Source organism: Piscibacillus sp. B03, assembly GCF_052246295.1.
Lineage (GTDB): Bacteria > Bacillota > Bacilli > Bacillales > Alkalibacillaceae > Piscibacillus.
Genome location: NZ_JBQQCO010000007.1, coordinates 57,672 through 115,342 on the forward strand (window position 1 = coordinate 57,672; position 57,671 = coordinate 115,342).

Below are 57,671 nucleotides of genomic sequence, written 5' to 3' on the forward strand. Positions count from 1 at the left end.
CCTTTACAACAAGATCTTGAATATCTAGTACAAGATCTTTAGGGTTTGCTTTTATTTTTTCTGTCTTGAAACTAACGTCTCTACCGACCATCATAGACGCTAATTGATCAGTCGTCGTTTCATTTATATCTACTGTACCAATTCCTTTTCCTCGTCTAATAACCGTACATCGGTCTGCAACCTGCATAATCTCATTTAACTTATGAGTTATTAAAATGATTGACTTACCCTCGTTTACTAACGATTTCATAATTTCCATTAGTTCTTCAATCTCTTGAGGAGTCAAAACGGCTGTAGGCTCATCTAAAATCAAAATTTCTGCTTGCCTATATAACATTTTTAATATTTCAACACGTTGTTGCATACCAACTGAAATATCACGAACAAGCGCCTTAGGATCAACTCTTAACCCATATTGATCTGATATAGCTTGTACTTCTTTCTCAGCATCTTGAATATTAACTTTTAGCCCTTTTTTAGGCTCAGATCCCAAGACGATATTTTCAGTTACTGTGAACGTGTCAACCAACATAAAGTGTTGGTGAACCATCCCAATCCCTAACTCATTGGCAATGTTGGGACTTGTAATATTAACATCTTGATTATTAACTCTTATTTTGCCTTTTTCAGGTTGGTAAATTCCAAAAAGGACATTCATTAATGTTGACTTTCCAGCACCATTTTCCCCGAGCAAAGCATGTATTTCGCCTTTTTTTACTTGTAAATTTATGTTGTCATTCGCTACGATACCAGGAAACTCTTTTCTAATATCTAGCATCTCTATAACATAATCCATCTCTTCACCCCTCGATCAATATGCATTATTGCAAGTAGATTATGTATAAAACGGAAAAGGCTAACCGCCTTTTCCGTTATTTATGATTTACAGATTATTTAAGTAATCTTCTAATTCATTATGATCAGATGGAACTGATACTTCATCGTTCTGGATTTTTTCTTTCCAATCCTCAACAGCAGAAGCAATATCATCTGTGAAAGCTTCTTCGTTTGTATCAGCTACGGCAATACCATCATCTGATAGACCGTACTCAATCACTTCTCCACCAGGGAATTCTCCATTCTTAGTACGTTCAATAACGTCTTGAACAGCAACATCTACACGTTTAACCATTGACGTTAACGTTACATTATAATCGTCAACTTGACCTTCTTCATACTGGTCACGGTCAACTCCAATTACCCAAACGTCTTCATCAGGGTTATTGCTTTTAATGTCTTTGGCTTCATTGAACACACCGTTACCTGCACCACCAGCTGCATGATAAATAACATCAGCACCGCTATTGTACATACTGTTAGCAATTTGACGTCCCTTACCAGCATCTGAGAATGATTCAGCATAACGTACATCTACTTCAATATCAGGGTCTACTGATTTAACACCAGCGACAAACCCAACTTCGAATTTGTTAATAAGTGGGCTATCCATTCCACCAACAAAGCCAACTTTACCTGTTTCAGATTTCATTGCTGCAGCAACACCGACTAGGAATGATCCTTGATGTTCCTTGAATGTAACACTTGCAACATTGTCACCTTCAGCTACATCATCAACTAATGCATATTGAGAATCCGGGTTCTGAGCAGCAACAGTTTCAATCGCATCAAGAAGCTTATAACCGATACCAAAAATCAGCTCATATTCCTGTTGTGTTAGACGTGTAATATTTGATTCGTATTCAGAGTCTTGATTCGACTGTGCGTAATCAAAATGTTCGCCTTTTTCTAGACAATACTCATCACCATAAGCTTGTAAACCTTCCCAAGCTGATTGGTTAAATGACTTATCATCTACTCCACCTTCATCTGTAACGATTCCAGCTTTGATTGCATCCTCATCAGGTTCGCAATCTTTTTGAGTTTCACCTTCACCATTTCCGCTACCACAAGCAGCTAAAATTAGTGAAAGCGATAACAAAATAACTAAAAATAAATTCCACTTTTTCATAAAGTTCCCCCCTGAAAATTAAAAATGAGAAAGAAACAAAATTGCAAAAATCGTCACAATTTTGAAACCTTCTCAATAACTATACCACGAAAGACCTATGAAATTAAATAGAAAGTAAATTTTTAATATTATGAATTAGATGTTTGTTGCTGCTCTTCTTCTTGATATTGACTAACTAATACCTTTCTAGGTTTACTACCTTCATATGGGCCAACAATTCCTCGTTCTTCCATAGCATCAATTAATCGTGCGGCTCTAGTGTAACCAACTCTAAATTTCCTTTGAAGCATTGAAACACTCGCGCTCTGCATGCTAACAACTAATTGAACCGCATCCTCGTACAATTCATCATCTACATCATTTGTCACTTCACTTACTTCATCAGGAATCATCTCTTCTTGGTACTGTGCTTTTTGTTGTTCGACACAATACTCAACAATTCGTTCCACTTCCTCATCAGACAAGAAAGCACCTTGGACACGAGTAGGTTTAGAAGCACCAACTGGGAAGAACAACATGTCCCCTTTACCGAGTAACTTTTCTGCTCCCCCACCATCAAGAATTGTACGTGAGTCAGTTTGTGATGATACACTAAAAGCTATTCTTGATGGGATATTGGCCTTGATTACACCTGTAATGACATCAACTGATGGTCTTTGTGTTGCAATAATTAAATGTATACCAGCAGCACGAGCCATTTGAGCTAATCTAGTGATTGAATCTTCTACCTCATTTGACGCAACCATCATAAGGTCTGCTAATTCATCAATTAAAACAACGACATAAGGTAGATGAGGGTGATTCTCTTCCTCTTTTTCATTAATTTTATTAATGTACTCATTATAACCTTCAATATTACGTGTACCCGTATCAGAAAATAAATCATAACGTCTTTCCATTTCCGATACGATTTTCTTTAATGCTTGTGAAGCTTTCTTCGGATCTGTAACAACGGGTGCTAATAAGTGTGGAATACCATTGTACACATTTAGCTCTACTTTTTTAGGGTCAATCATCATCATCTTTACTTCATGAGGTTTAGCTCTTAATAGAATACTAGTAATAATTCCATTTACACACACACTTTTACCACTACCTGTTGCACCAGCAATTAGAAGGTGTGGCATTTTGTTAAGTTCCGCCGTAATAGCTTCCCCAGCAATGTCCCTTCCAAGTCCAAACAAAAGTTTTGATGGATTCGTTTGAGCATATTGCACAACTTCTCTTAACGATACTTGTGCAACTTCTGTGTTCGGCACCTCAATCCCAATAGCAGATTTTCCTGGGATTGGTGCTTCTATACGAATATCTTTTGCGGCAAGTGCTAAGGCTAGATCATCATGTAAGTTAACTATTTTACTTACTTTAACCCCCACATCAGGATAAACCTCGTATTTTGTTACAGCTGGCCCAACGTGAACTTTTGTTACTTTAGCTTTCACTCCGAAACTATGAAACGTTTTTTCTAGTTTTTGCACGGTTGATTGAATTTGAGATTTTTCATGTTGCTGTGAGTGAGCTACTGGACTCTTTAACAGTTGTAAAGATGGTAGTTTATAAGATTCATTCTCAACCTCTGCCATAGGTAAGGTTTGAATTTCATCAGTTTTTGTATCAGCGTCATCTTCTTGCTTAACCGTCTCTGTCCACTGCTTTGTCTCAAGTTGATCTGACGATTCATCTACATACTCTTGAAAATCTTCAATAACAGGTTCAGATTCAGACTGTTTAATCTCATTTTGTTCAATATTATAAGTTGTTTCAGTTACAGGTTCATCAGCTTCCGCTTCTTTTTCCTCAAGTCGTTTAGCTTTTCGTTCCTTCCTTTTTTCCTTGAACGATTGAACAATTGTTAAGAAGTGATCAATAATCTTTCTAAGTACGTCAGATATTGATTTCTCACTCAGTAACATAAACCCAATTAGAACACCAAAAACAGCTAATACTTTGGCACCCGCCGCAGATAGAAGATAATAGCTAAGTGCAAATAAAGATGCACCAATCATACCCGCACCAATATATTGGTAGCCTACTTCTCCTGTCTGATAACTTTCATAATAATCCCAAGTGATACCAAAAATATTTTGTTCTTGATATTGAGCTACAATTAAATCAAATGTTTGTACATGAGTGAATAATAGAACAGAAGCAAATAAAATATAAAACCCAATCCATTTAGAAGCTTTAAAATCGGGCCATTTTCTTTTCAGCATTAAATAAATTCCAATCACAAATAACGCTAAACTTACAACTATGTACCAAAATCCAAATAACCATTGAAATAGGGTTACAAACACATGAGGAATAAACCCTTCTCCAATAGAACTAATTCCACTAGAAAAGATGGCACTTAATATTAATAGTAAACCAACTAGTTCAAACTGTAATACGTGACGTTTTTTTCGTCTTGTTTGTTTTTTCTTCTTTTTACGTTTAGCCATCGTATCCCCCCAAAAATAAGGAAGCAGCCGTGTGTAGGCTGCTTTGCTGTGATTATTATTATACCATAGTTATCCATTGATTTGGATAAGTCTTTATAAGTAATATGTTGTTCCTGGCTGCAATTCTTTGTTCAAATAATCAGCAGGGTCAGTTGATGTCATGTGTACAATTTGATAACCATTTAAACCAGGATCACGACGCAACTTGACTGTAGCATGGTTAACCGTTACAAATTGATAGACACTATTATCTTCGTCTTCGAAGATTTCTTGTTCGTTTAAAGGCGTATATAGTATCATTGTACCACCTGCTCTCCTTTATTAGCATCAATTAATTCATTTAACTTAACTATTGCCTCTTTAACACCACCGACATCATCAATTAACCCACAATCAACCGCATCTTTTCCCACTACATTTGTACCGATATCTCTTGTTAAGTTACCTTTAGCAAACATTAATTCCTTGAAATCTTCTTCAGTAATATTTGAATGTTTAACAACAAAGTTTATGACGCGATCTTGCATTTTATCTAAGTATTCAAACGTCTGTGGTACACCAATAACTAGGCCAGTTAACCTAATTGGATGGATTGTCATCGTGGCTGTCTCAGTAATAAAGGAATAGTTAGCAGAAACAGCAATTGGTACACCAATTGAATGACCACCACCTAAAACAATTGAAACAGTAGGCTTAGATATCGTTGAAATCATTTCTGAGATAGCTAAACCTGCCTCAACATCTCCACCGACTGTATTAAGTAACAAAATCACACCTTCAATTTTAGGGTTTTGCTCAATTGCGACAATTTGAGGAATTAAATGTTCATATTTTGTTGTCTTATTCTTTTGTGGCAATTGTAAATGTCCTTCAATTTGTCCAATTATAGGTAGCACATGGATATTTGACTCAGGTGCTTGTGGTACATTCGTTTGTCCTAGTTGCTTAATTTTATCCATTAGTGAACCTTGCGCATCATCTTTGTTGTTCTCATCATTTTGTTGATCGTTTTGTTGTTCTTTTTTCTTTTCATCTGACATTGTAAACACCTACCTTTCCCATATAGTGTTTACAAATGGTAACTCTTCATACAAAAAGACTCCATTCAATTTGAACAGAGTCTTTAACAACTTATTTATTCACTCAAGCTAAATCGCTTCTTAATTGTTGTTCTTCTTCTTTAGTTAATGGCACTAACGGCAATCTTACAGAACCAACAGATATGCCTGAATGGTTCAATGCTGTTTTTACAGGTACTGGTGACGGTGCCTTAAAGAATGCTTTCATCTTAGGTAGTAATTGTTGGTGAAGTTCTGCGGCTTTCGCCACGTTACCTTCAAAGTAGGATTTCACCATATCTTGCATTTCATTTCCATATAAATGAGATGAAACAGATACAATTCCATCCCCACCGACAGATATAATTGGAAGTGTGAAACCATCGTCCCCACTATATAATTTAAAATCATCATCTGTTTGATCAATAATTTCGGTTATAGCTAATAAATCTTGGCTTGATTCCTTAACCGCTACAATGTTTGGTATTTTAGATAGTCTTACTATTGTTTCAACAGACATATTAACTGATGTTCTTCCTGGGATGTTATACAACATTGCTGGTAAATTTGTCGATTCAGCAATAGCTTTAAAGTGTTGATATAAACCTTCTTGATTTGGTTTATTGTAATATGGTGAAACCAATAACACTGCATCTACACCTGTAGCTTCAACTTTTTGAGTAAACTCAATCGTTTCTTTTGTATTGTTACTGCCCGTTCCCGCAATTACAGGAATACGTCCATTAACAATCCCAGCTACATGTTTGTATAAAGTTAATTTCTCATCTTTTGTTAATGTAGGTGACTCACCTGTTGTTCCACCAACTACTAATGCATCGGTTCCGTTATTGATAAGATGTTCAACTAATTCTTCAGTTCGTTTTAAATCTAATTCATTTTGATCATCAAAGGGTGTGACCATTGCCGTTAAAATGTTACCAAAATTCATGATTAATCTCCTTTCTTACCTAAAAAACTATCATGAAGAGCATTGACTGCCACTTCTAAGTCCTTCTCTTTAATTAATACCCAAATAGTCGTATGACTATCAGCAGATTGTAAAATTTGAATATTTTTTGTTGCCAATGCTGTTACGATTTTAGAGGCCACCCCTGGCACACCTTGAATTCCAGCACCTACTGTTGCAATTTTTGCACAGTCTTCTTCAATATTGTACTTTAAATCTAATGATTCAATAATCGATTTAGTCAAGCGCCATTTTTCTTTAGGAACTGTAAATGTAATACCTTTTGTTGAAATGTTAAAAAAGTCAACAGAAATACTAGCTTCTGCTAGTTTTGAAAACACTAATTCATGTAATTGAATTAATTTTTCTTGCGCTTCAATATTTATTTGATACAACCCAGAAACTTGAGCAATTCCAGTTACTAATGTATCTGTTATGGAACGATCTATTGAACTATTTACTTTAGATGTAACTAAAGTGCCTTCATCATTCGAATAAGTTGAACGAACCCTTAAAGGAATCTTCTCTTGCATTGCAATTTCAACTGCTCTTGGATGAATCACTTTAGAACCCTCATAAGCTAGGTGTACAATCTCGCTGTAAGTCATCGCTTTTAGAGTTTCGGCATGCTTAACAAGTCTTGGGTCTGCTGTTTTAATCCCGTCTACATCCGTAAATATATCAACGAATTCAGCATTTAATGCTGCACCTAATGCAACAGCCGACGTATCTGAACCACCTCGACCTAAAGTTGTCATATAGCCAAAACTATCTTGACCTTGGAAACCTGCGACAACTATTACCTGATTAGTGTTAAATAATGTGTTAATTAATTCGGGATTAACCTTTTCAATTCGTGCGTTAGTAAAATCACTTGTAGTCATAATCCCTGCTTGAGCACCAGATATCGAGGTTGCAGATAATCCTTGGTTTCTTAATTCATTAGCAAACACAACCGAAGATATTACTTCTCCACAAGACATTAATTGATCAAGTTCCCTTTGAGAAACTTGATGGTCAGGAAATTGTATTAAATCCAGTAACGTATCAGTGGCGTAAGGTTCTCCCTTACGCCCCATAGCTGATACAACTACTACGACTTGATGTCCTTGATCAACAGCACTTTTAACATGCTGAATAGCTAGGGATCTCACATCTTGATCTCTAACCGATGTCCCCCCGAACTTTTGAACTATGACAGTCATTTTAGCCCTCCAGGTTGTTGAATCAGTTTTTGTGCAATTTGAACTGAATTCCAAGCCGCACCTTTAAGTAAGTTATCGGATACAACCCAAAAATGGAACCCGTTGTCTACATCAAGATCTTTACGCACACGCCCTACAAATACATCTGTTTTACCTTCAGATAAAAGTGGTGTAGGGTAAACTTGATTATTAATGTCATCTTCAAGGACTAATCCTTCTTTATCACTTAAAGCACTTTGTAAGTCTTCAACGCTTAGATTGCTGTCGTTTACTTCAATATACACACTCTCAGCATGTGAATAGAAGAATGGAAGTCTTACGCAAGTTGCTGCAACTTTTAATTCATCATTATGCATAATTTTTTTCGTTTCATTAATCATTTTCATTTCTTCGAATGTATAATGATTATCCTCAAACACATCAATTTGAGGTAAAGCATTAAACGCGATTGGATAATGCTTTGGTTCAGACTTAACTGGTAAAATATTAGCCTCAGCCTCTTCCCCATTAAGCATCGCTTGAGATTGTGATTTTAATTCTTCAATCGCATCATTACCTGACCCTGATACTGATTGGTAAGTTGAAACAATAACACGACTTAAACCAAATTTTTGTTTGATTGGTTCAAGTGCAACAACCATTTGAATCGTTGAACAGTTTGGATTCGCGATGATTCCTTTGTGTTTTTGGATATCTTCAGGATTTACCTCTGGTACCACTAAAGGTACATTAGGATCCATTCTAAATGCACTTGTATTATCAATTACAACTGCCCCACGTTCAACTGCTTCGTGAGCTAATTTTTTTGAAACTGAACCGCCTGCTGAAAATAAGGCGATATCAACACCTTCAAATGCTTCAGGTGTTGCTTCGATAATTTCAACAGAATCCCCTTTAAATGTTACTGTTTTTCCTGCGGAGCGCGCAGAAGCTAACGGATATAGTTTTTCAACTGGAAAATCAATTTGTTCCAGCATTTCTAACATTTTCTGACCTACAGCTCCTGTTACTCCAACTACTGCTACATGATATTGTTTGTTTTCTGCCATGTTGATTCCCTCCTCGAAACACTTTAAGGACATTTTAACACAATTAAAAATTTCTTAAAGTGGTATATCTAGTATTGTCTTAATAATGGTTGTAATTGTTGCCCTTCTATAGCGCTTTTAATAGTCTCAGGTAATAGATTCATATGTGCCACGAGTGATGTTGGTTTTTTAACTGGATCATCCTGCCCAAACGGAACAAAATAAACATTTTTAGCAGCTAACAATTTAGCTAAATTAGTACCATTTAAACCTAATGCATCATTCGTTGAAATGGCCAAGACCACTGGTTTACGATTACGTAATGTTGCTTTTGCTGCCATTAAAACGGGAGAGTCAGTTAATGCATTAGCAAATTTACTTATAGAATTACCTGTCATCGGAGCAATAACCATACAGTCTAAAGGCTCCTTAGGTCCTAGTGGTTCGGCTTCAGGAATGCTTGATATTAAAGATTTTTGTGTGATTTCTCTTATTTTGTTTAAATGGTCTGCTGCATCACCAAATTTTGTATCAGTTGATTGAACGGTATAAGATACAATTGGTACGACCTCTGCCCCTAAATCCATTAACGTTTGAAGTTGCGGAAACGTCTCATCGTACGTACAATGTGAACCTGTTAATCCAAAACCAATTCTTTTTCCTTTTAAATCCAATGAGAACAAGCTCCTTTCTAGGCTTTCTCTAACATGATGTTATGAATGACGCGAGCTAGAATCATACCAGCTGTTTTAGGCGCCACCAATCCGGGTAATCCAGGTGCTAACATCGCTTTGATTCCTCTTTTCTTGGCAAATCGGAAATCAACGCCCCCTGGTTTTGAAGCTAAATCAAAAATCAAACTATCTTTAGGAAGAGCACTAATTAGTGATGGGGTAACAATCAATGATGGGATCGTATTAATTAAAATGTTGCAATCATTTAATGACTCTTCTAACTCTTCATACTTAAGAGGGGTAGCTTGATATTCAAAAATGCGAGCCAACTCATCTTCATGCCTTGAGTAAACCGATACATGCGCGCCTAAGCCTTTAAAAGTATGAATTAAGGTCTTTCCAACACGACCTAAGCCCAGTATTGTTACATTTGAGTTATGGATTGTAAAGTCAGTTTGTTGGATTGCGAACATGACTGTACCTTCTGCTGTGGGTATTGAATTATATATTGCGACATCGTCACGGTCAAAAAGTTTAATAATCCTACTTTGAAAGTTAGTTAATTCACTTAAATAAGGTGTCATAATTCCCGTGAACAACAAACATTGGTCAGAAAATCCCTCCAACCATTCTTCCGTAATTTGTGGAGACGATTCAGCGTAATGGCCTTCAGCATAGCCTTTTTGATCCAAACCAGTTACGGGTAAAATGATTGCATCAATCTTTTCCTTAGGTATGTGATCAATATCTGATAAAAATAGACCTTCAATTTCATCTTCTAACTCTTCAAATCCAATCGCATAAATAGTAGCATCTTTTTCGATTAACTGCTTCATCATCTCCACATGTCTAGTGTCACCGCCAATAACGACAATAGATTTTCCAGTTAACATTACATCACCTCGCTTACGTCATTCAATCCAATATATCTTATGTCATAGCCCAAAAAAAGTGAAAATCAGAGAATGATAAAATGGGTTTTAGGCAAAAAAGTATCTAGATTATTTAATTCTAACCAATAAAAAATCGAGCTTTAGATATTTTCATATCTTAAGCTCGACTAACGTAAAAATTAATTTTTTTTAGGTTTAACAATGATCATATCTTCTCCAATTACTTCAATGTCTTTCCATTTAATTCTGGAATTTGTTTCGCCCTTCTTAAGACCTAACATTGAAAAATCTTGAATAACAATCGATTCGATACGTCCAGTTTCTGGATTAATTTCAAGGTCTGTATGTCCTAAGATTCCCAAACGTTCACCCTTATAGGCATCAATCAATTCTTTACCAGTTAAGTCACGGTAACGCATTATTCATCACCTCTAATACCCATTATACGTCTAAAGGAAGAATACATGCCTTAGAAGGTGAATCATTAAATACTTTAGCTGCTAAATCAATAACATCATCTCTAGAAATTGATTCAAATTTACTTATCAATTGATCTAATGATAAATGCTTTTGATTGAGAAGTTCATTCATGCCATTTCTGTGCATTCGACTATTAGGGTTTTCTAAACCTAGAACTAAATTTCCTTTTAACTGTTGGATTGTATTATTGATTTCTTTTTCAGAAACCATCCCTTTTTGTAATTCTATTACTGTATTATGAATTTCTTCTTCTAATTGACTTAGTTGCTCAACTGTAGTGGCACCATATACTGTTATCAAGCCATTATCTCGGAAGGCGTTATGATAAGAGAAGATTGTATACGTTAATCCTAAGTCTTCCCTAATCTTCTGAAATAGTCTTGAACTCATGCTTCCACCTAAAATATTATTTAAAATATTAATTTCATAAATGGACTCATTCCCAATAGGTACTCCCTTATACCCTAAACACAAATGGGCTTGAGAGGTATCTTTTTGTTTTTCCATAGATTCATTTTTATAATAATCCATTAAAAGATCTGTTTTTGAAGATGAATTAGGAATTTGTAGAAAGACATTTTTTACCTTTTGAGATAGATGTTCGGTTATATTACCAGCAACAGATACAACGATGCGATCAGCTGTATAAAATGCCTGTTTATAAGCTAATATATCATCTCGAGTTAACTTTTCTAATGTTTTCTGATCACCTAAAATTGGCTTTGATAATGGATGATTTTTAAAACTTATATCGTGTAGGTAATCATGAATAATGTCATCCGGTGTATCTTCAGTCATAGCAATCTCTTCATATATGACATTTTTTTCTCTTTCTAATTCTTCTTCATCAAAATTAGAATTCATCAACATATCATACATTAAATCTAATGCAAAATCTGCATGTTGATCCATTACTTTTGCATAAAGGCACGTGTATTCTTTCGATGTAAAAGCGTTTGCATGACCACCAATAGAATCGAATCCCTCTGCAATGTCACGAGCTGATCTAGTTGACGTACCTTTAAAGAGCATGTGCTCGATTAGGTGTGAGATACCGTTACAATGGTCTCCTTCATATCTAGAACCAGAAAGAATCCAAATACCAATTGAAACAGATCTCAAGGCAGGTAATTGTTCTTCAACAATACGTACGCCATTATGTAATTCAACACGGTTAATCATTCCTCACTATCCCTCCCTTTTGAAAAAATATTTTTTTATCCTAACTCATGATGATTGAGTATTCATTCAATTTATACTAAAAAGAAAACTTGGCTACTGCCAAGTAAATATCGTTATAACAGAGCACAGTAAAAAGAACTGGTTTTACCAGCTCTGTTTACTGCGTTTCTTCTTTAGCCTCTTGTTCTTGTAATGCAGCTTTTCTAGAGAGATTAACTCTACCTTGGCGATCGATTTCTTTAACTTTTACTAACATTTCATCACCTATATTAGCAACATCTGTAACATTCTTAACATGTTTTTCATCTAGCTCACTAATATGGACTAAACCATCTTTACCGCTGAAGAGCTCAACAAAAGCACCGAACTTCTCAATTCGTTTAACCTTACCTAAATAAATCTGACCTACTTCAACTTCACGTACTAAATCTTCAATGATTTTCTTCGCCAGAGCGATTTTCTCTCGATTAGGAGATGAGATGAAAATCGTACCATCCTGTTCAATGTCAATTTTAACATCTGTTTCTTCAATAATCTTATTGATTTGTTTACCACTTGGACCAATAACATCTCTTATTTTATCAGGGTTAATGTGCATTGACTCAATCTTAGGTGCAAACTCTGATAACTCTTCTCTAGGCTCAGAGATCGTTTTCATCATATGATCTAAAATGTCCATACGACCTTTTTTGGCTTGTGATAGTGCTTCGTCCAAGATCTCACGAGATAGACCATCAACTTTAATGTCCATTTGAAGTGCTGTAACACCTTTAGATGTACCTGCAACTTTAAAGTCCATATCACCTAATGCATCTTCCATACCTTGAATATCTGTTAAAACAGTATAATTTTCGCCTGATTTAACTAATCCCATTGCAATACCAGCAACTGGTGCTTTAATAGGTACACCTGCATCCATCATTGCCATAGTACTTGCACATATACTAGCTTGCGATGTTGAACCGTTTGACTCAAGGATTTCAGATACAACACGAATGGTATAAGGAAAATCCTTTTCACTAGGAATGATAGGATCCAATGCTCTTTCACCTAACGCACCGTGTCCAATTTCACGACGACCAGGTCCACGAATTGGTCCCGTTTCACCTACACTGTACTGTGGGAAGTTATAATGGTGCATAAAACGTTTTTCTTCTTCTAGGTCTAATCCATCAAGTACTTGAACATCACCTAATGCTCCTAATGTACAAACACTTAGTGCCTGAGTTTGTCCACGTGTGAACATAGCCGAACCATGTGTACGAGGTAAAACTTTAGTTCTAGAAGATAACGGTCTGATTTCATCAACTTGACGCCCGTCAGGACGAACCTTTTCTTCTGTGATTAGACGTCTTACTTCATCCTTAACCAGCTTGTCTAATACTGATTTAACCTGAGAAATATAGTCATCTTCGACTTCATCTGCTTCATATCTTTCAATCACTTTTGTTTTAACGGCTTCGATATTTTCTTCACGCTGTTTTTTGTCAAACGTCTGAATAGCCTCAACTAGCTCGGCTTTCGCGAATTCACTAACCTCTTTAACGACTTCTTCATCAGGAGTGAATAGTTTAACTTCCATTTTTTCTTTACCAAGTTCATTCATTATTTCCTCTTGGAAAGCTACTAAACGTTTAATTTCTTCATGACCGAACATAATTGCTTCTAACATGACATCCTCTGGTACCTCATCAGCACCCGCTTCAACCATATTAATCGCATCTTTTGTACCGGCAACTGTTAGATCAATATCACTTTCTTTTGCTTGTTCAACTGTTGGATTAATCACAAATTCACCATTAATTCTACCTACATTAACACCTGCAATTGGTCCGTCGAATGGAATATCCGAAATACAAAGAGCTAGTGATGAACCAATCATAGCAGCAACTTCAGAAGAACAATCTTGATCAACACTCATTACTGTACTAATCACTTGTACTTCATTACGAAATCCGTCTGGGAATAATGGGCGAATTGGTCGGTCAATTAAACGGGAAGTTAATACCGCTTGATCACTTGGTCTTCCCTCACGCTTAATAAAACCACCAGGAATTTTACCAACTGCATATAACTTCTCTTCATAATTAATTGTTAACGGGAAAAATGGAAGGTCCTTAGGCTCTTTTGAAGCTGTCGCCGCTACTAAGACAGCTGTGTCACCGTAACGAACCATAGCAGCTCCATTAGCTTGCTTAGCTACCTCACCAATTTCAAAGGTTAACGTTCTTCCTGCTACATCAATGGAAAATGTTTTCATTTCATTGGACATATAATTAAATACCCCTCTCAAAACTGTAAAACTATGTAAAAGTAAAGAAAAAGCGGGTATCCCCCGCTTTTTCGTTTATCTACGTAGTCCTAATTTGTTAACTAAGTCACGATAGCGTTGGACGTCTTTGTTACGTAAGTAGTTTAGTAAATGACGACGTCTACCTACCATTTTCATCAATCCACGACGTGAGTGGTGGTCTTTCTTATGCTCACGTAAATGATCGTTTAACGTGTTGATTTGCTCAGTTAGGATAGCTACTTGTACCTCTGGTGATCCAGTGTCGTTGTCATGAGTTTTGAACTCATTAATTAGCTCCTGCTTGCGCTCTTGTGAAATTGCCATCCTTTTACACCTCCTATTTTTAATCCCCTCACTCCTCGCACTCGTCGGTGATTCGAAATGCCAAGAACAAGGTTGTTTTCATTACATTACTACGATACATTTTTTTTGTTAAAAATGCAAGTCATATTAATTTAGAATTTGAAAGAAATTTTTAGTATCGTGTTCATCTTTTTTCATATAGCTTATTAATTCTTCAACACCACTGAACTTTTCCTCAGGTCTTATATAATTATGAAATTCAACTTCCACATACTCATTATAAATAGTTTGATCAAAATCAAATATATGAACTTCAACTAATGGATGTTTAAGATCATCAGTAAATGTTGGATTAAAACCAATATTAGCCATGCCATAATAATAGCGTTGATTATAGCGAACCTTCACGGCATATACACCTAGTTTAGGAAGCTTATGTGAAGGGTCAATTTCTAAATTGGCTGTAGGATACCCGATTTCACGGCCCCTTTTTTCTCCGTGTACCACTTCAGCACTAACCATAAATGGACGCCCTAATAATTTCGTGACCTTTGACATTTCACCATTCGTTAGTAAATCTCTAATTCTCGTTGAACTTACCTTATCACCTTCATAAGTGACTTTGTCAACAACAGAGAAATCTAATTGTCCTTTAGAATAGTGATCCATGTTTTGAATTTTCCCTGCGCCTTTGTGTCCGAATGAAAAATCAAATCCTCCAACGACATGTTTCACATTCAAATCAATGAAGAACTTCTGCACAAAATCCTCTGGCGATAACTTCGCTAAATCGGCATTAAATGTTACAACAAACATGTAATCTACATTCAACTCTTTAAATATTTTAATTTTTTCATCAAGACTTGTGATTAAAAAATCTTTTAAAGGTTCTTTTTTAATCACTTCTAAAGGATGAGGATGGAATGTCATAACAGCACTTTTGATATTTTGTTCGTTGGCTTCATCGATCGCTCTCTGTATTACCTCTTGATGACCTTTATGTACGCCGTCAAAATAACCTACTGCAACACTAGTCGGTTCAATATCTATTTGATAATGATTTGGATAATTCAAGTTTACTATTTGCATTCTTTCACCAACTTTATTAATGAAATACTCTAAAAGGCTTCGCCATACCTTCCTTACTTGGATGAGGTTGATAAATGGCAATTAACTGTCCTTTTGAATCTAAAATTTTATATAAAGAATCATCAATGTCTTTAGGATAACTTAACACTTGTCCATGTTTATAACGAATTGCGTCCTCATCATTTACACTAATATAAGGTAAATTTAAGGCATTTGCCATACTTATAACAGGAGCTGTGTTTTGATTTACTGCTTCTTCAAATTCATCAAATGTAACAGTATCATCAATTTCAAATTGTCCCACTTTTGTTCTCTTTAAGTCGCTCATATGTGCCGGATAACCTAGTTGTTTTCCAATATCAACACACAATGTTCTCACATAAGTTCCACTTGAACACATTACACTAAATTTAAAACGTGCATCATGTTCATTATAACAATTAATGTCGTTAGACAACATATTTATAGAATGAATTTCAATTTGGCGGACAGGTCTATCAACTTCAAGCCCTTCTCTTGCATATTCATAGAGCTTTTTACCATTTACTTTAATAGCAGAATACATTGGTGGTATTTGATTAATCGTACCAACAAAGTGGTCTAGTACAGTTCTTACATCTTCTACAGAAAAGTCTTTATTAACTGTAGCTGTTTCGATTACCTCTCCACTATGATCTTCGGTTGTAGTAGCTTGACCTAAAGATATTTCAGCAATATACTCTTTTGTTTGACCAGATAATAATGATGATATTTTTGTTGCCTTACCAACACAAATCGGTAATACGCCTTCTGCATCGGGATCTAGCGTTCCTGTATGTCCTACCTTTTTTGTTTTTAATATGCGCCTAATTCTACCGACACAATCATGTGAGGTCATACCTTTTGGTTTATTTAGCAGTATAACACCATCCATCGTGCAACCTCCTAAATCCTATATACAATCTAAAAGGATAGACGCTAGGTCTATCCTTTTATTATTGATCATCATTTAAATCGTGAATAATTCGTTCGATTCTGTTACCATACTCAATTGTTTCGTCAATTTCAAAAGACAGCTCCGGTACTTTACGCAGTCTAATTCTATTTCCGATTTCAGATCGGATAAATCCTTTAGATTTAGCTAACCCAACTAGCGTATCCTCTTTTTGTTGTTCATCTCCAAATATAGAAATAAACACTTTTGCTTGTTGTAAATCTCCAGAAACTTGAACGTCTGTTACAGTAACAAACCCTACTCTTGGGTCTTTAATTTTGCGAGATAAAATATCACCGAGTTCCTTCTTCATTTGTTCTGCTACTCGATTTGAACGAATATTACTCAAGTTAATCACCTCAAAAGCTTAGAGGTTAAAGCCACTCATAATCCACAATAGTGACTTCTAAATCCGTTCGATTATCTATTACACGAACGACCTCTTGTAATGTTTTCTCTGCCATGATTTTCTCTTTAGCCACAACTGCAATACCAAATGCACAGCGTTGCCAAAGGTCATGAAAATCAATTTCAGTCATACTTACATTAAACTTATTATGAACTTGATGAATCGTTTGTTTAATGATAGAACGTTTACCTTTTAGTGAGTGAACATCATAAAGCATACATTCTACATAAACGTAACCGATCATGTGCGTTCAATTTCCTTCATAACGTAAGCTTCAATGATGTCTCCAACCTTAAGGTCATTATAGTTTACCACAGTAATACCACATTCATAACCTTGTTGAACTTCTTTTACATCATCTTTATAACGTTTTAATGAATCAATTTCTCCTTCAAAAGATACAACGCCATCTCTAATCACGCGTATACCCGAGTTACGTGTGATCTTACCATCAATAACGTAAGAACCAGCAATTGTACCGACTTTAGAGACTTTAAACGTTTCTCTAACTTCCGCTTGACCAATAACCTTCTCTTCAAATTCTGGGTCAAGCATACCTTTCATTGCTGCTTCAATCTCTTCAATCACTTTGTAAATAATACGGTGTAGTCGAATGTCTATTTTTTCTTGTTCAGCCGTACGTTTAGCATTAGCATCAGGACGGACGTTAAATCCAATTACAACTGCGTTTGATGCTGAAGCCAAGATAATATCAGACTCAGTAATAGCTCCTACACCCGTATGAATAATCTTAATATTAACACCTTCAACTTCAATCTTTTGTAATGAAGATGCAAGTGCTTCTACTGTTCCTTGTACATCTGCTTTAACGATGACATTAATTTCTTTTACATCGCCTTCTTTGATTTGCTCAAATAAGTCATCAAGGCTTACTTTGCCAGACTCTTCACGCTGTGATTCGATTTGTTTCTGTTTACGTAACTCAGCAATATGTTTTGCTTTCTTCTCATCATTAAAGACAACAAAGCGATCACCAGCTTGTGGAACATCCTGTAAACCAATAACTTCAACAGGAGTTGATGGACCTGCTGATTTAACTCTTTTTCCTAAGTCGTTAGTCATAGCACGAATTTTTCCATAAGTGTTTCCAACAACAAGTGGATCACCTATATTAAGTGTTCCATTTTGAACAAGAAAAGTAGCTACTGGTCCACGACCTTTATCAAGCTCTGCCTCAATTACTGTACCATCTGCTAAACGGTCTGCGTTAGCTTTTAGTTCTTCAACTTCAGCAACTAACTTAATCATCTCAAGAAGGTCGTCAATCCCTTCTCCTTGGATTGCTGATAATGGAACAAAGATGGTTTCACCGCCCCAATCCTCTGGAACTAGTTCATATTCCATTAACTCTTGCATAACACGGTTAGGGTCTGCACCTTCTTTATCCATTTTATTAACCGCAACAATAATTGGTACCTCTGCAGCTTTAGCATGGTTAATTGCCTCAATTGTTTGTGGCATAACACCATCATCAGCTGCTACAACTAAAATAGCAATGTCCGTAACCTGTGCACCACGTGAACGCATACTTGTAAACGCAGCGTGGCCAGGAGTATCTAAGAACGTAATTTCTTTGCCGTCCGTTTCAATTTGATAAGCACCAATATGTTGAGTGATTCCGCCTGCTTCACCTTCAGTTACTTTAGTATGACGAATCGAATCCAATAGTGTAGTCTTACCATGGTCAACGTGACCCATAATGGTAACAACTGCTGGTCGTTCCTCTAACTGTTCAGGCTGATCCTCTTCTATATAGTTTAACAAGTCTGTCTCTTCAACAACAATTTCTTCTTCAACCTCAACACCAAAATCATCACAAATTAATTCAATTGATTCTGGATCTAAATTCTGGTTTTTAGTTGCCATAACCCCTATCATCATTAATTTCTTAATGATTTCAGAAGAATCTTTGTGAAGCTTTTCAGCTAATTCCCCAACAGTTAATGAACCCTGATAAGTGATTTTCTCTGGTGTCGCTTTTGGAGCTGGATTTTGTTTATTTTGATTTTGTTGATGTTTATGGTTCTGGTTCTGTTTATTATTTTGCTTACCTTTTTGGTTTTTCTTGTGTTGGTTTTGATTATTTTTATGTTTATTATTTTTCTTATTCGAAGATTGATTTTGATTATTATTATTGCTATTGTTATTAGGTTTTTTATTTGGTTTAGTGGACTGTTCCTTTGTATTAGAAGGCTTTTGCTCTTCTTTTGATTTTGGATTTAGTTTATTGTCTAATTGGCGCTTTGCGTTTTCATTAATTGTAGACATATGATTAGAGACTTCAATCTCTAATTCCTTTAAATGATTAATAACTTCTTTGCTTGATAAGTTATGTTGCTTTGCGTATTCATAAACTCGCATTTTTTTCATACATTCACCCCCGTGATTAATCGTCAATCAATTGCAAGAATTTCTTAGTAAACCCTTCATCATTTATACATGCCGCTACACGATCATGTTTACCTAGTGCGTTGGAGATTTCTACTCGACTTCCGACAAAACGATAAGGTACTTGATAACTTTTACATTTATCGGTTAGCTTTTTCTTCGTATTATCAGAGGCATCACTTGCAATTAAGACTAACGTTGCCTGCTTCGAACGAATATCTTTTAATATATTGTCTTCACCTAGACTGACTTTACCAGCTCTGAAAGCCAAACCCAATAAATTTAAGTATTGAGCCATTAAGATTCACTCACTTTTTGAGTTAATTCTTCGTATATAGAGTCATCAATTTGTGTATTTAAATGTCTATTTAAGATATTCGATTTTTTTGCTTTATTAATTACTTCTAAATCTCTACTAAGATAAGCGCCTCTACCATTCATTTTCCCAGATTCATCTACAAATACCTCACCGTCTTTATTGCGAACGACTCGGATTAGATCTTTTTTTGGAAACATTTCTTGAGTAACGACACACTTTCTTAATGGTTGTTTCTTTTTAGCCACAGTCATTCCTCCTATTCTTCTAAGTGGTCATGATCTGCGTCTAATAAACCTGCTTCTCGTGCTTCTGATTCACTTTTTATGTCAATTTTCCAGCCAGTTAATTTAGCAGCAAGACGTGCGTTTTGCCCTCTTTTACCAATTGCTAACGATAACTGGTGATCTGGAACAATCACTGTAGTGGCATGATCCTCTTCATCTACTAATACCTCAACAACTTGAGAAGGACTTAAGGCATTTGAGATATAAACTACTGGGTCTTCGGACCATTGCACGATATCAATCTTTTCGCCTCTTAGCTCATCTACAATTGTTTGTACACGTTGACCTCGCTGTCCTACGCAAGCACCAACTGGGTCTATTTCAGGATCTTCTGCAAAAACACTTATTTTAGAACGGTCTCCTGCCTCGCGTGCTACAGAACGAATTTCAACGGTACCATCATAAATCTCCGGTACTTCCATTTCAAATAAACGTTTTAATAATCCTGGATGAGTGCGTGAAACAAACACTTGTGGTCCTTTTCCCGTATTCTCAACCCTTGTGACATATACTTTCACTCGGTCGTGAATATCATAAGATTCATTAGGCATAATTTCATTTAAAGGTAACTTTCCTTCAAGCTTTCCAAGATGGATATATAGGAACCGGTTGTCCTTACGTTGAACTTTTCCTGTCATAATATCATCAACACGGTCTATAAAGTCATTATAAATGACACCACGTTCCGCTTCCCTAACTCGCTGCGTAACAACCTGCTTTGCTGCTTGTGCCGCAATACGACCAAAATCTCTTGGTGTTACCTCTTTCTCCACTACATCGCCTTCTTCATACGAAGGGTCAATCGCTTTAGCCTCTTCAACACTAATTTCTAGTTGATTATCCATTACTTCTTCTACTACTTCTAGGCGAGCAAAAACTTTCATACCATCATTCTCATTTAACTCAACACGTACATTAGTTCTTGAATTAAAATTCTTCTTGTATGCAGAAACTAATGCTGCATCGAGGGCTTCTAATAATATGTCTCGGTCAATTCCTTTTTCTTCTGATAGATACTCTATTGCACTATATAATTCCGAACTCAACTGATTATACCTCCTTATTAAAATGTAACAGCAATATTGGCCTTCGCAACCTTATCAAACGGTATTTCTACTTGTTGCTTTCTCGTTTTAACTTTAACCTCAAGTGTAATGAGATCATCTTCAAAGCGAATTAAATCTCCATAGAATTCTTTTTCGCCGTTTATAGGTTCATAGGTTTTAACATAGATGTGTGAACCGACGAAGCGTTCAAAGTCAGAACGCTTCTTTAATCTACGTTCCACTCCTGGTGAAGATACTTCTAGAAAATAAGCTTGCTCAATTGGATCAATTTCATCTAGTTTCTCACTTAATTGTTCACTTACTTTTCCGCATTCTTCTATGTCGATTCCACCTTCTTTATCAACATATACGCGTAAAAAGTGATTATTTCCTTCTTTAACAAATTCTACTTCAACTAATTCGAGATTCATCTCATCAACAATTGGTTCTACCAATTCTTCAGTTAAAGATACAATTTTCTTACTCAAAGAAATGCCTCCTTTAAAAAACAGGTCGTGTCTATTTAGATCATAAGTATATTATTCTTTAGATATAATAACCTAATCATTAAATTTCCCTGCTGAAAATTTAACAGCAGGGAAAGATAAAACGAAAGAGTGGGAGGCGACCCACTCTTTCTTACTTTACCGTATCTTTTGCTTAACCAATTGAAAATATACCATAATAACCAATAAAATGCAAACGGTTTAGAATAGTGACAGTTGATTTTGATCGGGTAATCCTTCTAAACAACCGTGTTGGTCTAAGTACTCTAATACGGTCTTAGAAATACGACTACGTTCACGTAAATCTTCCTTAGATAAGAATTCCCCATCTTCTCTCGCTTTAACGATGTTAATAGCTGCATTGGTTCCTAAACCATCAACAGCATTAAAAGGCGGTATTAACGTATCTCCATCAACTACAAATTCGCTTGCTTTGGAACGGTATAAATCTACCTTTTGCAATGAATAACCTCTTTCAGACATTTCAAGGGCTAGTTCTAATACCGTTAGTAAACTCTTTTCTTTAGGTGAAGCTTCATTACCTTTGTTTAATATTTCTTCAATTCGACTTCGTAATGCCTCAGAACCTTTAACCATCGTATCTAACTCAAAATCACTTGCTCTAACAGTAAAATAGGCAGCATAAAACTCAATTGGGTAATAAACTTTAAAATAGGCAATACGGACAGCCATTAATACATAAGCTGCTGCGTGCGCTTTAGGGAACATATACTTAATCTTTTTACATGATTCAATATACCAATCTGGGACCCCATGCTTTTTCATTTCCTCTATCCATTCATCGGATAAGCCTTTACCCTTACGAACATGCTCCATAATCGTAAATGCTAGTGATGCTTCTAATCCTTGGTGCATAAGATATACCATAATATCATCACGACATCCAATTACATCACCAATTTCACAGATGCCATCATTAATAAGTTCTTGTGCATTTCCAAGCCATACATCAGTCCCGTGCGAAAGGCCTGATATAATCACTAACTCAGCAAATGTAGATGGCTTAGTATCTTCAAGCATTTGTCTAACGAATCTAGTACCAAACTCTGGAACACCTAAAGTACCTGTTTTACATAATATTTGATCAGCCGTAACTCCCAACGGTTCAGGACCTTCAAAAATCTTCATAACTTCAGAATCATTTGTAGGAACATCTTTAGGATCAATTCCTGTTAAATCCTGGAGCATACGAATAACAGTTGGATCATCGTGTCCTAGAATATCTAGTTTTAATAAGTTATCGTGAATGGAATGGAAGTCGAAATGAGTCGTTTTCCATTCCGAATTTCGGTCATCTGCTGGGAATTGAATTGGTGTAAAATCATAAATTTCCTGATCATCCGGTACAACGATTATTCCACCAGGGTGCTGTCCAGTTGTACGTTTTACTCCTGTACAACCTTTAACTAAACGTGATATTTCTGCTTGACGATACATAAGTGAGTTATCTTGTGCATACCCCTTCACATATCCAAACGCAGTTTTTTCAGCTACTGTACCGATTGTACCTGCACGATATACGTTTTCTTCACCAAAGAGAACTTTTGTATAATGGTGTGCTTTTGGTTGATATTCTCCTGAGAAGTTCAAATCAATATCTGGTACTTTATCACCTTTAAACCCTAAGAACGTTTCAAATGGAATATCTTGACCATCTCTTGTTAATGGATGATTACATTCAGGACATTCTTTTTCAGGTAAATCGTAACCAGACCCTACAGAACCGTCATCAAAGAAATGATAATAACTACATTCATCACATACATAGTGTGGTGGGAGTGGGTTGACCTCTGTAATATCTAGCATGGTAGCTACAAATGAAGAACCTACTGAACCACGAGAACCTACTAAATAGCCATCACTTAACGATTTCTTTACAAGCTTCTCAGAGATTAGGTAAATAACCGAGAAACCATTCTCAATAATACTCTTTAATTCCTTTTCAAGACGGTTGACCACTATATCAGGCAAATTTTCTCCATAAATTGATTTTGCTCGGTTATAACACGTTTCTCTAATCTCATCATCTGCACCATCGATGTTAGGTGTATATAAATCGTCTTTGACAGGTTTAATATCATCTATTTGATTTGAAACCCAGTTCGTGTTTTCAATCACAAGTTCTTTAGCTTTATCTTCACCTAAAAACCCAAAATCTTCTAACATCTCATTTGTTGTTTTAAAATATACATCTGGCATGGTTTGACGATTCAAAGGGTTTCCGCTTTGAGAAGCAATTAAAATTTTTCGATATATTTTCTCATGTGGATCTAAATAATGAGTATTACCTGTTGCAACCACTTTTTTATTAAGCTTCTCACCAATTTTAACGAGTTTTTTAATTAATTGTTTAATATGTTCAATTGATTGAACTATTTCTCGATCTATTAGGTGGAAATAGTTCGAAGGTGGCTGAACCTCAATATAGTCATAAAACTCCGCTACTTTTTCAGCTTCTTCTTCAGATTTTAACGCTATTGTATCGAACAATTCTCCTTGATCGCAGCCAGAACCAACAATGATTCCTTCTCGGTGTTCAACTAATTTAGACCTTGGAATCCTTGGTACGCGATAAAAATAATCTACGTGAGCAATCGAAACTAATTTAAATAAGTTCTTTAGGCCTTCTTGAGTCTTAGCAAGTAAAATAGCATGATTAGGACGAGAACGTTTATATGCATCACCTTCACCCACGTGACGATTTAAATGATCATGGCTCGTCATATCCTTTTCCATAGCTGACTTTACTAAACTCCATAATAAATAACCTGTTGCTTCAGCATCATAAATTGCACGGTGGTGTTGGGTTAATTCAATGTTAAGGTGCTTACATAATGTATTTAATCGGTGATTCTTGAGCTGTGGATATAACAGTCTGGCTAACTCTAACGTATCGATTACAGGGTTTGTTACTTTTTCAATATCCATCCTTTGGAATGCTGCATTAATAAACCCAATATCAAAGCTAGCGTTGTGAGCTACTAAAATATCTTGTCCCATCCATTCATGAAAATCTCTCATGACGTCTTCTATCTCTGGAGCCCCTACTAACATGTCATCTGTAATACCTGTTAAATCGATCGTCGTTTGACTAAGCTTTTGGTGAGGGTTAGCAAACCTTTCAAAACGGTCCACAATCTCCCCTTGATACACCTTAACAGCTGCTAATTCTATAATTTTGTCGTATGAAGCTGATAAACCAGTCGTTTCTACGTCAAACACAATATAATTCGCTTCATTTAAATCTACTGGTGCTGGATTATAGGCAATGGGTACACCATCATCGACTAAGTTTGCTTCCAGTCCATATAAAATCTTCACACCATGCTTTTCACCAGCGGAGTGTGCCTCAGGAAATGCTTGTACGACTGCATGATCAGTTATTGCAACTGCTGAATGTCCCCATTTGGCAGCACGCTCTACTAGATTCGAAGCAGACACTGTAGCATCCATAGAGCTCATAGTAGTGTGGGCGTGTAACTCTATTCGCTTTTCTTCAGCTAGGTCTCGTCTCTCTTTAGGCGCAACCTCGTACAAGTCATTTCCCATCATCATAAGCTCATTTGTAAATGTGTCAGTCTGAATACTACCACGAGCTTTAATCCATACACCTTCTTTAACTTGCTTGAATAATTCCTTTTGCTCATCACCTTTAGAAAACATCTTAATTTGAATGGAGTCTGTATAATCTGTAAGACTAATGATTAATAAATCACGTCCAGATCTTAAGTTTCGAATATCAACATCAAATACATACCCTTGGATCACCATACTTTTCTCTTCTTCCAATATATCTCTAATTGGTGATGGTTCATCCTGAAAATCACGACCGATTTTCAAAGGTAGATTATCATTTTGATCATCTTTACTTTGCTTCGAACGTTCCTCCTTCTCTTTGATGGCACGCTCTATATAATTTTGCTCTTCTACACGCTTTTGTTTTTGAAATTGTTCAAACTCTTCTTCATCTCTAGCAATCTCGAATTGCAGTTGATAAGTTTTTAAACCACTTTTTAAACAGAACTCTTGAAATAATGGGTCAATCTTCCTCTTCATCATTTGAGCTTCAGTTTCATTTCTAGCATAAATTAATAATTGAGCACCATTAATTTGAGGAGTTTGGTTACAGATATAATCTTTATAAGCTGGAAATAGATCATGAATGGAATTTATGAAAAATTTCCAGTAAGAGCTAATTGATGCCTCATCTAAATCTTTTTTTTCTGTTTCGACTTTAATCTCAACCTTTGCAATATGATGAAAAGCATCTTTTAACCGTGCATTAAACACTTCAATCGCTTCACAAGAAAAAGGTTTCTCTTTATGGATATTAAATTGCCAAACCTTCTCATCTTTTAAAATTATTAGCTTTTCAAGATAAGCATCCTGGAACTCTAAATCTATAAGCTCTTGTGGAATACCAATTTGATTTAATAAGAGGTTTAATTTCTCTTTTTTACTAAGGTCCATCATGATTCCCCGCCTTGGTTAATAATACTTTTTGTAGATTATTTGCTAGCCCTACATTATATAAACAAAAAACTCGCCTTTGGTTAAATCAGTCTTCCAAAGGCGGTTTTATATAAAATTATTTACTTACACTATTTTAATAAATTATTTAAATGATCATGAAGGTCATCAATCTGAACATCTTCTTGATGACCTGTTTCACGATATTTAAATTCTACGTACCCTTCACTTGCACGTTTTCCAACAACTACACGGTAAGGAACACCAATTAAGTCACTATCATTAAATTTTACTCCCGCTCTATCTTGACGATCATCATATAGTACATCAATGCCCGCGTCTAACAATTGATTATATAGTTGATCTGATAGTTCCACCTGTTCTTCTTTTTTAACATTTAAGTTAATTAAATGAACTTGGAAAGGAGCTAAATCTTTTGGCCAGGTAATGCCGTTGTCGTCGTGGTATTGTTCTACAATAGAAGCCAAAGTACGCGACACACCTATTCCGTAGCAACCCATTACATAATTTTGAGCACGCCCTTCCTTATTTAAGAAAGTAGCGTTTAAGTCATCGGCATATTTACTTCCTAACTTAAACACGTGTCCAACTTCAATACCACGGGCAAATTCAATGGTTCCTTTACCATCAGGTGATAAATCGCCTTCTTGAATAAAACGTAAATCTGCATACTGATTAATTTTTATGTCACGGCTGGGATTTACGTTTTTATAATGATAACCATCTTCATTTGCACCACAAGTTGCATTAACTAAGTATTCAACTGCATAATCTGCTATAACATCAACATTATCCGGTACATTAATTGGACCAAGTGATCCAAAGCCTGCTCCCATAATGTCTCTTGTTTCTTGTTCAGTCGCTAATTCAACGATTTCTGCTTCATATAAATTCTTTAACTTTACATCGTTTACTTCATGATCTCCTCTAGTTACCACCATTACAAATTGGTCATCTACCTTAAACATAATCGCCTTCATGCCTTGATTTAATTCATGACCTAAAAAGTCAGCTACTTCTTGCATCGTTCTTGCATTTGGTGTCTCAACTTTATCTAAAGTTAATGGTTCAACCTCAGGCTTTTCATAATTTGGTACGACAGGTGCCATTTCAATATTTGCTGCAAAATCTGATTCATTAGAATAGGCGATGATATCTTCCCCTACCTCTGACAAAACCATAAACTCATGTGTATCTTTACCACCCATTGCACCTGAGTCAGCAATAACAGCTCTAAAGTTTAGACCACAGCGCTCAAAAATTCTTTTATAGGCGTTGAAAATAACATCATAAGTTTCATCTAGTGAGTCGAATGTTTCATGGAAAGAATATGCATCTTTCATCAAAAACTCTCTTCCACGTAATAATCCGAATCTTGGGCGTTTTTCATCTCTATACTTAGCTTGAATTTGGTAAAGGGTAAATGGAAGCTTTTTATAAGAATTGACTTCATCTCTGACCAATGCTGTTACGACCTCTTCATGAGTAGCTCCTAAAGCAAAATCACGCTCGTGGCGGTCTTTTAGTCTCATTAACTCTTGTCCCATTGTATTCCAACGACCAGTTGCCTGCCATAATTCTGCTGGTTGTAAAGCGGGCATTTGAACTTCTTGTGCCCCGGCACGATCCATTTCTTCTCTAACAATATTTTCAACCTTGCGTAAAACCCTCTTACCTAAAGGTAAGAAATTATATACTCCTGATGCTAATTGTCGAATAAATCCGGCTTTTAATAATAACTGATGGCTTTTTAGTTCTGCTTCAGCTGGGACTTCTCTCAATGTTGGGATGAGTAAATTGCTTTGTCTCATACTATTTACACCTCTTTATTCGTATTTTATCATTTACATAAACAATCGCTCAATGTCATTCCAAGTAACGACAATCATTAATAACATTAATAATGCAAAGCCAATAAAATGAACAAAACCTTCTTTTTCAGGATCAATAGGCTTACCTCTAACTGCTTCAAGTCCAATGAACATTAAGCGTCCACCATCCAACGCAGGTAATGGTAGTAAGTTAATAATCCCTAGGTTAATACTCAACATAGCTGTCCAAGTTAAGAAGTTTATAAACCCTGTTTGAACGACTTCATCTGTCGCATCATATATTCCGACTGGACCAGCTAAAGCATCTAATGATAATTGTCCCGTCACTAGCTGTCCTAGAGCAGTTAGAATAAGTTTTCCTACTTCATAGGTTTGAGTGAAACCAAATTTAAATGCTTCAATTGGACTATCAACAAGATTACGCTGAATACCTACCTGGCCAATAGACTCTCCAGTGTCTAATTCACGTGACATGGTTGTCAAACTTGTTTCTATAACTTCACCATCACGCTCAATTGTTAAATTGATTTCTTCATTTGGGCGTTCTTGTACGTATTCTACAAAGCTAACCCAATCATTGATGGACTCTCCATTTATATTAAGAATCTCATCCCCAGACATTAAACCCGCTTCACTAGCAGGCGTATCTTCTTGAACATTCCCTACCACAGCTTGATCGTCTGGAACCCCTTGATATAATCCCAAACCAATAAAAATAGCAATCGCTAATAAAAAGTTCATCAAAGGCCCTGCAAATACCTGCATGCCTTTTTTACCAACAGATTTAGAAGCAAATTGTCGGTCATAAGGCGCTATTAGAGTTTCCTTTTCATCCATGACAAACAAAGCCTTACGGTCAACAGCATATTGATATCGTTCATCTGTATTAATATCAAAACATTCAATCACCAAGTCGTGATCTAAATCAATACGTTCTACTTCAACAACCTTAGCATTTGGGTGCTTTGATTTATTATTGACAATTATTTTACTAACTTTATTCTGCTCATTGAACTCTAATCCGATATGGTAGCCCGGCTTTAAATCAATAATTTCAGGATCTTCACCTGCAACCCTCACATAACCACCAATCGGTAGCAGTCTAACAGTATATAATGTTTCGTCACGGCGATAAGAAAAAATCTTAGGGCCAAAACCAATTGCAAATTCTCTAGCAAGCATGCCTGCTCTTTTGGCAAATATTAAGTGACCAAACTCATGAATGAAAACTAGTAAGCCGAACATAAAAATAAAAGCAATAATTGTATCAAAGTTCATAATAAACACCTACCTTTTTAGGACAGCATAACTTACTCGTTTGCGAATCTCCTGATCCAATTCGAATATCGTATCCAAATCCGGATCTTGAATCACAGAATGTGTTTCCATTTCTTTTTCAATTAATTCTTCAATCTCTAAAAATGTTATCTTATCTTGCAAGAATAGTTTCACTGCCTCTTCATTAGCAGCGTTTAATACGGTAGGCAGGGAACCACCCATCCGTCCTGCTTCATACGCCATTCTTAAACAAGGAAAGCGATCAAAACTCATTTCTCTAAAGTTTAATTGTCCAACTTTAACCAAGTCAAGAGCTTCACTCAAGGTAAAATCAGAACGTTCTGGATAAGTTAAGGCATATTGAATTGGAATCCTCATATCTGGAGTTCCTAATTGTGCCATAACACTTTGGTCTGCAAATTCAACCATCGAATGAATAACGCTTTCATTATGTAAAATGACGTCAATTTGATCGTATGGTGTATCGAACAACCAATGAGCTTCAATGACTTCTAATCCCTTATTCATCATTGTTGCCGAATCAATGGTAATTTTAGCCCCCATACTCCAATTTGGATGTTTTAAGGCATCATGCTTTGTTACACCTATTAACTGATCACGTGTTTTATCTCTAAAACTACCACCAGAAGCAGTCAAAATAATCTTTTTAATCTCATCATGATTCTCGCCTTTTAGGCACTGATGTATGGCCGCATGCTCACTATCTACTGGTAACAGATCAACCCTATTTTCTTTGGCTTCTTTCATAACAATATGACCAGCTGTAACCAATGTTTCTTTGTTAGCAAAGGCAATTTGTTTTTTAGCTCTTATGGCTTCTAAAGTTGGTTGTAATCCAACACTCCCAAGTACTGCGTTAACGACTAAATCTATATCTGGTAGTGAAACAATTTCATTTAGAGCTTCCATACCAAAATTAATTGTCGGGCTATAACTAAGTTTATTATTTAGTTTGGTAAAAGTTTCACGATTTTGTACAACAATGTACTTAGGTTTTAAATTTTCAATTACTGGTAAGGCTTTATCTATATTAGTTCCAAAGGCAAAACCAACTAATTGAAATTGTTCAGGATGTCTTTTGATAATATCAACTGTTTGTAAACCTATGGACCCAGTTCCACCTAATAACGTTATTCTTTTCATCCTAACCCCTCGTTTGTTAAATTATAAATTGGATAAAATGCAAAAATGGGACCATAAAGATTAAACTGTCAAAACGGTCCAATATGCCACCATGCCCTGGTAAAATATGCCCTGAATCCTTAATGTCATAAATGCGTTTGAATGCAGATTGTATTAAATCTCCTATTTGAGCTAACAATGAGGCGAAGATGGAAACAACAATTACAACCCACATATGTTCATGAATATCTAATGTAAGTTGAATAATGATCCCAATTATTACTGCACCAATTATTCCACCGAAAAAACCCTCTATAGTCTTCTTAGGGCTAATGATTGGCCAGAGCTTATGTTTGCCAAAAGCTCGTCCTGCAAAATAAGCTCCAGAATCAGTAAACCATACAATCAATAACGCGTACAATAGAAACTCAAGACCCGCTAGTCTAGTTTCAATTACATAACCAAATCCTATTCCAACATATAAAGCTGATAATAAAACAAAAGATACATCATCAAATGAAAATCTGTTTTTAACTAGAACTGTATAAGCTAATAAAATAAATACAAGAGCATATAATATTTCCGTTTTTGTTAGTGGTATTACATCCAGTATATTAGTCATTTCACTACTTAATAGAAATAACCATAACAAAAGAATACCTACTAATGTAGGAAAAGATAATACTGATATTCTTTTCATATTCAAAAGTTCAAATAATCCTATAGTACCAATAATATAAATAAAAATTATAAATGGCCAACTTCCATAAAGGACAAATGGTAAAAATACAGCTAAACCAATAATTGCTGTTATAATCCTCGTCTTCATTTTATATCACACCTTATAGACCACCAAATCTTCTCTTTCGGTTTTGAAATTCAAGTATTGCTTCATCGAAAGCTTCATGATTAAATTCCGGCCAGAGCTTCTCTGTAAAATAAAATTCTGCATAAGCAACTTGCCATAATAGGTAATTACTTAATCTTTGTTCGCCACTCGTTCGTATGACAAGATCGGGGTCTGGTAATTGATTCGTGTATAAGTACTTTGATATAAGTTCTTCGTCTATATCATTAATATTAATTTTATCTGAATTAACATCTTGGCAAACATTCTTAACTGCATCCACAATTTCAGAACGACTACCATAATTTAATGCAAAGTTTAGAACTAATCCTGTATTGTTTTTAGTTTGATCAACGGAATATTGTACTGCCTTTTTTGTAAATTCAGGTAGGCCTTCGTAATGGCCGATCGTTGTAACCTTTACATTATTCTCAATTAATTCAGGTAAATATGTATCTAAAAATTGCGAAGGTAGCTTCATAATGAATTCTACCTCTTTAGGCGGGCGCTTCCAATTCTCCGTGGAAAAGGCATATAATGTTATTGCCTCAAGTTCAAGTTCAACTGCCCTTTCAACTACTTTTTTGATTGTTTTCATTCCTTCTTTATGTCCAGCGAATCTTGGTAGTCCACGTTTTTTAGCCCATCTGCCATTACCATCCATGATAATCGCTACATGTTTAGGAACATTGGTAGGGTCTAAACTAGTCATGTCTTGATTCTTTTTTGTCTTAAATTTCATGTCCATCCCTCGCCAATAACTTAAGAAAAATTTAGCTTTCGCATGATGCGAAAGCTATTATTAATTATTATATCATGAAATGACTGAGTATATATCTACTTTTATACTTCAGTAATTTCTTTTTCTTTAGCTTCTAGTAGCTGGTCAATCTCATCAATATGTTTGTCAGTTTCTTTCTGAACATCATCTTGATAAGAGCGTAATTCATCTTCTGTGATGTCGCCGTCTTTTTCAAGTTTTTTCAATTGATCATTAGCATCGCGGCGAATGTTACGAATTTGTACCCTTGCTTCTTCAGCATACTTCTTAGTTACTTTGACTAAATCCTTACGACGCTCTTCAGTTAATGCCGGAATGCTGATACGAATGACATTACCGTCATTGTTTGGTGTTAGACCTAGATCTGCTTTTTGTATTCCTTTTTCAATATTCTCAATAGCAGATTTGTCAAATGGCGTTATGACTAGAAGTCTTGGTTCAGGAGCTGATACAGTTGCTAATTGGTTTAATGGAGTATTAGCTCCATAATATTCAACATAAACACTGTCTAAAATTGCAGGGTTTGCACGTCCTGCTCTTACTGTTGAAAGTTGCTTTGAGAAAGCTTGAACAGCTTTTTTCATCTTATCTCTGCACTCTTGAATAACTGAATCACTCATGATCATCTTTCCTCCTAATTATTGTTCCAATATTTTCTCCCGTTACAACTCTTTTAATATTTCCTTTGTCTAATATAGAGAATACTATTAATGCAATATCATTGTCCATACATAATGAAGAAGCAGTTGAATCCATTACGCCTAACCCTTCGTTCAGAAGGTCTAAGTATGATAATTGATCATATTTATATGCATTTGAATCGATTTGTGGGTCAGCATTATATACGCCATCAACATTATTCTTGGCCATTAGAATAACATCAGCTTCCATTTCTGCTGCCCTTAACGCAGCTGTCGTATCTGTTGAGAAGTACGGATTACCTGTTCCACCAGCAAAAATTACGACACGTTTTTTTTCTAAGTGGCGCATGGCTTTTCTACGAATATATGGTTCCGCTACTTGGCGCATTTCAATTGATGTTTGAACACGAGTTGGAATATCTAGGTTTTCTAATCCATCTTGTAAAGCTAATGAATTCATAACTGTCGCAAGCATTCCCATATAATCTGCATTAGCGCGATCCATGCCTACTTCACTACCAATTTTACCACGCCACAGGTTACCTCCGCCAACAACAATTGCAATTTCTATGCCTAATTCATGTATTTCTTTAATTTGTTCTGCAATTGATTTAATAAACTTCGGGTCAATTCCATACCCTTTATCGCCACTTAATGCTTCACCGCTTAACTTTAGAACAATCCGATTATATCTTGCTTTAGACATATTTACCTCCGTTATGTTCGCCATTATTAACTGTCTGTTCTTGAAAAATAGGAGACACTATGTGTCCCCTATCTATCAGCAAAATATTATTTATTGACTTGGTTCATAACCTCATCAACGAAGTTATCTTCACGCTTTTCCATTCCTTCGCCAACTTCATAACGAACGAATGATTTAACCGTTGCACCATTAGATTCAACAAATTGTTTAACTTTCTGATCAGGGTCTTTAACAAATTCTTGTTCTAATAAGCAAATTTCTTCAAAGAACTTTCTTAAGCGACCTTCGACCATTTTTTCAACGATGTTTTCAGGTTTACCTTCATTAAGAGCTTGCTGTTTTAATACTTCACGCTCTTTGTTTACTTCTTCTTCAGGCACTTCATCACTTGAAACATAACGCGGGTTAACCGCAGCAACGTGCATTGCTACATCTTTAGCAACTGAAGCATCAGTTGTTCCTTCTAATAATGCTAAAACGCCAATACGTCCGCCCATGTGTAAGTATTCACCAAAAGCAGCATTGTCGTCTTTTTCAACTACTTCAAAGCGACGTAGAGAGATTTTCTCACCAATTTTCGCAATTGCAGATTTGATGTAATGCTCAACTGTTTCTTCTCCACCGTTAAGGTTTTGCTCCATAGCTTCTTCAACAGTAGCAGGTTTGAACTTTAAGATATGTTGAGCTAAGTCGTTAAGTAACGTTTTGAACTGATCATTTTTTGCTACGAAGTCAGTTTCACTGTTCACTTCAATAATTACAGCTGTGTTCCCTTCACTAATGATATGAGTAGAACCTTCAGCCGCTACACGGTCAGCTTTTTTAGCTGCTTTAGCCATACCTTTTTCACGTAGGTATTCAACAGCTTTGTCTAAATCACCATCAGTTTCAGTAAGTGCTTTTTTACAATCCATCATGCCAGCACCAGTTTTTTCACGTAGTTCTTTTACCATTTTCGCTGTTACAGCCATATGAATCCTCCTTAACCTAATTCTTTTTAGGCGTAAATTAATATAATAATCGCTATATGCAGCGATTTAATGCTTTAAAAAAGGTGATAAAAGGCTCAACCTCTTATCACCTCACCTTTTTACTCTTGCACAGTTTCAGTTTCTTCTACTGTTTCTTCAGCAGGTTCTTCAGAAACGTCTTGAGTTGTTTCACCTTGTTTAACTTCTAAAATCGCATCCGCCATTTTAGATGTCATTAATTTAACAGCACGAATCGCGTCATCGTTAGCAGGGATTACGTAATCTACTTCATCTGGATCACAGTTAGTATCAACCATTGCTACGATTGGAATATTTAATTTATGAGCTTCTGCTACTGCAATACGTTCTTTACGTGGGTCAACGATGAATAATGCATCTGGTAAGCCATCCATATCCTTAACTCCACCTAAGAACTTCTCTAGACGTTCTTTTTCTTTAAGGATCATAACAACTTCTTTTTTCGGTAATACATCAAATGTACCGTCTTCTTCCATACGCTCAATGTCCTTTAGACGATTTACACGTTTTTGGATTGTTTTGAAGTTTGTTAGTGTACCACCTAACCAACGTTGGTTAACATAGTACATGCCAGAACGAAGAGCTTCTTCTTTCACAGTATCTTGTGCTTGCTTCTTCGTACCAACGAATAATACAGTTCCTCCATCTTCAGCAACTTGCTTAATGAAGTTATATGCTTCATCAACCTTTTTAACAGTTTTTTGTAGGTCAATGATGTAAATGCCGTTACGCTCCGTGAAAATGTATTTTTTCATTTTAGGATTCCAACGGCGAGTTTGGTGTCCGAAATGAACACCTGCTTCAAGTAGTTGTTTCATTGAAATAACAGACATACTTTTAATTCCTCCTATGGTTTTATTCCTCCGCTTATTTCATAAATAAACCTGACTCAAATCAGTGAGCACCAAGATTCATTTCCATAAGCGTGTGTATTAACACCAAAAGTTAATATATCATAACAATCGTATACAAGCAAGGATTATAAATGGATTTTTTGATGAAATTTAATCGTTAAATCAACTTCTGTATGACCCATATTTAATTTTTTCGCAATCTCATCAATTGTATACCCTTGATTATACAAATTTAGTATTTTAGATTCTACTGAAGGTGGTTCAAAGCGATCTTCTTGTTCTGTTATAAGATTCGTAGTATTGATCTCTATTTGCTGCTCTTTATTTTTTTCATGTTTAGACATGTTACTGTCATTTTTTTGCGAATTAGATATCGAGTTATTTGAGTCAGTTTTTGAGACTGAATGAATAAGTTTCTCGTTCTCATCTTTTAGTTCTAGAATATAAGAATTAAATAAGTCCTCAGTTTCTTTAACTCTACGCTCAAAGTTTTCATCTGTTTTTTGGTAATGTTGAATCTTTTGATATAGATATACAATGACAAAGAAAGTAATTCCGTGTAACAATAAACTTAACGTAATTAGAAAAGAGCTCATATTACCCTTCCTTATTTTATTTAGCCTCTTTGATCAACAGATTGGCCTAGGTATGGATGTCTTTGTTCTGAATTGGGTGTGGGTCCATTTCCTTGATCAGAAATTCTATTAAACGTATCTGCCTTTTGTACTTGACTCCTTTTTATTTGCTCTTCTGAATGACGAGCTTGTACAAGGTGGTTTTGCACGTTTTGTCCACGCTGACTTAACTGCTCTTGCATTTGTGCAGCATCTACCACTCTTGGTAATGCTACTTGTAACTCAACAGCCTTCCAACTCACATTAAACACCTCACAAAGTAATAACCAAAGATTAAATAGCTTCTATTTTAAAGTCATTTTCATCAAATAGAACAGAGACTTGCTTATACCCACTGTTAAATCGTTTTGAATATTTTCCTACTGTAACCTCTACGTTTGGGTATAGCATACCATGAATTAATAACTTCATAAACTGCTTTTGATCATTCTCTTTTTGTAAATGTCGTTGTTGTTGAAGTAATTCATCTAATCTATATTTCTTTTCATTTAATAGTTGATTCTGCTTTTCCAAAGTCAATTTTTCTTTTGGGTTTAAAGATGTTTTTTTATTTAAAGCGTCACCCAAAGCCTTTAGTTTGAATAACTCATCCCCTAATTGCTTAATTTGTTGTACTGTTTTTAAGCGTTGGGTTCGATCATAATTGTTTTCGCCTAAAAAAACTTGAGTTAATGTATGCATTCGGTTTCCAATGTCGCGGCAGACGATAAAAGACCCTGAAGAAATCGTCCCACCTATAATATGACCTTTCTGACAATAAATAGAGTCTTTTGCTGTGACTTCACTATGTACAATTGACTGTTCTACTTTAATATATCGACCAGCAAAAACGCGTCCTTGATTAATATGATGGGTTACGAGGTCAACACCAGCTTGTATAAATCCTTTACCAACAGCTGATATACCTTCCTTAACGTAAATCGAGCCTCCTGCTGTCACATTGGCTCCTTCAACTAACCCGTGAATTGTCACATCACCTTTAGCATTGACGTTAAAACCTTCTGGAACATCACCTCTAATTAATACTGAACCATTAAAATCTATATTACCCGTCGTTAAGTCAAGAGTATTCGATACTTCATATAAAGGCAAAACTTTTAATTCATCATTTATTAAAGACACTTGGCCGAAATTAGTCGCATAAATACATTTTTGTTCTTCTACCTCTGAAGTATTTTCTCCAGCCTTAATTTGAACGGCTTTCCCTTCTTTTGGTTGAATAGTTGTTCCGTAAACATTTTTACCGACTTTACCTTTTATTGGATCAAGAATTACAGCGATTAATTCCCCTGGGTCTACCATAGGTATTTTTATAACATTTTTAAAATCAATATCATCCTGCTCATCCAATTCCATTCTTACAGAATGTTCAACTTTAAAATCAACACTCCCGTCTATGCCATCTTTTACTAAATCACCTTCAGCAATTAAAACAGGAAAGTTGACTTGACTAGGGTCCTCTAGGATTTCTTCAATTACACCTAAACGAATACCATATTGTATACCATAACCTTGTAACAATTCAGTCAAATCATGTTTGAAATTTGTGTTTTGTTCCAACAACTGATTAAAGACTTCAAAATTAAGGACATGTAAATAGGCACACATTTGATCTTCAGAGATTTCCAATTGAAGGGCTTCTTTTAACTCCAACGCTCTGCCCCCTTTCTAAAAACAATGCAGATTTACATAATTAAATTACCAACAACTTATCTTTTAGTTTAGTAATAGCCTTACTGTGAATTTGTGAAATTCTCGATGTTGAAAGATCTAAAATATGACCAACTTCAGTTAAAGTTAAGTCTTCTTTGTAAAATAGACTAACGACCAACTGTTCTTTATCATTCAATTCCTTAATAGCTTCTGTTAATTCTTCAATTCGCTCTTTTTTTAATATCTCTTCATCAGGCGTCATTCCTTTAAGGTCAGGAACTGTATTCCTTAAGCTATCTCGTTGTTCTTCTGATTCATCATTCGTTTTTTCTTCAATTGATAACATGTTAGCAAATAACGTATCTTTAACAACTTCAGCTACTTCATCTTCATCCATACCAACATGCTTTGCAATCTCAGATAGATCAGGAGTTCTATTTAATTCTTGTTCCAATTGTTCGTATGCATTCTCAATAATTTTAGATTTATCACGAACTGTTCTTGGCAACCAGTCTTCTTTCCTTAACCCATCAATTATTGCACCTTTAATACGAAATGAGGCATACGTATCAAACTTAAGGTCACGACTGGTATCGAATTTCTCAAGGGCATCAACTAGACCCATAAAGGCCAAACTTTTAACATCTTGACGATCAACATTTTGGGGTAGATGGGCAAACACACGATTAACTTGGTAATTAACGATAGGCATATAATATTCCACTAATTGATTACCAACATCTTGATCACGTTCCTGTTGCCACCTTTTCCATAATTCATTTAAAGAAGTGGTAGCATGTTTCATCGCAATCCCCCATTTCTAATACTTCTTCATGCTCTGCTTTTAAATATAAGATACCCCTTGATAAACGGTTCTTATTTTCAATTCGAATGTATCCAGGTTAAATTCTATGGAACGACCATTATGACCACCGATATCTTTGGATACTAATGGAATACCGAGTTCTTTCAATAACGTTTCAATCGCTAAAACATTCTTTTGCCCAATATTTAACTTGTCTGATGATGTAGACTTAAACATTTGGGCCCCACCTGCCATTTTCGCCTTTAAATTAAACAAGTGACTTCCCTCTTTTTTTAACAAATCAATCAAAGCATTAATCCCCGTATCTGCAAATTTTCCTTTTTTGAATTCTTCTTGACGTGTCATGCTTGAGTCAGGAAGCATGATATGTACTAATCCGGCTACCTTCAAAACATCATCATATAAGACTAAACCGACGCAAGACCCAAGGCCAGAAGTTGAAATCAATTGTGATGTTCTGGCAATCTTCAAGTCAGCTATACCAACTTTAATTTGTTCTTGTATTTGATTCATGATTAGACTCCTAAATTCTTAAAGATCTTATCAAAAGCGTCTGGGTCAGGTAATAAGAAAAAATGACCTTTAATATCTTCTTTAAAATGATCTGATTGAAAAACTGTTTCTATGATAATGGCGTAGTCGGACACAACAGATGTTTCAATCAATCCTTGAGTCATAATCGCTCCAGACATATCAACAGTTGCTTCAGGAACTAAAGACTGTAAATTAAACTGAAGAAAATCTGATAATGCCCTTAAATATGAACCGGTTAGAATATTACCTAACTCTAAGAAAGCAGAGTTTGCCATTGCATTATTCTCATTAAGAATTGACTGGTCGGGATCTTGTGTTAAAGTCTGTATAAATTGATCGGCTTGAGAAGGCGATAAAAAGAAGAACATGGTACCATTAAATGCACCTTCAAATTCTACAAAAGTAGCTGCTTTTATTTCCTCTGGTCCCCCAGTGAGTTCAACAATTTCATCGAATGTCACAACTTTTACTGTTGGTACACTCATTTGGATAGGTTGAGACAATAAGTTAGATAGAGATGTAGTAGCATTCCCTGCACCAATATTTCCAATCTCTTTTAAGATATCTAAATGTATATCCTGCAATTTCAATACATCTTGCATTTTTTGTAATCCCCTTAGGTTAATCAGTCGTTTTTAACTAACTCGATATCAAATACTTGATCCAAACTCAATAGTACTATTAATCGATCATGATGTTTTACTACGCCTTCTATATAACTCCTATATTGCCTAGATATTGTTTCAGGTGGAGATTCTATTTGATCAGGTGTGATTTCTACTACATCATTTGCTTCATCAACAATCATTCCTATAGACTCCTGTTGATTATTAACTATTATGATTCTGCTGTGTTCATCAATAACTTTTGCAGATAGTCCCATTCGTTCGCGCAAATCTATTACTGGTGTGATAATTCCTCTTAAATTAATAACCCCTTTTACAAATTCCTCGGTGTTAGGAATTCTAGTAATTGTCTGCAAGCGTTCAATAGTTTGTATGTTGTCAATTGGAATAGCATAATGTTCATCATCAAGCGTTAAAACTATATATTTTTGTTTTTCCATAATAGCACCTCCCTATTTTACTAAAGCATTCGTATCTATAATGAGTGCTACTTCTCCATCACCTAAGATTGTTGCTCCAGAAATAGCAAATACGTCTTTTAGTCGAGTACCTAAGTTTTTAAGAACAATTTCTTTTTGACCTATGAACGAATCAACAATTAAACCTGTTAATCTATTACCTTTTCTTACAACCACAACAGAATAATGCGTTTGTTCTACACTGTCCTGTTTCACATCAAAGACTTCGTTAATATTTACTAGTGGAATAATTTGACCTCTGAAGTCGATCACTTCTTGTCCATGCGCTTTAAAAATATCGTTTTTACTTATAACAGCTGTTTCTTCAATAGAAGAAAGAGGTATTGCATATGTTTCATCCTTCATCTTAATCAGTAATGCTGTAATGATTGATAGTGTTAAAGGTAATTTAATTGAGAAAGTAGTTCCTACATGTAGTTCTGAGTCAATTTCAATCGATCCACCAAGGGACTCAATGGTATTCTTAACAACATCCAAACCGACACCACGGCCTGAAATATCTGAAATTTGATCAGCTGTAGAAAAACCGCTTGACATAATTAACTCATATATTTGTTGATCGGTTAATTTACTGGAGTCTTCCTCTGAAACTACTTTGTTTTGTAATGCTTTTTGTAAAACTTTATCTTTATCGATTCCTCCACCATCATCTTGAATCTCCACAAAGACATGATTTCCGCTATGGTATGCACGTAACTGTAATTTTCCAGTCTCAGACTTTTGGTTTTGTAGTCTTTCTTCTGGTGTCTCTATACCATGATCAATTGCATTACGGATTAGATGGACTAGAGGATCTCCAATTTCATCTATGACTGTTCGGTCTAATTCTGTTTCGGCACCAATGACCTCAAGTTCTATTTTCTTCCCTAATTCTTTTGATAATGAGCGAACCATTCTAGGAAACCTATTAAAGACCTGATCAATCGCTACCATTCTCATCTTTAAGATTACATTTTGCAACTCACTTGATGTTCTAGTCATTCGTTCAACAGTTTCTTTAAAATCCTTATCGTCAATCGTTTGTGTTAACTGTTCTAAATGACCTCTGTCTATAATCATTTCTTCAAAAAGATTCATAAGTGCATCCAATCGTTCAATATTTACACGAATAGATTTACTAGCAACCGGTTTATTAGAACTCTTTTTATTTTCCTCTTCTTTTGGCGTGTCAACCGTTGCGGCAACTTCTTCATTACCCTCTTCTTCAGATTGATTAATCTGAATTTCTTCAATATTTACTTTTTCAACCTCTGAAACATTTTCGATTTGCTTTTTAAGAGAGTCTAAATCTTCATCCGTTATAAACAATACATTAAATGAATCCTCAAACTCTTCTTGTTCAAGCTCTTCAACAGTAGGATTTGATTTAATGACACTACCATTATTTTCAAATATATTAAAAACCATATAAACCCTAGCAGCTTTTAATAAACATTCCTTGTCAATTGATACCGTAATATCATATATTTTTTGCCCTTGAGATTGAGCTTGTTCAATAACCGTTCTCTCAAAATCATCTAAATCAAAGCTACCGGGTTCCTTCGAAGTTGGAGTTGTTCTTGAAGTAGTGGGTTCAACTGTATGACTTTCTCCACTTTCTAACTTGTTTAATTGCTCAAGTATTGTCTGGTTATCTCTTTTACCATTTCCACCATTTACGATATCTTCTACCATCGCTTCTAAAGCCTCTACTGATTCAAACATAACATCTAAGACATTAGAGGTTACAGGTAAGTCTTCATTTCTTAATAGATCTAATACATTTTCAAGTTGATGGGTTAATTTGGATAAATCTTCAAAACCCATAGTCGCAGCCATTCCTTTCAAGGTGTGAGCTGCTCTGAAAATCTCATTAATACGAGTTACATCATGGGGTGAAGCTTCTAGCTCCAATAAACCATTATTCATTAACTGTAAATTCTCGAAACTCTCATCAATAAATACATCTAAGTATTCATTTGTATCCATGTTAACCCTCTCCCTTTTTAACAACAAGATTCGTTAGTACTCGTCCAATTTGACCAACTGGTAGTACAGCGTGAACGCCTACTTGTTCTATGGCACTTTTCGGCATCCCATAAATAACAGCTGTGTCTTTAGACTCGGCAATTATGTAATGTGATGATTGACTTTGTTTGATAGCTTTTAAACCGTTAACCCCATCTGACCCCATCCCAGTTAAAATAACGTTGATAATGTTATAACCTGTGATGTGTGAGATAGTCTCAAAAGTATAATCTACTGAAGGTACGTGACGAACGTTCTTAGGAGACTCTAAAACTTGATTACTAAGTACTGAACCAACTCGCTTGACCCCAAGTTGTTTGCCTCCCGGGGCAATATACACTATTCCATTTTCAAGAATTTCACCATTCTCAGCTTCTTTAACTTTAAGCGCTGAAAGGTTGTCTAAACGTTTTGCTAATGATTTTGTAAAACTTGGAGGCATATGTTGTATGATTATAACTGGTGCTGAAAGATTTTCTGGCAACTGACCAATAACTTTTTGTAAAGCTTTAGGTCCACCTGTTGAGACACCAATTGCGATTAGGTTCTTGTTATATGTAAAATCACTTGGTTTTTGCAATTGTTTTGTTGTTGTACTGACCGTTAAATTAGCTTTTGCCGCTAAATAAATCTTTCTAATTAATTCATTCTTAACAGTTTCTATATCTAAAGAAATTGAACCAGATGGTTTTGAAATAAAATCAACTGCCCCATATTCGATTGATTTTATCGTCGTATCAGCCCCTTTTTGCGTCAGGCTTGATAACATAACGACAGGGACAGGGTTAAACTCCATCACTTCTTTTAAAACTGCTAAACCATCAAGTTCTGGCATTTCAACATCGAGTGTTACGACATCGGGGTTTAGGCTTTTGATTTTATCCAATGCTTGTTTTCCATTTCTTGCTGTATCAATGACTGACATACCTTCAGAATGTTGAATCATATCTGTAATCATCTTTCTCATGAAGGCTGAATCATCAACAACGAGTACACGTATGTCACTCAAACTAATCTACCTTTCTAATAAAAAATGACTTGAGCTTTTCGACAAATGGGTCTTTTTGTTCTATATTTGATATATTGTTATTAAGTTTAAGATAATCTAGGGTCATTTTCGCCATCATTTTACTTACTCTTGACCTGCTATCCAATATATAATATGGGGTTTGTTCTTTTACAGCCTTTATCACTGTTGAGTCATCAGGTAAACTACCCAAAAGTTCTAACTTATAGGACAGAAAATTCTGAACAGCTTGGTTTAAGCGTTCATAAATTATTAACGATTCCTTCTGACCTGTTACCCTATTAACCATCAATGAGATCTTAACATCAGACTTTTCTAATACTAAATGTTTAATAGCAGCATAGGCATCTGTAACTGACGTTGGCTCTATTGTTGTCACAACAACACACTCATCAGCTGCAGAAATGAATGCCATGTGCTCCTCTGACATGCCCGCCCCTAAATCAAAGATAATATAATCATAATCCCTATCTACCTTCTCCAATTGGGATAAAAAATAATTATATCGATCTGCATTAAGATGAAAAAAATTAGTTAAACCTGTTCCCGCTGCAATATACGAAATTTGGTTAGGGCCTTTTTCAATAATATCTTCAATGTCTAATCTCTCATCTAACATAGAAGACATAGTTTGACTTGGATACAACCCTAATAAAATATCAATATTCCCCATACCAATATCTAAATCAAATATAAGTACTTTTTTCCCTTGCTTACTTAAACAAATTGCAAAATTCAATGCAAAACTTGATTTACCAACACCACCTTTTCCACTAAATACTGCAATCGTGTGGGCGTGGTTTTGGTTATTATGATTGTTGATTTGTTTCCTTAACTCAAAAGCTTGATCCTCTACCATCTCTTTTCACCTACTAACATATTAACTATTAGCTCAGGTGATACATCTTGGATGTCGTCAGGTACACTTTGTCCATGTGTTAAATAAGATATTTGAAATTTATGCTTATTCCATAAATTAAATATAGGTCCAAATTGAGTCGTTTCATCTACTTTTGTAAAAATCACTTTTTTAATGTCCAATTGTGAGAAGCGAGTATAAATATCCTCTAAATCTTTTTGTTTTGAAGTTAATGATAAGACACAATAAACTTCATCTTCTTCTTCACAGTTCACGTATTCCTTAATTTGTTCAATATATTCGTCTTTTCTATAATTTCGTCCAGCTGAATCTATGAAAACGACATCGTAATGTTTAAACTTCTCTTTAGCTCTTATTAAATCTTCTTTTGAATAGGCAACTTCAATTGGTACATTTAATATTTTGGCATAAGTTTTTAACTGGTCGATCGCAGCTATTCGGTATGTATCTAACGTTATAAATGCTACCTTTTTGCCTTTTGTAACCGATTGAGTTGCAGCGAGTTTTGCAATTGTAGTTGTTTTACCGACCCCTGTAGGTCCAAATAGATAAATATATTTGGACTTAAATAGACTGCCTTGATGATTAATACCTTGAAGTTGATCAATTAAAAACTGTTTAACTTCATCTTTCAATAATTGCGCATCTGTTAATTTGTCTCCATAATACTTTTCTAAAAGATAAGGTATTATTTGATTTAATACCTCTTTATTAATATCTTGTTCTTCTAATTCATTAATAATTGATTGTATGGGTTCAGGTAATACGTTTGGTTGATAATTTGTGTGAGTTAATTGTTGTTTTAGACTCTCTAGTTCACTTAACACTTGATTATTAGAAAGGTTAGGTGTCTTCTTAACTTTAAGGTTAGCTTCTTGCTTGTGTGAAAACTCATTTCTTTCTCTTCTAGGTTGAGGATCAATCGCAGCAAAGACCTCAATATATTTCTTTCTGAATAACCCTAGAAATCCTTTCGTCTTCTGCTCACGAGAATTCAATATAACTGCCGATCTGCCTAATTCTGATCTAACAATTTTCATCGCCTCGGGCATTGTTGGTGCAGTGTACTTTTTTACTTTCATGATAAACTCACCACCCCTGAACTTTCTACATCAACATCTGGTTCTAATTCGTTATATGACAATACAACTACATCAGGTAAATACCTTGAGATTAATTGTTTAATGTACATTCTTACTGCAGGTGAACATAAAACTATGGCGGTTGCATCTTGTATAAATGCCTTATTTCTTTCTTGGTTAATGGCTTCGATAATTTTTTGTTGATTTTCCGGATCTAAGTTAAGAAAGTTTCCGTGCTCCGTCTTTTGTACATGCTCAACTACCAATTGTTCAATTTCTGGTGATACTGTAATAACTTTAATAACACCTTGCTCATCTAAATATTGTTTTGTAATTTGTAATGACAACGATTGTCGACAATACTCTGCTAGCAAGTCTGTATCATTAGTCATCTTGCCAAAGTCTGCTAATGTTTCAAAAATAATCGGTAAGTTTTTAATTGAAACTTGTTCAGTCAATAATTTTGCTAAAACCTTTTGAACATCACCTGTAGATAATGGTTCTGGAGTAACCTCTTCCACTAATGTTGGATGAGTTTCTTTAAGGTGGTCAATGAGTTGTTTCGTTTCTTCCCTGCCTAGTAATTGATTAGAATATTTCTTTATGACTTCTGTTATATGTGTAGACACGACAGAAGGTGGATCAACAACAGTGTAACCTACCATTTCTGCTTCGTCTTTTTGGTCTTCTGTAATCCACTTTGCAGGTAAACCAAAAGCAGGTTCAACAGTATCAATGCCATCAATTAAATCATCTTCTACTCCAGGACTCATAGCTAAATAATGATTTAAATATAACTCACCTTTAGCGACTTCATTTCCTTTAATTTTTAATTGATACTCATTAGGATTAAGTTGAATATTGTCTCTAATTCTTACAACTGGTATAACAAGACCTAACTCCAATGCTAATTGCCTTCTTATCATAACAATCCGATCAAGTAAATCCCCGCCTTGATTCGCATCAGCTATTGGTATTAATGCATAGCCAAACTCAAATTCAATTGGGTCAGTGTTTAATAACTGAACAACACTTTCAGGAGATGACATACCTTGTTTAGTCTGTTCTTCTTCATCTACAAATTCTTCTACTTCTTCTGATTTTTGTGTTGCAGAATCTAGGTAAAACCCACCAACCCCAAGTAAAGCAGCAATAGAAGTGGTTAATCCAAAATTAATAGGAGTTAATCCTAGTAAGAAGATTGCTCCAGCTGCCACATATAAAAGTTTTGGATACCTGAATAACTGGGCCGTAACATCATAAGAAAGGTTTCCTTCAGCAGCGACTCTAGTTACAATGATACCTGTTGCAGTTGCAATTAAGAGTGCAGGAATTTGAGAAACTAACCCATCCCCAACAGTTAATCTAGTGAATACATTAACGGTTTCCCCAAAGGATAATCCCATTTGAGTCATACCGATAATAAAACCAAAAATAATATTTACAAGGACAATGACAATCCCCGCAATTGCATCACCTTTAACGAATTTACTTGCACCATCCATTGCACCGTAGAAATCCGCTTCATTTTCAATCTTTTCTCGTCGCTCTTTAGCTTGTTGTTCTGTGATTAAACCAGCGTTCAAGTCAGCATCAATACTCATTTGCTTTCCTGGCATTGCATCTAATGTAAATCTAGCAGCCACTTCAGAAACACGTTCTGCCCCTTTTGTTATAACAATAAACTGAATAACTACTAAAATTAAGAAAATAACAAAACCAACTAAGGGATCTCCACCTGTAACAAAGTTTCCAAATGTATCAACAACCCCACCAGCATCTGCCTCTGAAAGGATAGAACGGGTAGTTGATACGTTTAATCCAAGTCTAAAAAGTGTCAATAGTAATAATAACGAAGGGAAAATAGCAAACTGCAATGGTTCTTGAGTATTCATTGCTACTAGAATAACTATTAAAGCTAATGTAATATTAAGCAGTATTAATAAACTCAATAACCCACCAGGTAAAGGGATTACGAGCATAATAACAATTAAAATGACACCTATTAATACTGATAAATCTCTTGCTGACATATTTACAACCTCACTTCGTTACACTTTGCTTTGTATGCTATATACATAAGCTAACACTTCAGCTACCGCTTGGAAAAATTCTTCAGGTATTTCTTCACCAAGATCAACTGACTGATATAAACTTCGAGCCAACCACTTATTTTCAACTAAAACAACATCATTTGCCTTTGCAACTTCCCGAATCTTAAAAGCAACATAATCAACACCTTTTGCGACAACTAAGGGCGCCTCTGCCTTTGCTTCGTCATATTTAACAGCAATTGCGAAATGTGTTGGGTTTGTAATGACAACATCTGCTTGTGGAACTTCACTCATCATACGTTGCTGTGCCATCTGTCTTTGTCGCTCTTTAATCCTCGACTTTATTAAAGGATCACCTTCAATGTTTTTATGTTCATCTTTAACATCTTGTTTTGACATTTTTATGTTCTTTTCATGATCGTACCTTTGATAGAGGTAATCTGGTATAGATAAAAACATTAAAATTAATGAAGAAGCAACCCCCATTAAGATGGTTAACTCTCCGAAAAATTTAATAGATTCATTAACACTTTTCATCGACAATAGCATAACGTCATCTTTGTTTAACCAAATGACAGCGAAACATACAGTTCCAATTGCAATAATCTTGAACATTGATTTTAGAAATTCAACTAAAGCTCTTACTGAGAAAATTCTTTTAAACCCTTTGATTGGATCGACCTTTTTAAGATCAAACTTAATAGTCTCAGTGGAAAATAAAAAACCAATTTGAACGTAGTTAGCAATAAATGCAGCAACCATCGCAACACCCATTATAGGTAGTACGACTTTGACACCTTCAATAGTCATTTGAAATAAGACAGACTCTAAAGTTTTCTCTGTCAGGTTCCAATGTATGAATTCTGTAAAACTATATGTATACATGCCTGTTAAGGTTTCTCCCATATAAGAGCCAAACACGATTAAAAACATAAAGATGCAAAACAACATAATCGATGTGTTTACATCTTGACTCTTAGCCACCTGACCCTTCTTACGAGAATCTTGTCTTTTTTTAGGAGTAGCTTTTTCAGTTTTCTCTTGATTAAAAAATTGTAAATCTAAGCGCAATTGTTTCAAATTACGCGCCTCCTAATATCCTCATTAAATTACGCATTGCGATTAGCATGTATTCAAACAAATTTGTAACTAATGCAAAAAAGAAGCTAAAAAAGATTAGTAACACTGCAAAACTTACTAAAATTTTCAAAGGTAACCCTACAACAAAAACATTAACTTGTGGTACGGTTCGAGCAATCATTCCTAAAGCAACATCCACCAAAAACAACATCCCGACAATAGGTATAGCCATTTGAAATGCTATGACAAACATTTGGCCAAAAGTGTTTATAATTAACTCCGGGAACGATGAGCTGGAAATAGAAATCAAGTCTGTAATTCCTATAAATTGGTAACTATAATAAATTCCATCCAGTAATAAATGGTGTGCATTTGTAGCTACTAATAATAATAACGTAAATATATAAAAATATTGTCCAAGAATAGGGCTTTGAATACCCGTTTGAGGATCAACCACATTCGCAATGGCAAAACCCATCTGAAAGTCAATAAATCCCCCAGCAATTTGTACAGCCACGATGATCATGTAAGCTATCAAACCAACCATTAAACCTACTGTGATTTCTTTTATTAGTAAGATAATGAAAAAGCCATCAAAAATAATAGCTGGAATATCTATAGCAAAAAACATCACCCATGTTAAGAGTACAACAAAAGCTACTCTATGAGTCATTGGAATTGAACGATAAGAGAAAAACGGAACCATCATAAAAAATCCAGATAATCGGGCGAAAAGTAGTAAAGCTCCAGGAAGTCTTGCTAAATCTACTGCATCAACCATATTAACCAACCACTCTAGTGATGTTATTAAAAACTTGTACAGTAAACTCAATCATTCTTTGCAACATCCACGGACCAAAAAAAACGATCCCAATGAATACAGCAACAATTTTAGGAATAAAAGCTAGTGTTTGTTCCTGTATTTGTGTTGTAGCCTGGAAGATACTAACTAATAAACCAACAGCAAGTGCTAAAATGAGCAAAGGTCCAACTACTATTAAGATTGTATATACGCCACTTTCTGCTAATGAGATGACATTATCTGCATTCATCTTATTTCCAACTCTCTATAAATAACTTTCCAATATTGAATGTGTGATTAAATACCAACCATCAACCATTACAAATAACAGTATTTTAAATGGTAATGAAATCATAACAGGTGGTAACATCATCATCCCCATAGACATAAGCACACTAGCTACGGCCATATCAATTACTAAAAATGGCACGAAAATCATAAACCCCATTTGAAAGGCTGTTTTCAATTCACTTATTGCAAAAGCCGGAATCAATGATGTCATTGGTATATCTTCAACAGAACTTGGTCTTTCAGCACCAGAATAATCCAAGAATAACATCAAGTCTTTTTGTCTGGTATGATCGGCCATGAACTCTTTAAATGGTATGCTGGCTCGATCGTAAGCTTCGTCTAAGGTGATTTCTTCATTGAACAATGGATCTAATGCTTCATCGTACACTTCTGTGAAAGTAGGTGCCATGATAAAGAAAGTCAAGAACAAAGCTAATGCAATCAACACTTGGTTGGGTGGCATCTGTTGAGTTGCCAAAGACGTTCTAACAAACCCTAGTACAATTACGATTCTTGTAAAGCTAGTTAATAAGATTAATAGACTTGGAGCAAGCGTTAGTATTGTTATTAATAATAGTAATTGTATTGCTGTAGAAATGTTAGTAGGGTCATTCTCTGTAAATATATTTACAAATTCATTCATCCTTTGACCCCTCATTTCTATTCTGATAACGCTTCATAAGCTGCTCCCTAGTTTTTTTCATAGAATCAAGTTGGTTTTTAAATTGGTTTTGTTGATCCTCTTCCTTATATGGATTTGACGAATTCCTTTGAAAGGATTTAAGAATGTCTTGAAAGGATTTGGTTTCTATTTGTTGTTGATCTACTAGCCCTCTAATTGTTTCTTCATCATCAATTTCACTCAGTAACTGAATATCTTCACCAACACCAACAAGATAATACTTCTGCCCTACTCTTATAATTTGAACAGATTTATTTGTTCCTAAAGATAATCCACCTAAATTTTCTAGTGATCGACTTTGTTGATATAGTCTATTACGTTTCTGAATGAATTTAAGTAGAAAATAAATTAAACCAAGAACGACAACAAGAGCAAATATCATTTTTATAAAGTCTAAGAAAAGTGATCGATCTGATTGAAAATCAGTATTATTTTCAGGCACTTGCGTATTGTCTTGTTCTTGTTCTGTTTGGACGCCCTCTTCTTCGTTAAAATAATCATTAACACTGGAATTATTAGAAGCCTCAATCACATATAACTGTTGGCCAAACAAAATGATACTTAAACTTAGAAGTAGGGTTACTACTTTTTTCATTTACATCTACCTTACTCTACTTAATTTAATACCTTCTTAATTGCTTCAATTACACGGTCTGCTTGAAACGGCTTAACAATAAAATCTTTAGCGCCTGCTTGAATAGCATCAATCACCATCGCTTGTTGTCCCATTGCTGAACACATAACTACTTTAGCATTTGGGTCATCACTTACAATATCTTTTAATGCTGCAATACCATCTTTCTCAGGCATAGTAATATCAAGTGTCACTAGGTCTGGTTTTAGTTCTTGATACTTCTCAACTGCCTGAACACCATCTTCTGCTTCACCAACGACTTCAAAACCATTCTTCTCCAGTATGTCTTTAATCATCATTCTCATAAATGCTGCATCATCAACAACTAAAATCTTCTCTCCCATTTTTAATCCCCCTATTTATCTTAATTTCTTAAGTCGATCGGATTTATTTAATATATCAGTTACTCTTACCCCAAAGTTCTCATCAATGACGACAACTTCTCCTTTGGCTATTAACTGATTATTAATTAGAATATCAACTGGTTCACCTGCTAGTTTATCCAACTCAATAATGGAACCAGTATTTAACTCCAAAATCTCTTTAATTGATTTCCTTGTACGCCCTAGTTCTACTGAAACGTTCAAAGGTATATCCATAAGTAAATCAAGATTACGATGCTCTATAGACTCTACTTGTCTAGCTGAATCTTCAAACGAAGAAAATTCTGCTGATTCAATTTGCGAACCTTTATATTGATTGTAGTTTCCATGGCCTATAGATTGAGGTTCGCGATGATTAGTTTCAATCTTTTGAGAACCTTGGTCTGCCACAGGTTTACTAGATTGTTGTTTAGCCTCTTCTTTCTGATTGTCCAACTGCATTAATTGACTAACATATTTTTTAGCAAAATCCAAAGGCATCATTTGCATAATGTTAGAGTGAATAAGATCACCAACTTTAAGCTCAAAAGAGACTTTTACAAAGTAATCTTCATTTGGAATGTAGTCTAACCCTTCTCCTGATTTAACATCCATTAGTACAGTTTTAGGTGGTGAAATATCGATCTTCTGATCAAATACAGAAGATAAGCTTGTAGCAGCTGTTCCCATCATCTGGTTCATAGCCTCTTGTACAGCGCTTAACTGCAAATCTCCTAATTCTTCATTCGGGTTAGTTCCATCTCCACCAAGCATTAAGTCAGCAATAATAGCTGCATCATAACTTCTAATAATAAGTAGATTTAATCCTTCTATTCCAGTTGTATAATCAACAATTACAGCCACATGAGGTGTTGGGAACTCATCAACTAATTCTTGATTACTTACTAAATTTACTGTAGGTGTTGTAATTTCAACTTTCTGATTTAATAAAGTTGATAATGTCGTGGCAGAGCTTCCAAAAGAAATATTGCCAAGTTCCCCTATCGCATCCACTTCTAAATTGGATAATACTTGGTCCAATGGGGGACGACTATCCTCTTGTTGCTCATCACCTGAATCGTTAGCTGGAGTATTTTGTCCATTTAACAAAGCATCTATCTCTTCTTGAGATAACATATCATCATGACTCATCTTCTTCCCCCCTAAATTCCTCGATCACTTGTACAGCTAAATGTTTATTTTTCTTACCAGGTTGTACGTAAAACTTTGGTTCATCATTAGCTGTTAAAATTAATGGATCTTTAATCTTATTATCTAAGACAATTACATCATCTTGTGCTAAATTAAGAAATTCTTCGATTGTAATAGTAGACTGGCCTAGTAATACTTTTGCATCTACATCAACCTTTTTGATATTCTGGCTTAACAATTCATACTGTTCAGAATCAATTTCCTTAACGTTATCTTCCATCCAATAATGCATAGAGAGTTTTGAGATAATTGGTTCTAGCACAATATGAGGTAGACAAATGTTAATCATCCCGCTCGAATCACCTACTGTGGTGTTAAGCGTAATTACTACAACAGTTTCATTCGGTGATACAAGTTGGACAAATTGAGGATTCACTTCTAACTCGTCTAAATGTACCTCAACATCAATCATGGATGCCCAAGCCTCTTCTAATTGACTCATCGATTGCTCAAAAGTTCTTTTCATGATTGTTGTTTCAATCTCTGTTAGATTCTCAACTTTATTCATCCCAGAACCTTTTCCGCCTAACATACGATCAATTACAGCATATGCTATGTTAGGGTTGATCTCGAATACTATACGCCCTTCTAATGGGGTAAGTGAAAAAATATTCAATATGGTTCGTTGAGGTACTGAACGTATGAACTCTTCATAAGGAATTTGTTCTACTGATGTGAGCTCAATCTCAACATAAGTCCTTAACTGTGCAGATAAGTAAGTCGTTAATAATCTAGCGAAGTTTTCATGAATTCTCGTTAACCCTCTCACTTGGTCTTTTGAGAACCTCAGAGCACGCTTGAAATCATAAACTTTTACTTTTTTTAGATTCTTTTCTTCTTCCTTTAACTCTTCAGCGTCCATCTCACCACTGGAAATGGCAGAGAGCAAGGCATCTATTTCATTTTGGGATAAAACTTCTTCTGACATGGGATCACCTCCGAGTTGGAGTGAGTTTAATTAACTCTACTGTAATACTTTCTCAATGATGTAAACGTCCGTAACCAACCCATCTTCTAGTATTTCATTTAATTTCAACTTAATGGATTCTTCAATTTGTTCTAACCCCTTACGAAAATCGTCTGATTCTCTCACGGTTAAAGACTTAATGATTGTATTATTAAGTTGAAACCCTTCGCCTTTTTGCAAATATTCCAAAGCTGATTTCTCATCCGCTACGATTCTAAACTTAATTTTCACATAAGACCCGTCAATTAGGTCTGTTGTTATTTCATCTGTTACGAATGAGTTTTCTACTTGGTCATCTATAGATGGTTCACTCGCTTCACTCGTTGTAGAATCTAGATAAATTAAGGTTACAATTGTCAGCACACCAACAAGCGTTAAACTTATTAGACTGGTCACCATAATTTTTATAGGCTTACTCATCATCAACCACTTCTTTCTGAATCAAGTTTAATAGACCAACCTTTTGGTAAAAGCTTGTGATTTCTTGAACCACTTCTGACACTGGATTACGGACGAAATGTTTTTTCCCATTTGTAAGTGTAATCGTAGTGTCAGGTAGAGACTCCACTTTCTCTATATATAAAGCATTTAATATAAACGATTGGCCATTTAACCTCGTTAGTTCTATCATAATTAGGTTAGGGGACGTATTATCAGTCCCCTTTCCTCCTTATTATCGTTTTAGATTAACTAATTCTTGTAAGATTTCATCTGATGTGGTTATAACTCTTGTGTTTGCTTGGAAACCACGTTGTGATGTAATCATTTCAGTAAACTCTTCTGCTAGATCAACGTTAGACATCTCTAAAGAGCCTGGCACCAAACCTCCAACACCATTTGTTTCAGGTGTATATAAATCATTAATGTCGTTCATTACATTATCTCCATCAGTAATAACACCCGAGTTTCCTGTTAACTTATAAAGGTTACCACCCACTTTTTCTAAACCTTCAGGGTTGGAAAATTTAGCTAAACGGATTTCTCCTGCTGTCACTCGTTCTCCGTTCTCGTCAATATAATCAACACTTCCATTACCGCCGATGCTAAAACTTTGTGCACCTTCAGGTATTGTAATTCTACTAGCTTCACCATCTACTTCGCCTACTAAATATTGGCCATTTGAATTAACAATATATCCATCATCATCTAAATAAAAATTACCTGCTCTCGTAAAGCTAATATCATCTTGGTCTAAATCAATATTATCTGTTGCTGCATCAGATACTGTTTTATTACCTACAACAAACATGCCATCGCCCTCAATTGATAAATCTAATGGTCTATTTGTTGTCTGAGTGTTACCTTGAGTGTGAATATTATCAATAGAACCTGTAGTTGTTCCAAGGCCAACTTGCATTGGGTTTTGTCCACCTCTTATAGGATTTCCACCTTCATTTAATGGTGCGCTTGCCCCCTGCATCGTCTGACTCATTAAATCTGAAAATGTTAGACGTCCTTTCTTATATCCAAACGTATTAACATTTGCAATATTGTTCGATACTACATCCAATTTAGTTTGAAAACCTTTCATTCCTGAGATTCCTGTATACATAGAACGTAACATAAAACCTCTCCTCTCAAATTAGTATTAAGTGTTACTTCTGTCGGTCGGTAACACTGAAGGCCTCCATACGGTCCAGCCTTAATCTTCTATTAATATAGTTCCATTAATATTTGTTACAACATCCGCTTGGTTTCGGTCCATAGCAGTAATAATCGTATTATTTTTTGTACTTGCAATTAGTACAGTGTCTTTCAAAATCACCGCTGAATCTGTAACGCCTTTCCCTTGTGCTTCTTTCATTTTTTCACCTATAAGATTCCACTGTTGATTCGAAATATGAATATTTCGTTCATCTAAACGCTTTTGTGCGTGTTTGCTAACATTAACCGGTTGGTCAGAAGTTTGTTTTAAAACGTCTTTAAAAGAAATCTGATTAGATGAAGTTGATGGTTTATTTTTAGGCGTTGGTGCTAATGGTAATGTCTGATGGTGCAGTGGATTTATCTTTTGAGACATCTAAACCACCTCTTCTCCAGTTAATGATGACTCAATCTTATGAACTTGATCAGCATTAATGGTTTCCCCATTATTAAGGGTTAATAAGATATTGTTCCCTTCCTTCTTTACTGACTGTACAGTCGCCAAAATTTCCTCTGTGGATTCATCATTATTAGATTGATAACTAACCTCTTTATCTATTAGGTTTGAGAATTGTAAGAAATTCTGGCTCAATTGTTGATTAAAAATGTTTTCAAATCCGCTTGCCATGTTTGTTATCTGCTCTAATTGTGAAAATGAAGCCATTTGTGCAACAAAATCCTGATCTTTCATCGGATCTAACGGATCTTGGTTAGTTAGTTGAGTCATTAAGATTTTCAAAAAGGCATCCTTATCTAATTCTGAACTTCCTTCTCTCATTTGGTTCTGGTTACTTAAGTAAAAAGATGGATCTACCTTCACTGTCTACACCTCCTCTTCAAATAAAAAGTCTTTAAAGGATTTCTTAGCTTGATCATCGTTATGATCTGACTGGTGTTGATTATCCTGTTCTCCTTCTTGTTGAGAGGATTGTTCTTCACCTTGATCAAAGTATCCTAGTTGTTCTTCTGAATTCATTTGATCAACTTGTCTTTCAATCACAACCTGGTTAGGAGAAAATAAATGCCTTAATTGCTGTAAATTACCTTCAAGCATTTCTTTAGCCACTTGTGTTGAAACTGATATTTTTACAGCCATTTGACCATCTATTTGTGTAAACCTTAAAGTCATATCACCTAAGTTAGCTGGTTTTAACTGAATAGAAAGTTGTTTTTGACCTCCTACTTGATTAAAACGTGTCTTCTGGATCATTTTTTGCAACTGCTCAATTAACTGCTGTGAAGTTTGTCCAGTTGATTGTGATTGTTGTGTTGGTCTAGTCAAATGAATGACTAACTGTTCTTGACGAGACACTGCTTGTTGGTCAGTTAACAAAACTTTACTCCCATTCAATGGTTGAAATGGGTCACGCGGAAGCTGCAACTTATACTCTTGTGAAGCTTGTTTGGGTTGCTCAATTAACTGTTTAATAGCCTTGACTAACTGATCTGAAACTTGACCTTGTTGTCTTGGTTCTACTTGAGCTTTACTAGTAACTTGGTTTAAAAAGCTCTTCCATTTTGAAATTAACTCTTTTGGTAAATTGAGTTCAGAAGCTTTTTGATGCATGGAGTTTCCTTGTGATAAGGTATCGCTTAGCTTAATCAGCTTTGCGAGTAAGTTCATCTCACGTTGGTCAAATGAGTTACTATTAAAACTTAATTGATTACTTGTCATTTCTAGCTTTTGGAATATAAGCATTGCCATTAACTCTAAAGAATCATTAAGCTCCATAAGTGACTGCTCATCTAATAAGGCCAAAAGTTGATCGTCAAATTCTTCTCCATATAAACTATTAAGGTCTTTTAAAGATTCTATTATTTGATTAGCGTCCGACTCTACATTCATATTTCCAGATTCCAACTTCTCTAAAATCTGCTTTAGTGCCTGATTCATTGTTTCCATTAATTCTGATAAAGAATGTTTAGAATCTTCGTTTGTTAAAATAGTGGACATTAAATCTTTGAAACCTTGACCTTTTGTTGTTTTACTATGAATATGATTATTCACCATGGTAGAACCTTGATTTGGATTCATTACTAAGCCTGTCAACATCTTCATTTTCACCCCCTTTCAAAGAATTCTTTTCTATTGTCCAATTAATGAATTGGTAAAAGATGCTGCATCCTCTGGCTCCATCTCACTTAAAATGGCGCCTCTAACGTCATCTTGAAGGGTTGAAAGAATTCTTATAGCATTTCCTTCATTCATTGCAACTAGAATTTCAGCAGCTTTTTTTGGTTCCATATCCTTAAATGAGTTCGTTAACTTCTTTAACTCTTCTTCTTGATTAACGCTATTTTCATTCATTTCTTCCATTTGTTCTTGATATGTTTCCACGCGCTCTTCTAGCTTTTTTATGTCTTCCTCACGTTGAGATAACTGTACTTCTAGGTTTTCTATTTTGGTATCTCTCTCTTTGATTGTTGCTTCATAATGGGATAATTCCCTTTCTTGTTCTTCTTCATCATTTGAAGAAATAAAAGGGATGCTGTTGCCAAATTCTTTGGCTTTTTCAACTGCATTGATACCAGTAACACTAAAGATGATCATTCCAATTATAATCGCAAAAATAATTGGCACTACGATTACGAATAAGAACCATTGAATTTTACTAGCTTTTTTTGCTTCTTCATTAACTGGCATAAAATCACCCATTTACTCTCATGTATTGCTGAACAGAAACTTCATCCAATTGCTGATTTTCTTCAGCTTGTCGTTTCTTTTTAAAGCTTTTCAATCTGTTATCTCGTACCTTTTCAAGTTTCTTGAACTCAAAATGTGCTTCGGTACGTCGATCTTCCTTGTCTTTAAGGTTTAAACGAGCTTGATGTACTTTTGCTTGCCATTCACTCTCCTGATACTTTAAATGTTCGAGTTGTTGATAATGGCTTTTAATTTCAAAGGCTTTGAATCGTGTTTTGATTTTCTTCCTTTGTTCGTTCTCAAGATTTTCTTTTGCCTTTAAAATTTTATATAATTGTTGACCTGCCGTTTCAAAATGCTCTACGGCTCGTTGATATTGAGCTTGTGATTCATTAAAATGCTTTTCTTTAAGCTCCAT

Annotated in this window: 61 protein-coding genes (2 of these 61 cut by a window edge); all 61 read right to left on the minus strand. The window is 35.3% G+C overall.

The annotated features are described in order from the left end of the window. Positions 1-796, minus strand: the 5' portion of a protein-coding gene (locus tag ACTWQB_RS06530; protein WP_443138381.1) for an ABC transporter ATP-binding protein. 725 nt of this gene lie to the left of the window's left edge; only the first 796 of its 1,521 coding nucleotides appear in the window; its start codon is at positions 794-796; the stop codon falls past the left edge of the window. A gap of 87 nt (positions 797-883) precedes the next feature. Beyond that, complete coding sequence (locus ACTWQB_RS06535; protein ID WP_443138382.1) at positions 884-1,969, minus strand: BMP family lipoprotein; 1,086 nt, start codon at positions 1,967-1,969, stop codon at positions 884-886. Positions 1,970-2,097: 128 nt separating this feature from the next. Then, on the minus strand, positions 2,098-4,410 hold the full coding sequence (locus ACTWQB_RS06540) for a DNA translocase FtsK (protein ID WP_443138383.1): 2,313 nt from the start codon (positions 4,408-4,410) through the stop codon (positions 2,098-2,100). A 93-nt stretch (positions 4,411-4,503) separates the two neighbouring features. Continuing rightward, a complete protein-coding gene (locus ACTWQB_RS06545) occupies positions 4,504-4,710 on the minus strand; it encodes a YlzJ-like family protein (RefSeq protein ID WP_443138384.1) in 207 nt (68 codons plus the stop codon). After that, a complete protein-coding gene (locus tag ACTWQB_RS06550; RefSeq protein WP_443138385.1) occupies positions 4,707-5,450 on the minus strand; it encodes a ClpP family protease in 744 nt (247 codons plus the stop codon). Before ACTWQB_RS06550 ends, ACTWQB_RS06545 begins: the two co-directional genes overlap by 4 nt. 103 nt (positions 5,451-5,553) lie before the next feature. Next, positions 5,554-6,420, minus strand: a complete 867-nt coding sequence (gene dapA, locus ACTWQB_RS06555; protein WP_443138460.1) for a 4-hydroxy-tetrahydrodipicolinate synthase — start codon at positions 6,418-6,420, stop codon at positions 5,554-5,556. Then, positions 6,420-7,640: an aspartate kinase gene (gene dapG / locus ACTWQB_RS06560; protein WP_443138386.1), complete on the minus strand. Its 1,221-nt coding sequence runs from the start codon at positions 7,638-7,640 to the stop codon at positions 6,420-6,422. The genes dapA and dapG overlap by 1 nt, the downstream gene beginning before the upstream one ends. After that, positions 7,637-8,689, minus strand: coding sequence for an aspartate-semialdehyde dehydrogenase (locus ACTWQB_RS06565; protein WP_443138387.1), 1,053 nt, complete (start codon positions 8,687-8,689; stop codon positions 7,637-7,639). Before ACTWQB_RS06565 ends, dapG begins: the two co-directional genes overlap by 4 nt. Before the next feature lie 68 nt (positions 8,690-8,757). Continuing rightward, positions 8,758-9,342 carry a dipicolinate synthase subunit B gene (gene dpaB, locus ACTWQB_RS06570; RefSeq protein ID WP_443138388.1) on the minus strand — a complete coding sequence of 195 codons (585 nt, stop codon included), beginning with the start codon at positions 9,340-9,342 and terminating at the stop codon, positions 8,758-8,760. Between the two features lie 17 nt (positions 9,343-9,359). Then, positions 9,360-10,235 carry a dipicolinic acid synthetase subunit A gene (dpaA, locus tag ACTWQB_RS06575; RefSeq protein WP_443138389.1) on the minus strand — a complete coding sequence of 292 codons (876 nt, stop codon included), beginning with the start codon at positions 10,233-10,235 and terminating at the stop codon, positions 9,360-9,362. 179 nt (positions 10,236-10,414) lie between these two features. Continuing rightward, positions 10,415-10,654, minus strand: a complete 240-nt coding sequence (locus tag ACTWQB_RS06580; RefSeq protein WP_443138390.1) for a YlmC/YmxH family sporulation protein — start codon at positions 10,652-10,654, stop codon at positions 10,415-10,417. Positions 10,655-10,676: 22 nt separating this feature from the next. Next, complete coding sequence (locus ACTWQB_RS06585; protein WP_443138391.1) at positions 10,677-11,897, minus strand: M16 family metallopeptidase; 1,221 nt, start codon at positions 11,895-11,897, stop codon at positions 10,677-10,679. A gap of 157 nt (positions 11,898-12,054) precedes the next feature. Beyond that, positions 12,055-14,169, minus strand: coding sequence for a polyribonucleotide nucleotidyltransferase (gene pnp / locus ACTWQB_RS06590; RefSeq protein ID WP_443138392.1), 2,115 nt, complete (start codon positions 14,167-14,169; stop codon positions 12,055-12,057). A 75-nt stretch (positions 14,170-14,244) separates the two neighbouring features. After that, positions 14,245-14,514 carry a 30S ribosomal protein S15 gene (rpsO, locus tag ACTWQB_RS06595; RefSeq protein ID WP_443138393.1) on the minus strand — a complete coding sequence of 90 codons (270 nt, stop codon included), beginning with the start codon at positions 14,512-14,514 and terminating at the stop codon, positions 14,245-14,247. Between the two features lie 126 nt (positions 14,515-14,640). After that, positions 14,641-15,582, minus strand: a complete 942-nt coding sequence (locus ACTWQB_RS06600) for a bifunctional riboflavin kinase/FAD synthetase (protein WP_443138394.1) — start codon at positions 15,580-15,582, stop codon at positions 14,641-14,643. Between the two features lie 16 nt (positions 15,583-15,598). Then, positions 15,599-16,495 (minus strand): tRNA pseudouridine(55) synthase TruB, encoded by an 897-nt coding sequence (truB, locus tag ACTWQB_RS06605; RefSeq protein WP_443138395.1) that lies wholly within the window; start codon positions 16,493-16,495, stop codon positions 15,599-15,601. 61 nt (positions 16,496-16,556) lie between these two features. Further along, entirely contained in the window at positions 16,557-16,904 is a 348-nt protein-coding gene (rbfA, locus tag ACTWQB_RS06610; RefSeq protein ID WP_443138396.1) for a 30S ribosome-binding factor RbfA, read from the minus strand. 25 nt (positions 16,905-16,929) lie between these two features. Next, complete coding sequence (locus tag ACTWQB_RS06615; RefSeq protein ID WP_443138397.1) at positions 16,930-17,208, minus strand: DUF503 domain-containing protein; 279 nt, start codon at positions 17,206-17,208, stop codon at positions 16,930-16,932. Next, positions 17,205-19,355, minus strand: coding sequence for a translation initiation factor IF-2 (infB, locus tag ACTWQB_RS06620; protein WP_443138398.1), 2,151 nt, complete (start codon positions 19,353-19,355; stop codon positions 17,205-17,207). Before infB ends, ACTWQB_RS06615 begins: the two co-directional genes overlap by 4 nt. 16 nt (positions 19,356-19,371) lie before the next feature. Beyond that, positions 19,372-19,671: a L7Ae/L30e/S12e/Gadd45 family ribosomal protein gene (locus ACTWQB_RS06625; RefSeq protein WP_443138399.1), complete on the minus strand. Its 300-nt coding sequence runs from the start codon at positions 19,669-19,671 to the stop codon at positions 19,372-19,374. Then, positions 19,671-19,943 carry an RNase P modulator RnpM gene (rnpM, locus tag ACTWQB_RS06630; RefSeq protein ID WP_443138400.1) on the minus strand — a complete coding sequence of 91 codons (273 nt, stop codon included), beginning with the start codon at positions 19,941-19,943 and terminating at the stop codon, positions 19,671-19,673. The genes ACTWQB_RS06625 and rnpM overlap by 1 nt, the downstream gene beginning before the upstream one ends. Before the next feature lie 5 nt (positions 19,944-19,948). Further along, on the minus strand, positions 19,949-21,022 hold the full coding sequence (nusA, locus tag ACTWQB_RS06635; RefSeq protein ID WP_443138401.1) for a transcription termination factor NusA: 1,074 nt from the start codon (positions 21,020-21,022) through the stop codon (positions 19,949-19,951). Positions 21,023-21,039: 17 nt separating this feature from the next. Next, positions 21,040-21,510, minus strand: a complete 471-nt coding sequence (gene rimP, locus ACTWQB_RS06640) for a ribosome maturation factor RimP (RefSeq protein ID WP_443138402.1) — start codon at positions 21,508-21,510, stop codon at positions 21,040-21,042. A 219-nt stretch (positions 21,511-21,729) separates the two neighbouring features. Continuing rightward, on the minus strand, positions 21,730-26,019 hold the full coding sequence (locus ACTWQB_RS06645; protein ID WP_443138461.1) for a PolC-type DNA polymerase III: 4,290 nt from the start codon (positions 26,017-26,019) through the stop codon (positions 21,730-21,732). Between the two features lie 131 nt (positions 26,020-26,150). After that, positions 26,151-27,851: a proline--tRNA ligase gene (locus ACTWQB_RS06650; protein WP_443138403.1), complete on the minus strand. Its 1,701-nt coding sequence runs from the start codon at positions 27,849-27,851 to the stop codon at positions 26,151-26,153. Between the two features lie 33 nt (positions 27,852-27,884). Continuing rightward, positions 27,885-29,150 carry an RIP metalloprotease RseP gene (gene rseP, locus ACTWQB_RS06655; RefSeq protein WP_443138404.1) on the minus strand — a complete coding sequence of 422 codons (1,266 nt, stop codon included), beginning with the start codon at positions 29,148-29,150 and terminating at the stop codon, positions 27,885-27,887. Positions 29,151-29,159: 9 nt separating this feature from the next. Next, positions 29,160-30,314, minus strand: coding sequence for a 1-deoxy-D-xylulose-5-phosphate reductoisomerase (gene dxr, locus ACTWQB_RS06660; RefSeq protein ID WP_443138405.1), 1,155 nt, complete (start codon positions 30,312-30,314; stop codon positions 29,160-29,162). A gap of 16 nt (positions 30,315-30,330) precedes the next feature. Continuing rightward, positions 30,331-31,122 carry a phosphatidate cytidylyltransferase gene (locus ACTWQB_RS06665; RefSeq protein ID WP_443138406.1) on the minus strand — a complete coding sequence of 264 codons (792 nt, stop codon included), beginning with the start codon at positions 31,120-31,122 and terminating at the stop codon, positions 30,331-30,333. Positions 31,123-31,135: 13 nt separating this feature from the next. Next, positions 31,136-31,888 carry an isoprenyl transferase gene (locus tag ACTWQB_RS06670; RefSeq protein WP_443138407.1) on the minus strand — a complete coding sequence of 251 codons (753 nt, stop codon included), beginning with the start codon at positions 31,886-31,888 and terminating at the stop codon, positions 31,136-31,138. 95 nt (positions 31,889-31,983) lie between these two features. After that, positions 31,984-32,541 (minus strand): ribosome recycling factor, encoded by a 558-nt coding sequence (gene frr, locus ACTWQB_RS06675; protein ID WP_443138408.1) that lies wholly within the window; start codon positions 32,539-32,541, stop codon positions 31,984-31,986. Beyond that, entirely contained in the window at positions 32,534-33,268 is a 735-nt protein-coding gene (gene pyrH / locus ACTWQB_RS06680; RefSeq protein ID WP_443138409.1) for a UMP kinase, read from the minus strand. Before pyrH ends, frr begins: the two co-directional genes overlap by 8 nt. Positions 33,269-33,354: 86 nt before the next feature. Beyond that, on the minus strand, positions 33,355-34,239 hold the full coding sequence (gene tsf / locus ACTWQB_RS06685; protein WP_443138410.1) for a translation elongation factor Ts: 885 nt from the start codon (positions 34,237-34,239) through the stop codon (positions 33,355-33,357). 119 nt (positions 34,240-34,358) lie between these two features. Beyond that, a complete protein-coding gene (gene rpsB, locus ACTWQB_RS06690) occupies positions 34,359-35,111 on the minus strand; it encodes a 30S ribosomal protein S2 (protein WP_443138411.1) in 753 nt (250 codons plus the stop codon). Positions 35,112-35,257: 146 nt separating this feature from the next. Next, entirely contained in the window at positions 35,258-35,728 is a 471-nt protein-coding gene (locus ACTWQB_RS06695; RefSeq protein ID WP_443138412.1) for a DUF6115 domain-containing protein, read from the minus strand. Positions 35,729-35,748: 20 nt separating this feature from the next. Further along, complete coding sequence (locus tag ACTWQB_RS06700) at positions 35,749-36,009, minus strand: hypothetical protein (RefSeq protein ID WP_443138413.1); 261 nt, start codon at positions 36,007-36,009, stop codon at positions 35,749-35,751. Between the two features lie 31 nt (positions 36,010-36,040). Further along, on the minus strand, positions 36,041-37,420 hold the full coding sequence (locus ACTWQB_RS06705; protein ID WP_443138414.1) for a DUF342 domain-containing protein: 1,380 nt from the start codon (positions 37,418-37,420) through the stop codon (positions 36,041-36,043). A gap of 40 nt (positions 37,421-37,460) precedes the next feature. Beyond that, positions 37,461-38,225: a FliA/WhiG family RNA polymerase sigma factor gene (locus ACTWQB_RS06710; RefSeq protein WP_443138415.1), complete on the minus strand. Its 765-nt coding sequence runs from the start codon at positions 38,223-38,225 to the stop codon at positions 37,461-37,463. A gap of 39 nt (positions 38,226-38,264) precedes the next feature. Continuing rightward, positions 38,265-38,759, minus strand: a complete 495-nt coding sequence (locus ACTWQB_RS06715) for a chemotaxis protein CheD (RefSeq protein ID WP_443138416.1) — start codon at positions 38,757-38,759, stop codon at positions 38,265-38,267. 2 nt (positions 38,760-38,761) lie between these two features. Beyond that, positions 38,762-39,382: a chemotaxis protein CheC gene (locus tag ACTWQB_RS06720; protein WP_443138417.1), complete on the minus strand. Its 621-nt coding sequence runs from the start codon at positions 39,380-39,382 to the stop codon at positions 38,762-38,764. A gap of 23 nt (positions 39,383-39,405) precedes the next feature. Then, a complete protein-coding gene (locus ACTWQB_RS06725; protein WP_443138418.1) occupies positions 39,406-39,846 on the minus strand; it encodes a chemotaxis protein CheW in 441 nt (146 codons plus the stop codon). A gap of 12 nt (positions 39,847-39,858) precedes the next feature. Continuing rightward, positions 39,859-41,853: a chemotaxis protein CheW gene (locus ACTWQB_RS06730; RefSeq protein WP_443138419.1), complete on the minus strand. Its 1,995-nt coding sequence runs from the start codon at positions 41,851-41,853 to the stop codon at positions 39,859-39,861. 1 nt (position 41,854) lies between these two features. Further along, entirely contained in the window at positions 41,855-42,901 is a 1,047-nt protein-coding gene (locus tag ACTWQB_RS06735) for a protein-glutamate methylesterase/protein-glutamine glutaminase (protein ID WP_443138420.1), read from the minus strand. A 1-nt stretch (position 42,902) separates the two neighbouring features. After that, complete coding sequence (locus ACTWQB_RS06740; RefSeq protein WP_443138421.1) at positions 42,903-43,778, minus strand: MinD/ParA family protein; 876 nt, start codon at positions 43,776-43,778, stop codon at positions 42,903-42,905. Further along, the gene (gene flhF / locus ACTWQB_RS06745; protein ID WP_443138422.1) at positions 43,772-44,881 is read right to left on the minus strand and encodes a flagellar biosynthesis protein FlhF; all 1,110 of its coding nucleotides are present in this window, start codon (positions 44,879-44,881) and stop codon (positions 43,772-43,774) included. The genes ACTWQB_RS06740 and flhF overlap by 7 nt, the downstream gene beginning before the upstream one ends. Next, positions 44,878-46,914, minus strand: a complete 2,037-nt coding sequence (flhA, locus tag ACTWQB_RS06750; RefSeq protein ID WP_443138423.1) for a flagellar biosynthesis protein FlhA — start codon at positions 46,912-46,914, stop codon at positions 44,878-44,880. The genes flhF and flhA overlap by 4 nt, the downstream gene beginning before the upstream one ends. 18 nt (positions 46,915-46,932) lie before the next feature. Next, entirely contained in the window at positions 46,933-48,015 is a 1,083-nt protein-coding gene (flhB, locus tag ACTWQB_RS06755) for a flagellar biosynthesis protein FlhB (RefSeq protein ID WP_443138424.1), read from the minus strand. A gap of 1 nt (position 48,016) precedes the next feature. Next, complete coding sequence (gene fliR, locus ACTWQB_RS06760; RefSeq protein ID WP_443138425.1) at positions 48,017-48,796, minus strand: flagellar biosynthetic protein FliR; 780 nt, start codon at positions 48,794-48,796, stop codon at positions 48,017-48,019. A gap of 1 nt (position 48,797) precedes the next feature. Continuing rightward, positions 48,798-49,067, minus strand: coding sequence for a flagellar biosynthesis protein FliQ (gene fliQ / locus ACTWQB_RS06765; RefSeq protein ID WP_443138426.1), 270 nt, complete (start codon positions 49,065-49,067; stop codon positions 48,798-48,800). 15 nt (positions 49,068-49,082) lie between these two features. After that, positions 49,083-49,751 (minus strand): flagellar type III secretion system pore protein FliP, encoded by a 669-nt coding sequence (gene fliP / locus ACTWQB_RS06770; protein WP_443138427.1) that lies wholly within the window; start codon positions 49,749-49,751, stop codon positions 49,083-49,085. Beyond that, on the minus strand, positions 49,744-50,385 hold the full coding sequence (gene fliO, locus ACTWQB_RS06775; protein WP_443138428.1) for a flagellar biosynthetic protein FliO: 642 nt from the start codon (positions 50,383-50,385) through the stop codon (positions 49,744-49,746). Before fliO ends, fliP begins: the two co-directional genes overlap by 8 nt. Positions 50,386-50,405: 20 nt before the next feature. Then, on the minus strand, positions 50,406-50,768 hold the full coding sequence (locus ACTWQB_RS06780) for a response regulator (protein ID WP_443138429.1): 363 nt from the start codon (positions 50,766-50,768) through the stop codon (positions 50,406-50,408). A 15-nt stretch (positions 50,769-50,783) separates the two neighbouring features. Beyond that, on the minus strand, positions 50,784-51,938 hold the full coding sequence (gene fliY / locus ACTWQB_RS06785) for a flagellar motor switch phosphatase FliY (RefSeq protein WP_443138430.1): 1,155 nt from the start codon (positions 51,936-51,938) through the stop codon (positions 50,784-50,786). After that, positions 51,928-52,926: a flagellar motor switch protein FliM gene (gene fliM / locus ACTWQB_RS06790; RefSeq protein ID WP_443138431.1), complete on the minus strand. Its 999-nt coding sequence runs from the start codon at positions 52,924-52,926 to the stop codon at positions 51,928-51,930. Before fliM ends, fliY begins: the two co-directional genes overlap by 11 nt. A gap of 36 nt (positions 52,927-52,962) precedes the next feature. Next, positions 52,963-53,385 (minus strand): flagellar basal body-associated FliL family protein, encoded by a 423-nt coding sequence (locus tag ACTWQB_RS06795; RefSeq protein WP_443138432.1) that lies wholly within the window; start codon positions 53,383-53,385, stop codon positions 52,963-52,965. Next, complete coding sequence (locus tag ACTWQB_RS06800) at positions 53,378-53,596, minus strand: flagellar FlbD family protein (protein WP_443138433.1); 219 nt, start codon at positions 53,594-53,596, stop codon at positions 53,378-53,380. Before ACTWQB_RS06800 ends, ACTWQB_RS06795 begins: the two co-directional genes overlap by 8 nt. Positions 53,597-53,638: 42 nt before the next feature. Further along, complete coding sequence (gene flgG, locus ACTWQB_RS06805) at positions 53,639-54,529, minus strand: flagellar basal body rod protein FlgG (RefSeq protein WP_443138434.1); 891 nt, start codon at positions 54,527-54,529, stop codon at positions 53,639-53,641. Between the two features lie 78 nt (positions 54,530-54,607). Beyond that, a complete protein-coding gene (locus ACTWQB_RS06810) occupies positions 54,608-54,985 on the minus strand; it encodes a TIGR02530 family flagellar biosynthesis protein (RefSeq protein WP_443138435.1) in 378 nt (125 codons plus the stop codon). After that, complete coding sequence (gene flgD / locus ACTWQB_RS06815) at positions 54,986-55,429, minus strand: flagellar hook assembly protein FlgD (RefSeq protein WP_443138436.1); 444 nt, start codon at positions 55,427-55,429, stop codon at positions 54,986-54,988. A gap of 3 nt (positions 55,430-55,432) precedes the next feature. Further along, a complete protein-coding gene (locus ACTWQB_RS06820; RefSeq protein WP_443138437.1) occupies positions 55,433-56,668 on the minus strand; it encodes a flagellar hook-length control protein FliK in 1,236 nt (411 codons plus the stop codon). Between the two features lie 27 nt (positions 56,669-56,695). Further along, entirely contained in the window at positions 56,696-57,265 is a 570-nt protein-coding gene (locus ACTWQB_RS06825) for a MotE family protein (RefSeq protein ID WP_443138438.1), read from the minus strand. Further along, positions 57,258-57,671: the 3' portion of a hypothetical protein gene (locus tag ACTWQB_RS06830; RefSeq protein ID WP_443138439.1), read on the minus strand. The gene runs 33 nt beyond the window's last position; the window shows 414 of its 447 coding nt (coding positions 34-447); its start codon lies off the right edge, out of view; it ends in the stop codon at positions 57,258-57,260. The genes ACTWQB_RS06825 and ACTWQB_RS06830 overlap by 8 nt, the downstream gene beginning before the upstream one ends.

What these genes read in the sequence shown, in the direction of transcription:
- ACTWQB_RS06535 (WP_443138382.1), bottom strand. Translation starts at nt 1,969, where the DNA reads ATGAAAAAGTGGAATTTATTTTTAGTTATTTTGTTATCGCTTTCACTA.
- ACTWQB_RS06540 (WP_443138383.1), bottom strand. Translation starts at nt 4,410, where the DNA reads ATGGCTAAACGTAAAAAGAAGAAAAAACAAACAAGACGAAAAAAACGT.
- ACTWQB_RS06545 (WP_443138384.1), bottom strand. Translation starts at nt 4,710, where the DNA reads ATGATACTATATACGCCTTTAAACGAACAAGAAATCTTCGAAGACGAA.
- ACTWQB_RS06550 (WP_443138385.1), bottom strand. Translation starts at nt 5,450, where the DNA reads ATGTCAGATGAAAAGAAAAAAGAACAACAAAACGATCAACAAAATGAT.
- dapG (WP_443138386.1), bottom strand. Translation starts at nt 7,640, where the DNA reads ATGACTGTCATAGTTCAAAAGTTCGGGGGGACATCGGTTAGAGATCAA.
- ACTWQB_RS06565 (WP_443138387.1), bottom strand. Translation starts at nt 8,689, where the DNA reads ATGGCAGAAAACAAACAATATCATGTAGCAGTAGTTGGAGTAACAGGA.
- dpaA (WP_443138389.1), bottom strand. Translation starts at nt 10,235, where the DNA reads ATGTTAACTGGAAAATCTATTGTCGTTATTGGCGGTGACACTAGACAT.
- ACTWQB_RS06580 (WP_443138390.1), bottom strand. Translation starts at nt 10,654, where the DNA reads ATGCGTTACCGTGACTTAACTGGTAAAGAATTGATTGATGCCTATAAG.
- ACTWQB_RS06585 (WP_443138391.1), bottom strand. Translation starts at nt 11,897, where the DNA reads ATGATTAACCGTGTTGAATTACATAATGGCGTACGTATTGTTGAAGAA.
- pnp (WP_443138392.1), bottom strand. Translation starts at nt 14,169, where the DNA reads ATGTCCAATGAAATGAAAACATTTTCCATTGATGTAGCAGGAAGAACG.
- rpsO (WP_443138393.1), bottom strand. Translation starts at nt 14,514, where the DNA reads ATGGCAATTTCACAAGAGCGCAAGCAGGAGCTAATTAATGAGTTCAAA.
- ACTWQB_RS06600 (WP_443138394.1), bottom strand. Translation starts at nt 15,582, where the DNA reads ATGCAAATAGTAAACTTGAATTATCCAAATCATTATCAAATAGATATT.
- truB (WP_443138395.1), bottom strand. Translation starts at nt 16,495, where the DNA reads ATGGATGGTGTTATACTGCTAAATAAACCAAAAGGTATGACCTCACAT.
- ACTWQB_RS06615 (WP_443138397.1), bottom strand. Translation starts at nt 17,208, where the DNA reads ATGATCGGTTACGTTTATGTAGAATGTATGCTTTATGATGTTCACTCA.
- infB (WP_443138398.1), bottom strand. Translation starts at nt 19,355, where the DNA reads ATGAAAAAAATGCGAGTTTATGAATACGCAAAGCAACATAACTTATCA.
- ACTWQB_RS06625 (WP_443138399.1), bottom strand. Translation starts at nt 19,671, where the DNA reads ATGGCTCAATACTTAAATTTATTGGGTTTGGCTTTCAGAGCTGGTAAA.
- rnpM (WP_443138400.1), bottom strand. Translation starts at nt 19,943, where the DNA reads ATGACTGTGGCTAAAAAGAAACAACCATTAAGAAAGTGTGTCGTTACT.
- ACTWQB_RS06645 (WP_443138461.1), bottom strand. Translation starts at nt 26,019, where the DNA reads ATGGACCTTAGTAAAAAAGAGAAATTAAACCTCTTATTAAATCAAATT.
- ACTWQB_RS06650 (WP_443138403.1), bottom strand. Translation starts at nt 27,851, where the DNA reads ATGAGACAAAGCAATTTACTCATCCCAACATTGAGAGAAGTCCCAGCT.
- rseP (WP_443138404.1), bottom strand. Translation starts at nt 29,150, where the DNA reads ATGAACTTTGATACAATTATTGCTTTTATTTTTATGTTCGGCTTACTA.
- dxr (WP_443138405.1), bottom strand. Translation starts at nt 30,314, where the DNA reads ATGAAAAGAATAACGTTATTAGGTGGAACTGGGTCCATAGGTTTACAA.
- ACTWQB_RS06665 (WP_443138406.1), bottom strand. Translation starts at nt 31,122, where the DNA reads ATGAAGACGAGGATTATAACAGCAATTATTGGTTTAGCTGTATTTTTA.
- ACTWQB_RS06670 (WP_443138407.1), bottom strand. Translation starts at nt 31,888, where the DNA reads ATGGACATGAAATTTAAGACAAAAAAGAATCAAGACATGACTAGTTTA.
- frr (WP_443138408.1), bottom strand. Translation starts at nt 32,541, where the DNA reads ATGAGTGATTCAGTTATTCAAGAGTGCAGAGATAAGATGAAAAAAGCT.
- pyrH (WP_443138409.1), bottom strand. Translation starts at nt 33,268, where the DNA reads ATGTCTAAAGCAAGATATAATCGGATTGTTCTAAAGTTAAGCGGTGAA.
- tsf (WP_443138410.1), bottom strand. Translation starts at nt 34,239, where the DNA reads ATGGCTGTAACAGCGAAAATGGTAAAAGAACTACGTGAAAAAACTGGT.
- rpsB (WP_443138411.1), bottom strand. Translation starts at nt 35,111, where the DNA reads ATGTCTGTTATTTCAATGAAACAACTACTTGAAGCAGGTGTTCATTTC.
- ACTWQB_RS06695 (WP_443138412.1), bottom strand. Translation starts at nt 35,728, where the DNA reads ATGAGCTCTTTTCTAATTACGTTAAGTTTATTGTTACACGGAATTACT.
- ACTWQB_RS06710 (WP_443138415.1), bottom strand. Translation starts at nt 38,225, where the DNA reads ATGAAACATGCTACCACTTCTTTAAATGAATTATGGAAAAGGTGGCAA.
- ACTWQB_RS06715 (WP_443138416.1), bottom strand. Translation starts at nt 38,759, where the DNA reads ATGAATCAAATACAAGAACAAATTAAAGTTGGTATAGCTGACTTGAAG.
- ACTWQB_RS06720 (WP_443138417.1), bottom strand. Translation starts at nt 39,382, where the DNA reads ATGCAAGATGTATTGAAATTGCAGGATATACATTTAGATATCTTAAAA.
- ACTWQB_RS06725 (WP_443138418.1), bottom strand. Translation starts at nt 39,846, where the DNA reads ATGGAAAAACAAAAATATATAGTTTTAACGCTTGATGATGAACATTAT.
- ACTWQB_RS06730 (WP_443138419.1), bottom strand. Translation starts at nt 41,853, where the DNA reads ATGGATACAAATGAATACTTAGATGTATTTATTGATGAGAGTTTCGAG.
- ACTWQB_RS06740 (WP_443138421.1), bottom strand. Translation starts at nt 43,778, where the DNA reads ATGGTAGAGGATCAAGCTTTTGAGTTAAGGAAACAAATCAACAATCAT.
- flhF (WP_443138422.1), bottom strand. Translation starts at nt 44,881, where the DNA reads ATGAAAGTAAAAAAGTACACTGCACCAACAATGCCCGAGGCGATGAAA.
- flhA (WP_443138423.1), bottom strand. Translation starts at nt 46,914, where the DNA reads ATGTCAGCAAGAGATTTATCAGTATTAATAGGTGTCATTTTAATTGTT.
- fliR (WP_443138425.1), bottom strand. Translation starts at nt 48,796, where the DNA reads ATGGTTGATGCAGTAGATTTAGCAAGACTTCCTGGAGCTTTACTACTT.
- fliQ (WP_443138426.1), bottom strand. Translation starts at nt 49,067, where the DNA reads ATGAATGCAGATAATGTCATCTCATTAGCAGAAAGTGGCGTATATACA.
- fliP (WP_443138427.1), bottom strand. Translation starts at nt 49,751, where the DNA reads ATGAATGAATTTGTAAATATATTTACAGAGAATGACCCTACTAACATT.
- fliO (WP_443138428.1), bottom strand. Translation starts at nt 50,385, where the DNA reads ATGAAAAAAGTAGTAACCCTACTTCTAAGTTTAAGTATCATTTTGTTT.
- ACTWQB_RS06780 (WP_443138429.1), bottom strand. Translation starts at nt 50,768, where the DNA reads ATGGGAGAGAAGATTTTAGTTGTTGATGATGCAGCATTTATGAGAATG.
- fliY (WP_443138430.1), bottom strand. Translation starts at nt 51,938, where the DNA reads ATGAGTCATGATGATATGTTATCTCAAGAAGAGATAGATGCTTTGTTA.
- fliM (WP_443138431.1), bottom strand. Translation starts at nt 52,926, where the DNA reads ATGTCAGAAGAAGTTTTATCCCAAAATGAAATAGATGCCTTGCTCTCT.
- ACTWQB_RS06795 (WP_443138432.1), bottom strand. Translation starts at nt 53,385, where the DNA reads ATGAGTAAGCCTATAAAAATTATGGTGACCAGTCTAATAAGTTTAACG.
- ACTWQB_RS06800 (WP_443138433.1), bottom strand. Translation starts at nt 53,596, where the DNA reads ATGATAGAACTAACGAGGTTAAATGGCCAATCGTTTATATTAAATGCT.
- flgG (WP_443138434.1), bottom strand. Translation starts at nt 54,529, where the DNA reads ATGTTACGTTCTATGTATACAGGAATCTCAGGAATGAAAGGTTTTCAA.
- ACTWQB_RS06810 (WP_443138435.1), bottom strand. Translation starts at nt 54,985, where the DNA reads ATGTCTCAAAAGATAAATCCACTGCACCATCAGACATTACCATTAGCA.
- ACTWQB_RS06820 (WP_443138437.1), bottom strand. Translation starts at nt 56,668, where the DNA reads ATGAAGATGTTGACAGGCTTAGTAATGAATCCAAATCAAGGTTCTACC.
- ACTWQB_RS06825 (WP_443138438.1), bottom strand. Translation starts at nt 57,265, where the DNA reads ATGGGTGATTTTATGCCAGTTAATGAAGAAGCAAAAAAAGCTAGTAAA.